51 protein-coding genes and 1 pseudogene (2 of these 52 running past the window's edge) are annotated in these 57,671 nt (G+C 66.5%); 29 read left to right on the top strand and 23 right to left on the bottom strand.

Going from position 1 to position 57,671, the window contains the following annotated elements:
• The 5 genes from ACWDPV_RS02770 to ACWDPV_RS02750 all read left to right on the top strand — a co-directional run.
• On the top strand, positions 1–193 hold the final stretch of the coding sequence (locus tag ACWDPV_RS02770; protein WP_449741660.1) for a DUF6779 domain-containing protein. It extends 1,022 nt beyond the left edge of the window; the window shows 193 of its 1,215 coding nt (coding positions 1,023–1,215); the start codon falls outside the window, past its left edge; the stop codon is at positions 191–193.
• A gap of 216 nt (positions 194–409) precedes the next feature.
• Positions 410–1,414 (top strand): Rossmann-like and DUF2520 domain-containing protein, encoded by a 1,005-nt coding sequence (locus ACWDPV_RS02765; RefSeq protein ID WP_449741659.1) that lies wholly within the window; start codon positions 410–412, stop codon positions 1,412–1,414.
• Entirely contained in the window at positions 1,411–2,331 is a 921-nt protein-coding gene (gene panC, locus ACWDPV_RS02760) for a pantoate--beta-alanine ligase (protein WP_449741658.1), read from the top strand. The genes ACWDPV_RS02765 and panC overlap by 4 nt, the downstream gene beginning before the upstream one ends.
• A 76-nt stretch (positions 2,332–2,407) precedes the next feature.
• The gene (panD, locus tag ACWDPV_RS02755; RefSeq protein WP_449741657.1) at positions 2,408–2,842 is read left to right on the top strand and encodes an aspartate 1-decarboxylase; all 435 of its coding nucleotides are present in this window, start codon (positions 2,408–2,410) and stop codon (positions 2,840–2,842) included.
• A gap of 15 nt (positions 2,843–2,857) precedes the next feature.
• A complete protein-coding gene (locus ACWDPV_RS02750) occupies positions 2,858–3,664 on the top strand; it encodes a type III pantothenate kinase (RefSeq protein WP_449741656.1) in 807 nt (268 codons plus the stop codon).
• A 257-nt stretch (positions 3,665–3,921) separates the two neighbouring features.
• Here ACWDPV_RS02750 and ACWDPV_RS02745 read toward each other — a convergent pair whose 3' ends face one another.
• Positions 3,922–4,398 carry a hypothetical protein gene (locus ACWDPV_RS02745; protein WP_449741655.1) on the bottom strand — a complete coding sequence of 159 codons (477 nt, stop codon included), beginning with the start codon at positions 4,396–4,398 and terminating at the stop codon, positions 3,922–3,924.
• 275 nt (positions 4,399–4,673) lie between these two features.
• Here ACWDPV_RS02745 and ACWDPV_RS02740 point away from each other — a divergent pair, with 275 nt between their 5' ends.
• Together ACWDPV_RS02740 and lysS are read left to right on the top strand one after the other, a co-directional pair.
• Positions 4,674–5,093 carry a rhodanese-like domain-containing protein gene (locus ACWDPV_RS02740; protein WP_449741654.1) on the top strand — a complete coding sequence of 140 codons (420 nt, stop codon included), beginning with the start codon at positions 4,674–4,676 and terminating at the stop codon, positions 5,091–5,093.
• Between the two features lie 75 nt (positions 5,094–5,168).
• The gene (gene lysS, locus ACWDPV_RS02735) at positions 5,169–6,713 is read left to right on the top strand and encodes a lysine--tRNA ligase (RefSeq protein ID WP_449741653.1); all 1,545 of its coding nucleotides are present in this window, start codon (positions 5,169–5,171) and stop codon (positions 6,711–6,713) included.
• Positions 6,714–6,903: 190 nt separating this feature from the next.
• Here lysS and ACWDPV_RS02730 read toward each other — a convergent pair whose 3' ends face one another.
• Complete coding sequence (locus tag ACWDPV_RS02730) at positions 6,904–8,409, bottom strand: bifunctional aminoglycoside phosphotransferase/ATP-binding protein (RefSeq protein ID WP_449741652.1); 1,506 nt, start codon at positions 8,407–8,409, stop codon at positions 6,904–6,906.
• Positions 8,410–8,492: 83 nt separating this feature from the next.
• Between ACWDPV_RS02730 and ACWDPV_RS02725 the strand changes: the two genes are divergently transcribed.
• Complete coding sequence (locus ACWDPV_RS02725) at positions 8,493–8,843, top strand: DUF4259 domain-containing protein (RefSeq protein WP_449741651.1); 351 nt, start codon at positions 8,493–8,495, stop codon at positions 8,841–8,843.
• Between the two features lie 299 nt (positions 8,844–9,142).
• Here the strand turns inward: ACWDPV_RS02725 and ACWDPV_RS02720 are convergent, their stop codons facing one another.
• Entirely contained in the window at positions 9,143–10,690 is a 1,548-nt protein-coding gene (locus ACWDPV_RS02720; RefSeq protein ID WP_449741650.1) for a FadD3 family acyl-CoA ligase, read from the bottom strand.
• 42 nt (positions 10,691–10,732) lie between these two features.
• Between ACWDPV_RS02720 and ACWDPV_RS02715 the strand changes: the two genes are divergently transcribed.
• From ACWDPV_RS02715 to ACWDPV_RS02670, 10 genes and pseudogenes are all read left to right on the top strand, one after another.
• The gene (locus ACWDPV_RS02715) at positions 10,733–11,998 is read left to right on the top strand and encodes an acyl-CoA dehydrogenase family protein (protein ID WP_449741649.1); all 1,266 of its coding nucleotides are present in this window, start codon (positions 10,733–10,735) and stop codon (positions 11,996–11,998) included.
• A complete protein-coding gene (locus ACWDPV_RS02710; protein ID WP_348806565.1) occupies positions 11,995–12,825 on the top strand; it encodes an SDR family oxidoreductase in 831 nt (276 codons plus the stop codon). Before ACWDPV_RS02715 ends, ACWDPV_RS02710 begins: the two co-directional genes overlap by 4 nt.
• Before the next feature lie 29 nt (positions 12,826–12,854).
• A complete protein-coding gene (locus tag ACWDPV_RS02705; RefSeq protein WP_348806566.1) occupies positions 12,855–14,012 on the top strand; it encodes an acetyl-CoA C-acetyltransferase in 1,158 nt (385 codons plus the stop codon).
• A 192-nt stretch (positions 14,013–14,204) separates the two neighbouring features.
• Positions 14,205–15,710 (top strand): aldehyde dehydrogenase family protein, encoded by a 1,506-nt coding sequence (locus tag ACWDPV_RS02700; RefSeq protein WP_348806567.1) that lies wholly within the window; start codon positions 14,205–14,207, stop codon positions 15,708–15,710.
• A 61-nt stretch (positions 15,711–15,771) separates the two neighbouring features.
• The gene (locus tag ACWDPV_RS02695) at positions 15,772–16,365 is read left to right on the top strand and encodes a TetR/AcrR family transcriptional regulator (protein WP_449741648.1); all 594 of its coding nucleotides are present in this window, start codon (positions 15,772–15,774) and stop codon (positions 16,363–16,365) included.
• Between the two features lie 57 nt (positions 16,366–16,422).
• Positions 16,423–18,324: pseudogene (locus ACWDPV_RS02690) on the top strand (ABC transporter ATP-binding protein).
• Positions 18,321–20,141, top strand: coding sequence for an ABC transporter ATP-binding protein (locus ACWDPV_RS02685; protein ID WP_449741647.1), 1,821 nt, complete (start codon positions 18,321–18,323; stop codon positions 20,139–20,141). Before ACWDPV_RS02690 ends, ACWDPV_RS02685 begins: the two are co-directional and overlap by 4 nt.
• 134 nt (positions 20,142–20,275) lie before the next feature.
• Positions 20,276–21,169, top strand: a complete 894-nt coding sequence (locus tag ACWDPV_RS02680; protein ID WP_449741646.1) for a hypothetical protein — start codon at positions 20,276–20,278, stop codon at positions 21,167–21,169.
• Between the two features lie 76 nt (positions 21,170–21,245).
• On the top strand, positions 21,246–22,862 hold the full coding sequence (locus ACWDPV_RS02675; protein WP_449741645.1) for an acyl-CoA synthetase: 1,617 nt from the start codon (positions 21,246–21,248) through the stop codon (positions 22,860–22,862).
• Between the two features lie 289 nt (positions 22,863–23,151).
• Positions 23,152–24,195, top strand: coding sequence for a TY-Chap domain-containing protein (locus tag ACWDPV_RS02670; protein ID WP_449741644.1), 1,044 nt, complete (start codon positions 23,152–23,154; stop codon positions 24,193–24,195).
• Positions 24,196–24,385: 190 nt separating this feature from the next.
• On the opposite strand, the gene zapE is transcribed toward ACWDPV_RS02670, so the two are convergent.
• Positions 24,386–25,360 (bottom strand): cell division protein ZapE, encoded by a 975-nt coding sequence (gene zapE, locus ACWDPV_RS02665; RefSeq protein WP_449741643.1) that lies wholly within the window; start codon positions 25,358–25,360, stop codon positions 24,386–24,388.
• A gap of 42 nt (positions 25,361–25,402) precedes the next feature.
• Here zapE and ACWDPV_RS02660 point away from each other — a divergent pair, with 42 nt between their 5' ends.
• A complete protein-coding gene (locus ACWDPV_RS02660) occupies positions 25,403–25,969 on the top strand; it encodes a TetR/AcrR family transcriptional regulator (protein WP_348810100.1) in 567 nt (188 codons plus the stop codon).
• A gap of 36 nt (positions 25,970–26,005) precedes the next feature.
• Here the strand turns inward: ACWDPV_RS02660 and ACWDPV_RS02655 are convergent, their stop codons facing one another.
• The 4 genes from ACWDPV_RS02655 to ACWDPV_RS02640 are packed head-to-tail and all read right to left on the bottom strand — an operon-like array spanning position 26,006 to position 29,604.
• The gene (locus tag ACWDPV_RS02655) at positions 26,006–27,097 is read right to left on the bottom strand and encodes an NAD(P)H-dependent flavin oxidoreductase (protein ID WP_348810099.1); all 1,092 of its coding nucleotides are present in this window, start codon (positions 27,095–27,097) and stop codon (positions 26,006–26,008) included.
• Positions 27,094–27,876 carry a CoA-transferase subunit beta gene (locus tag ACWDPV_RS02650; RefSeq protein WP_449741642.1) on the bottom strand — a complete coding sequence of 261 codons (783 nt, stop codon included), beginning with the start codon at positions 27,874–27,876 and terminating at the stop codon, positions 27,094–27,096. Before ACWDPV_RS02650 ends, ACWDPV_RS02655 begins: the two co-directional genes overlap by 4 nt.
• Positions 27,873–28,832: a CoA transferase subunit A gene (locus ACWDPV_RS02645; RefSeq protein ID WP_449741641.1), complete on the bottom strand. Its 960-nt coding sequence runs from the start codon at positions 28,830–28,832 to the stop codon at positions 27,873–27,875. The genes ACWDPV_RS02650 and ACWDPV_RS02645 overlap by 4 nt, the downstream gene beginning before the upstream one ends.
• A 1-nt stretch (position 28,833) precedes the next feature.
• Entirely contained in the window at positions 28,834–29,604 is a 771-nt protein-coding gene (locus ACWDPV_RS02640; protein ID WP_449741640.1) for an enoyl-CoA hydratase family protein, read from the bottom strand.
• 91 nt (positions 29,605–29,695) lie between these two features.
• Here ACWDPV_RS02640 and ACWDPV_RS02635 point away from each other — a divergent pair, with 91 nt between their 5' ends.
• The 3 genes from ACWDPV_RS02635 (at position 29,696) to ACWDPV_RS02625 (ending at position 31,916) form a co-directional block, all read left to right on the top strand.
• Positions 29,696–30,496 (top strand): SDR family oxidoreductase, encoded by an 801-nt coding sequence (locus ACWDPV_RS02635; RefSeq protein ID WP_449741639.1) that lies wholly within the window; start codon positions 29,696–29,698, stop codon positions 30,494–30,496.
• Positions 30,497–30,589: 93 nt separating this feature from the next.
• Positions 30,590–31,474 (top strand): SDR family oxidoreductase, encoded by an 885-nt coding sequence (locus ACWDPV_RS02630; RefSeq protein WP_449741887.1) that lies wholly within the window; start codon positions 30,590–30,592, stop codon positions 31,472–31,474.
• A gap of 70 nt (positions 31,475–31,544) precedes the next feature.
• On the top strand, positions 31,545–31,916 hold the full coding sequence (locus tag ACWDPV_RS02625; protein WP_449741638.1) for a hypothetical protein: 372 nt from the start codon (positions 31,545–31,547) through the stop codon (positions 31,914–31,916).
• Between the two features lie 64 nt (positions 31,917–31,980).
• Here ACWDPV_RS02625 and ACWDPV_RS02620 read toward each other — a convergent pair whose 3' ends face one another.
• Positions 31,981–32,637, bottom strand: a complete 657-nt coding sequence (locus tag ACWDPV_RS02620) for a GNAT family N-acetyltransferase (RefSeq protein WP_449741637.1) — start codon at positions 32,635–32,637, stop codon at positions 31,981–31,983.
• Positions 32,638–32,788: 151 nt separating this feature from the next.
• Between ACWDPV_RS02620 and fadD8 the strand changes: the two genes are divergently transcribed.
• Entirely contained in the window at positions 32,789–34,426 is a 1,638-nt protein-coding gene (gene fadD8 / locus ACWDPV_RS02615; protein ID WP_348810096.1) for a fatty-acid--CoA ligase FadD8, read from the top strand.
• A 251-nt stretch (positions 34,427–34,677) separates the two neighbouring features.
• On the opposite strand, the gene ACWDPV_RS02610 is transcribed toward fadD8, so the two are convergent.
• Together ACWDPV_RS02610 and ACWDPV_RS02605 are read right to left on the bottom strand one after the other, a co-directional pair.
• Positions 34,678–35,829, bottom strand: a complete 1,152-nt coding sequence (locus tag ACWDPV_RS02610) for a DUF5685 family protein (RefSeq protein WP_449741636.1) — start codon at positions 35,827–35,829, stop codon at positions 34,678–34,680.
• A gap of 95 nt (positions 35,830–35,924) precedes the next feature.
• The gene (locus ACWDPV_RS02605; RefSeq protein WP_348810094.1) at positions 35,925–37,181 is read right to left on the bottom strand and encodes a cytochrome P450; all 1,257 of its coding nucleotides are present in this window, start codon (positions 37,179–37,181) and stop codon (positions 35,925–35,927) included.
• 174 nt (positions 37,182–37,355) lie between these two features.
• Between ACWDPV_RS02605 and ACWDPV_RS02600 the strand changes: the two genes are divergently transcribed.
• Entirely contained in the window at positions 37,356–37,997 is a 642-nt protein-coding gene (locus ACWDPV_RS02600) for a TetR/AcrR family transcriptional regulator (protein ID WP_449741635.1), read from the top strand.
• Positions 37,998–38,180: 183 nt separating this feature from the next.
• Here the strand turns inward: ACWDPV_RS02600 and ACWDPV_RS02595 are convergent, their stop codons facing one another.
• Both ACWDPV_RS02595 and ACWDPV_RS02590 read right to left on the bottom strand, forming a co-directional pair.
• Complete coding sequence (locus ACWDPV_RS02595) at positions 38,181–38,660, bottom strand: nitroreductase family deazaflavin-dependent oxidoreductase (RefSeq protein ID WP_348806589.1); 480 nt, start codon at positions 38,658–38,660, stop codon at positions 38,181–38,183.
• A gap of 3 nt (positions 38,661–38,663) precedes the next feature.
• Positions 38,664–39,827: a steroid 3-ketoacyl-CoA thiolase gene (locus ACWDPV_RS02590; RefSeq protein WP_449741886.1), complete on the bottom strand. Its 1,164-nt coding sequence runs from the start codon at positions 39,825–39,827 to the stop codon at positions 38,664–38,666.
• A gap of 421 nt (positions 39,828–40,248) precedes the next feature.
• Here ACWDPV_RS02590 and ACWDPV_RS02585 point away from each other — a divergent pair, with 421 nt between their 5' ends.
• Together ACWDPV_RS02585 and ACWDPV_RS02580 are read left to right on the top strand one after the other, a co-directional pair.
• On the top strand, positions 40,249–41,436 hold the full coding sequence (locus ACWDPV_RS02585) for a cytochrome P450 (RefSeq protein WP_449741885.1): 1,188 nt from the start codon (positions 40,249–40,251) through the stop codon (positions 41,434–41,436).
• 10 nt (positions 41,437–41,446) lie between these two features.
• Positions 41,447–41,911: a nuclear transport factor 2 family protein gene (locus tag ACWDPV_RS02580; RefSeq protein WP_348806592.1), complete on the top strand. Its 465-nt coding sequence runs from the start codon at positions 41,447–41,449 to the stop codon at positions 41,909–41,911.
• Between the two features lie 262 nt (positions 41,912–42,173).
• Here the strand turns inward: ACWDPV_RS02580 and ACWDPV_RS02575 are convergent, their stop codons facing one another.
• The 3 genes from ACWDPV_RS02575 to ACWDPV_RS02565 are packed head-to-tail and all read right to left on the bottom strand — an operon-like array spanning position 42,174 to position 45,491.
• On the bottom strand, positions 42,174–43,352 hold the full coding sequence (locus tag ACWDPV_RS02575) for a thiolase domain-containing protein (RefSeq protein ID WP_348806593.1): 1,179 nt from the start codon (positions 43,350–43,352) through the stop codon (positions 42,174–42,176).
• Positions 43,352–44,401 carry a thiolase domain-containing protein gene (locus ACWDPV_RS02570; RefSeq protein ID WP_348806594.1) on the bottom strand — a complete coding sequence of 350 codons (1,050 nt, stop codon included), beginning with the start codon at positions 44,399–44,401 and terminating at the stop codon, positions 43,352–43,354. The genes ACWDPV_RS02575 and ACWDPV_RS02570 overlap by 1 nt, the downstream gene beginning before the upstream one ends.
• A 49-nt stretch (positions 44,402–44,450) precedes the next feature.
• Complete coding sequence (locus ACWDPV_RS02565) at positions 44,451–45,491, bottom strand: Zn-ribbon domain-containing OB-fold protein (RefSeq protein ID WP_348806595.1); 1,041 nt, start codon at positions 45,489–45,491, stop codon at positions 44,451–44,453.
• A gap of 87 nt (positions 45,492–45,578) precedes the next feature.
• Between ACWDPV_RS02565 and ACWDPV_RS02560 the strand changes: the two genes are divergently transcribed.
• Complete coding sequence (locus ACWDPV_RS02560) at positions 45,579–46,616, top strand: LLM class F420-dependent oxidoreductase (protein ID WP_348806596.1); 1,038 nt, start codon at positions 45,579–45,581, stop codon at positions 46,614–46,616.
• A gap of 129 nt (positions 46,617–46,745) precedes the next feature.
• Here the strand turns inward: ACWDPV_RS02560 and ACWDPV_RS02555 are convergent, their stop codons facing one another.
• From ACWDPV_RS02555 to ACWDPV_RS02545, 3 genes are read right to left on the bottom strand one after another with little or no spacing between them, the layout of a single operon-like run.
• A complete protein-coding gene (locus ACWDPV_RS02555; RefSeq protein ID WP_449741634.1) occupies positions 46,746–48,215 on the bottom strand; it encodes a cytochrome P450 in 1,470 nt (489 codons plus the stop codon).
• Between the two features lie 53 nt (positions 48,216–48,268).
• A complete protein-coding gene (locus tag ACWDPV_RS02550; RefSeq protein ID WP_449741884.1) occupies positions 48,269–49,273 on the bottom strand; it encodes a TIGR03617 family F420-dependent LLM class oxidoreductase in 1,005 nt (334 codons plus the stop codon).
• Between the two features lie 23 nt (positions 49,274–49,296).
• Positions 49,297–50,118: a crotonase/enoyl-CoA hydratase family protein gene (locus tag ACWDPV_RS02545; RefSeq protein WP_348810086.1), complete on the bottom strand. Its 822-nt coding sequence runs from the start codon at positions 50,116–50,118 to the stop codon at positions 49,297–49,299.
• 70 nt (positions 50,119–50,188) lie between these two features.
• Between ACWDPV_RS02545 and ACWDPV_RS02540 the strand changes: the two genes are divergently transcribed.
• Entirely contained in the window at positions 50,189–51,871 is a 1,683-nt protein-coding gene (locus ACWDPV_RS02540; RefSeq protein WP_449741633.1) for an acyl-CoA synthetase, read from the top strand.
• A complete protein-coding gene (locus ACWDPV_RS02535) occupies positions 51,868–53,007 on the top strand; it encodes an NAD(P)H-dependent flavin oxidoreductase (protein ID WP_348806600.1) in 1,140 nt (379 codons plus the stop codon). The genes ACWDPV_RS02540 and ACWDPV_RS02535 overlap by 4 nt, the downstream gene beginning before the upstream one ends.
• A 42-nt stretch (positions 53,008–53,049) precedes the next feature.
• Here ACWDPV_RS02535 and ACWDPV_RS02530 read toward each other — a convergent pair whose 3' ends face one another.
• From ACWDPV_RS02530 to ACWDPV_RS02515, 4 genes are all read right to left on the bottom strand, one after another.
• Positions 53,050–54,693, bottom strand: a complete 1,644-nt coding sequence (locus ACWDPV_RS02530) for an HNH endonuclease (RefSeq protein WP_449741632.1) — start codon at positions 54,691–54,693, stop codon at positions 53,050–53,052.
• 275 nt (positions 54,694–54,968) lie between these two features.
• Positions 54,969–56,504, bottom strand: coding sequence for an AMP-binding protein (locus ACWDPV_RS02525; RefSeq protein ID WP_449741631.1), 1,536 nt, complete (start codon positions 56,502–56,504; stop codon positions 54,969–54,971).
• The gene (locus tag ACWDPV_RS02520; protein WP_348806603.1) at positions 56,501–57,634 is read right to left on the bottom strand and encodes an acyl-CoA dehydrogenase family protein; all 1,134 of its coding nucleotides are present in this window, start codon (positions 57,632–57,634) and stop codon (positions 56,501–56,503) included. The genes ACWDPV_RS02525 and ACWDPV_RS02520 overlap by 4 nt, the downstream gene beginning before the upstream one ends.
• A gap of 27 nt (positions 57,635–57,661) precedes the next feature.
• Positions 57,662–57,671 carry the 3' end of an acyl-CoA dehydrogenase family protein gene (locus tag ACWDPV_RS02515; RefSeq protein ID WP_348806604.1) on the bottom strand. 1,208 nt of this gene lie beyond the right edge of the window, so 10 of the gene's 1,218 nt are visible here — the last part of the coding sequence; the start codon falls outside the window, past its right edge — the gene reads right to left on this strand; the stop codon is at positions 57,662–57,664.

Here is a 57,671-nt window from a genome sequence, read left to right as displayed (position 1 = left end):
GGTCGGTGCCGCAGCCGGGTTCACCGGTGGGCGTCGTCGCCGCCGGGAGGATGAGGTGGAGCAGCCGGTGGCCGCCGAAGCCGCTGCCGACGACTTCGACAATGCGCACTCCAACGGGCTTCCGGTGTCGGAGTTGCTGCGCCAGTTGCGGGAGACCGAGGGCGGGTCGGGTCGCCGTCGCCGTCGCGACTGATCGATGCGTCGCCGTCGCGACTGATCGATGCCGGCGCCGTCGCGGCTGAACGGTGTCTGTGATTCGGTGAGCCCGATCACACGTATTGGATCCGTGTCGACCTGACGGCCTAACCTTGCTCTGCAACGTCTGGTACCCGGCCGGGTGCGTTCCGCGACGACATCGATGCGGAATCTCTCGGCAGCCCACGGGACTGGAACGACCTGGAGGACAGTGGTGACCTCATCGGATGATGACGCCTACGCGGCGCGTTCCGGTGTCCCCGCAGATCGTGCGTCGGGATTCCCCGGCATCGCCAATCTCCCCACGCCGGCCCGTCTGACGGTCGGCATCGTCGGCTCCGGGCGTGTCGGTACCGCGCTCGGTGCGGCGCTCGAACGTGCCGGTCACGTCGTCGGTGCCGTCCTTGCCCGTTCCCCGCAGTCGCGCCGTCGGGCGGCGGCACGTCTCCCGGAATCGGCGATTCTCGACCTCGACGGTGTCCTCGCTCGTTCCGAACTGCTCCTCGTCGCCGTCCCCGACGCTCAGCTGGAATCGGTGATCGCAGATATTGCTGCGTCCGGCAGCTTGCGTCCGGGTACATTGGTCGCCCACACCGCCGGTGCGCAGGGTGTCGGCATCCTGGAACCGCTCACGCGGCGGGGTGCGATGCCGTTGGCCATCCATCCCGCGATGACCTTCGTCGGTACCGACGACGACACCGCCCGCCTGGCCCGCGCATGCTTCGGTATCACCGCCGCCGACGAGGTCGGCGAGGCCATCGCGTCGGCGCTCGTCCTGGAGATGGGTGGTGAGCCGGTGCGGATCGCCGAAGCCGACCGCACGTTGTATCACGCAGCCCTCGCGCACGGCGCCAACCACCTGATCGCATTGATCTCGGATGCGGTGACGGCGCTCAATCACGCCATCGCCGGGCCGGACGGCGTCGCGCATCCGACCGCCACAGTGGACGGTGATCCGGTCCGCCTGGCCGAACGAATCCTCGGTCCACTGGTGACCGCATCCCTACAGAACGTGCTCGACCTCGGTCCCGGTGCCCTGACCGGTCCGGTGGCGCGCGGTGACGCATCGGCGGTCGCTGCCCATCTGGCCGCGTTGCGCGCATTGCCCGGGGGAGCGGAGACCGACTCGATCGCCGAGTCCTACCGCATGCTGGCGCGTCGGGCCGCTCACCAATCCGATGCGCCGCCTGCGGTTTTCGACGTTTTGGAGTCCCGATGACCAGTCATGTGATCGCCGACGAGGCGAACCTTTACACACCCGGAATGCTGACGGTGCACCGTGATCCGGTCGACCTGCAGCGAGTCAGCAAGGCGCTGCGTGGTTCCGGTAAGCGGGTGGCGCTGGTACCGACGATGGGTGCCTTGCACGCCGGTCATCTGGAGTTGGTGCGGGCCGCGAAGAGTCGCGGCAACACGATCGTCATCGTCTCGATCTTCGTCAATCCCTTGCAGTTCGGCGAGGGTGAGGATCTCGACGCCTACCCGCGCACCTTCGACGCCGACCTGGCCCTGCTGAAGCCGCTCGGGGTGGAGTTGGTGTTCGCCCCCACCGTGGCCGGGATGTACCCGCAGGGCCGTCGCACCATGATCCATCCCGGTCCGGCCGGTGACATCCTCGACGGTGCTTCGCGCCCAGGACATTTCGCCGGCATGCTGACCGTGGTGAACAAGCTGCTGCACATCGCCGCACCACACGCCGCGTACTTCGGTGAGAAGGACTACCAGCAGTTGGTGCTGATCTCACAGATGGTCGACGACCTCAACATGGACGTCGAGATCGTGGGTGTGCCCACCGTCCGCGAACCCGACGGGCTCGCCCTGAGTTCCCGTAACCGGTACCTCTCCGAGGAGCAGCGGGCACTGGCCACCGCACTGTCGGCGGCGTTGACCGCCGGATCGCACGCCGCGCCGGGCGGCGGTGACGCCATTCTCGCTGCGGCACACACGGTTCTGGCTGCGGTACCGGAGATCGAACTCGACTATCTCGCCCTGCGGGGCCGGTCTCTGGAGGACCCGCCGACGAAGGGATACGGACGACTGCTGGTCGCGGCTCGGCTCGGCCCGGCCCGCCTCATCGACAATGTCGGCGTCGCGATCGGCCTGAGCCTGGAGGAACGCGAGGCCAGATCCGAATGAGACCACCGTTCTGCCATCCGACCGATCCGCACTGAAGTACCGAACAGCACTGAAGTACCGAACAGAGGACCCCCACATGCTCCGCACCATGATGACCTCGAAGATCCACCGCGCCACCGTCACGCAGGCCGACCTGCACTACGTCGGTTCGGTCACCATCGACGCCGACCTGCTCGATGCCGCCGATCTCCTCGAAGGAGAACAGGTCACCATCGTCGACATCACCAACGGCGCACGCCTGGAGACCTACGCGATCGCTGGTGAACGTGGCTCCGGTGTGATCGGCATCAACGGTGCCGCAGCGCATCTCGTGCACCCCGGCGACCTGGTGATCATCATCGCGTACGGCATCCTCAACGAGGCCGAGATCGCCGAGTACGCACCGCACGTCGTCTTCGTCGACGAGGCGAATCGCGTGCTGGAGTCGGGCACCGATCCGGCTCGCGCACCAGAGGGCTCGGGGCTGCGCGATCCGCGCCACGCCGACGTGCTCGTCGACGCCACCGCCTGACGACTCTCGTTACGTATGCTCCTCACCATTGACGTCGGCAACACCAACACGCACATCGGTGTGTTCGCCGGCACCGGCGCGCACGCCACGCTGGTGAACGATTGGCGCCTGCACACCGAACCCGATCGCACCGCAGACGAATTGGCATTGCTGATCAAGGGCCTGTTGGGTGCCGACATCGAGCAGGTCACCGGCGTATCGGCGCTGTCGATCGTGCCATCGCTGCTACGGGAACTGCGCGTGATGGTCGCCCGCTACTTCGACAATCCGCACAACGTGATCCTGGAACCCGGTGTGCGGACCGGTGTTCCACTGCTCGTGGACAATCCCAAGGAAGTCGGCACCGATCGGGTCGCCAACTGCCTTGCCGCCCAACACATCTATGGTGGCCCGGCGATCGTCGTGGCCTGCGGAACCGCCACCGTCGTCGACGCCGTCTCGGTCAAGGGTGAGTTCCTCGGCGGCGCCATCGCTCCCGGGGTCAATCTGGGTGTCGAGGCATTGAGCGAACACACGGTGACGGTCCGCAAGGTCGAACTCATGCCACCGCGGAGTGTGCTCGGCAAGAACACCGTCGAGGCACTGCAGTCGGGCATCCTGTTCGGCTTCGCCGGCCAGATCGACGGATTGGTGGAGCGCGTCCGATCCACTGTCCCGGGATTCGACGGCGACGACGTCACCGTGGTGGCCACTGGCTTCCTCGCTCCGCTGATGTTCGACGAATGCCGCACTCTCACAGTGCAACACCCGCACCTAGCCCTCGAAGGTCTGCGTTTGGTGCACGAGCGGGCCAAGCAGCAATCCCGTGGTAGGGGACGCTGAGCCGGTCGTCCTAACCGTCCCCTCTCGCTCGATCCGGCGGTAGCATCCCCGCTGGTCGAGCGCACGCAACCTTCGCTGGCCGAGTGCCGACGAGCTTGCGAGTCGGTGTATCCATCAGACCGACCTTGTCGAGGTCGAGGCCACCTCCGCTAACCGGGAGCGAAACCGAACCAGCGCCAACCAAACCCGTCCCTGTGGACACTGATACTCCTCATCCCCAACCGATTCCGCGCTAAGAAAGTTGTCGGTGGTCGTCGTTACACTTGAGTCAGTTCAGTTGGAGCGATCATCGTCGACGCGCGCAGCCCGCCCGCACCGACGTCGAGGTGCAGGAGGTCGGTGCGCCGTACACGGCCCAGGGCGGTGCGGGTCGGCAGGTTGATGTCGACGTTGGTGGTGCCGGTTCCGATCTCGCCGCCGTCGAGCCCCGAGCCCAGGACGTCGAGTCGGGCGTACACGCCGTTGCATGCGGAGAACACCTCGGCGCGCAGCCGGTCGCGATTCGCGGTGAGGACCGGATCGCGCTGACTGGCCGGGGTGAACTGGAAGTAGCGGGTGCCGGTGACGTCGGCGAGGGCCAGCAGTCCCTGGGCGACGACGACCGGATGGGTGGCGAATCCGTGGAAGAAGCTCGGGTCGGTGTCGAGGCCGCCGGGAACCCGGGCCGGTGCGAGGGCCAGCGCCAGCCGGTCCGCCTCGAGCGTGGACGCCCCCACGAACATGCGCTCACTCATCGCCCCGCACCATATCGGACCGGCGAGGGACCACCGCGCGGCGTCATTCACGGGAACGCCGAGCGACAGCTCCCCGCCGCGACTTTCACCCACCCCGAGCAAGAAACCCCATCGCCTCTGGTCCCGACGCCGCAACTGTGGCACACTTGTCGCCGTGATCAAGAGCTGTCAGGAGTGTTGTCAGGGCTGAGCCCGCGTCGTCGTTTCTTCACGACACAGCGGTGGCCCCTCGCCAACCCTCCCGCTCGTTTCGATCACTTTCGAGGTTTCCTCCCATGACCGCATCGGTCCAGCTTCTCGCACCGGTTTCTGCTCCCACCCCCAGCGCTCCGCTGTCGTTGCGCATCGCCGACTACCGCAACGCGCTCGCCGCCGGTGCCACCCCGATTGACGTGCGCAGTCAGCGCAAACGCCAGGCCGACGGCGCGCTGCTCGGCGCGATCGCCGTCGACGCCGCCGAGGCGATCGACCTGCTCACCCCCGGCTCGCCGACCGCCCTGCGTATCGCCGCCGGTGATGCCCGCTGGATTCTCGTCTCCGACGACGGCCACGAAGCCGAGTGGCTGGCGTGGCATCTGCAGGCCCGCGGCGTCACCGGGGCGGTGTTCGTGATCGGCGGATATCGCGGTCTGCGTCGCGCCGGGATCAACGGGCAGATCAGCCAGGGTGAGCTCGACGTTTTCTCCGCGCACTGATCGCGCACGTTGGCCGGCTGTGGCGCAGGCGACGCAACTTGGCCGACGCCCCGACCACCGAATACCCTCACGTGCGTGAGTGACGCCCAGACATCCCAGGCCCCCGCCTCGTCGGCCGACGACCAGACTCCCGAGCAGCTGCGTATCCGCCGGGAGAAGCGGGAGCGGATTCTCGGAGAAGGACGCGACGCCTACCCGGTGTCGATTCCGCGCACCCACAGCCTCGCCGAGATCCGCGCGACGTACCCCGACCTGGAGGCCGGCACCGAAACCGGTGCGATCGTCGGCGTGGCCGGGCGCATCATCTTCCTCCGCAACAAGGGCAAGCTGTGCTTCGCGACGCTGCAGGAGGGCGATGGGACGCAACTGCAGGCGATGATCTCCTTCAACGGTGTCGGCGAGGATTCGCTGGCCCGGTGGAAGGCCGAAACCGATCTCGGCGACATCGTCTTCGTCCACGGCGAGGTGATCAGCTCCCGCACCGGCGAGTTGTCGGTGATGGCCGACTCCTGGGAGATGGCGTCCAAGGCGCTGCGTCCGCTGCCCGTCGCGCACAAGGACATGAACGAGGAGACCCGCGTCCGGCAACGCTACGTCGACCTCATCATGCGTCCCGAGGCCCGGCAGATCGCCCGCACCCGCATCGCGGTGATCTCCGAACTGCGCAAGGCCCTCGACCGCCGTGACTTCCTCGAGGTCGAGACCCCGATGCTGCAGACCTTGCACGGCGGTGCCGCGGCGCGCCCGTTCACCACGCGCTCCAACGCCTTCGACATCGACCTGTTCCTGCGGATCGCGCCGGAACTGTTCCTCAAGCGTTGCATCGTCGGCGGAATCGAGCGGGTCTTCGAGATCAACCGCAACTTCCGCAATGAGGGCGCCGACTCCACCCACTCGCCGGAATTCGCGATGCTGGAGACCTATCAGGCCTACGGCACCTACGACGATGCCGCGGTGATGACCCGCGAACTCGTGCAGGAAGTGGCGCAGGGCGCGCTCGGCACGCTCACCCCGACGATGTCCGACGGCTCGGTCTACGACCTGTCCGGTGAGTGGACCTCACTGTCGATGTACCCATCGCTGTCGGAGGCCCTCGGCGAACAGATCGTGCCGATGAGTGACTCCGGCGGCACCACCGTCGATGAACTGCTCGCCATCGCCGCGCGTGTCGGCCTGGAGATCCCCAAGGACAAGGGCTACGGGCACGGCAAGCTCGTCGAAGAACTGTGGGAACACATGGTGGGCCAACATCTTTCGCGGCCTGTCTTCGTGCGGGACTTCCCGGTCGAGACCTCGCCGCTGGTGCGCGCCCACCGCAGCATCCCCGGCGTGGTGGAGAAGTGGGACCTCTACGTCCGCGGCTTCGAATTGGCCACCGGCTACTCCGAACTCGTCGACCCGATCATCCAGCGGGAACGTTTCGTCGACCAGGCCCGCCTCGCCGCTGCCGGCGACGACGAGGCGATGGTCCTCGACGAAGAGTTCTTGGCCGCAATGGAATACGGCATGCCGCCGACCGCCGGTACCGGCATGGGCATCGACCGGCTGCTGATGGCGCTCACCGGTCTCGGCATTCGCGAGACCATCCTGTTCCCGTTGGTGAAGCCGCTGCGGGACTGAGCCTGCGAGAGCAGTTCAGAATCTGCTCAGCAGCCGTCGGGCGGTGAACGCTGTTCCGCCGATGCCGAAGGCGATCCCGAACACCGACCCGATCGCGATCGCCGCCGATCGCAGCGTCCCCATCGAATCTGTCCGTTTCGACCCTGCCCGTCCGTTGCCCGACCCACCCGATTGGTTGTGTCACACCCATTCACCGCGACGCAAGTACGCCGCGTACCGCGTCGACCGAATCACCGACCGCGTCGACGCGGTGCCACCGCTCGTCCGGTGTCTCCAAGGTCCGGGTTTGTCGCCGCGCCACGTCGGCAGTGGCGTCGGATGCATCCGGACCGCGATGCTCGATGCGTGAGATACGTTCGCTTTCGGGGAGTTCCAGCCATACTCCGGTGAATGCGCAGCCCGCGTGCTCGGCCACATCGGCGATGACACCGGACTGCGAGCGCCGCCCGAACACCGCATCGGCGATGACGCTCATCCCGTTCGCCAGGTCAAGGCCCGCCAGCCGAAATACCTCGGTGTAGACGCCGGCCCGTGCCTCGTCGGTGTAGGCCGAGCGGGGCAGCGGCTCATCGACGGTCACCCCGGCGAGCCGTTTGCGGAGTACGTCGGTGCGCAGAATCCTCGCACCAGGGGCCGGTGCGAGGTCACCGCCGATGGCCCGCGCCACTGTCGACTTTCCGGTACCCGACCCGCCGCCGATCGCGACGAGCCGCGGCGCGACGGGCTCGGTAAAGCCCAGCGCCAGCGAAAGATACGAGTTGGCCCGATCGGCGGCACCCTCGGCCGCGGCGACATGCGCACGAACCGTCGCCCGCACGCCGAGGATCAACGGCAACAGTGCGAAGCCGACCTCATCGTCGGTGGAGAGATCGAGGTAGGCGTTGATGACGACGTTGGCCTCATGCCGTAACCCGCGGGCCCACAGGTCCATCACCAGGAAGCCGATGTCGTAGAGCACGTCGGTGGTGGCCATCTCGGCGTCGAACTCCAGGCAGTCGAACGGAATCGGCTCGCCGTCGACAACGGCGATGTTGCCCAGATGCAGATCACCATGACCGTGCCGGACGCGCCCGGCCCGTGCGCGAGCGTCCATCAGGTCGGCGTGCGCGGTGATCATGGCGGTCAAACGATCGGTGAGTTGTTGTGCCAGTGCGGGTTCGAGGATCTCAGGAAACGCCGACATACTCGCCAGATTCCCGTCCACGACCTCCTTCAATCGGGCCGCGCCGTGCGGATCGTCGGACACCTGTGCGTCGCGGTGCATGTCGACGACGCGTGCGGCGAGGTTCTGCAGCAGGCGGTCATCGAGGGCTCCGGCGTCGGCCTGCCGGCTGAGCAGGGCATCGTCTGCGAAACGCGTCATCTCGAGAACCCAGTCGACGGTCTCACCGGGCCCATCCAGTGACGCCGATCCGTCGTCGGCGCGCCGCAGTGCGTGCAGTCCGAGGTAGATGTCGGGAGCGGTGCGGCGATTGAGGTCGAGTTCGGCGGCGAGGGCGTCGTGTCGCAGGTCGGAGGTGGAGAAGTCGAAGTAGCGCAACCGAACCGGCCGCTTGAGCTTCCATGCGCGATCGCCGTTGAGCAGGATGGTCGCGCCGTGCGTGTCGATACGGGTGGTGGGCGCAGCGGGGTCGAGGGCACCGGTCTGGGCCAGCAGGTCGGTGCTCTGGGTCTCACGGGTCCGCGCGGAAGTCACGCGTCAAGCACATCACAGGTGGGGGAGGTCGGCTAGATGACGCGTAAGGGCTCGGCCAACGCTCATTGGTAGCGTCGCTACTCATGGGGACGTGGGCTGCTGGACCGTTCGGCAACGATAAGGCGCTCGACTTCGTCGGTGACGTGGTGGACCAGCTGACCGAGCCGATCGCCGAGTTCCTGGAGTCGCCGTCGATCGCCGAGACCTTCGACGAAGCGTTCGGTGCCCTGGCCCTGCTCAACGAGGTGATGGAACGCACGCCCGTTCGGCCGTGGGGTAGTGACGGTCCGTCGGCCGGTGATCTCCGCGTGGCGTTTCTGCGGTGCTATGACGACCAGATCGGTGAGATGGGTGCGGGCGAGGAGTTCCCGGCCGATCAGCGGGCTGCGCTGGTCGCCGAGCTCGACCGGTATGCCGGGCTGATTGGCGAATGACTGAAGTCGTCCCCGTCAGCGGTTCTCACCGGAAATATCCGGTGAGGTCGCCTCACCGGGACGTTTGTGGGCATTCCTCGTCGGCACCCCCGCTCGCCGCAACTCCAGTGTGAGGCATGCGAGATACGCACGGGCATAAGGGATCAATCCCGGCTCCATCGAGCAACGCCTCGCTGTCCGACACGCCAAAAGTGGGGGAGGAATCTTCTTCCCCCACCCTTTGCTTCATTCCCCAACAGTTTCTTGCCGACGAAACGATCTTCGGGGGAGGAAACGTTCTTCCCCCACTTCCGGCCCGCTCACGTCAACTCCCGTTTGAGGATCTTTCCCGCGGCGTTCCGCGGAAACGCGTCGACGAACACCACCGAGCGCGGCACCTTGAAGTTCGCGAGATGCTCACGCGCATAGGCGATCACATGGTCCTCGTCGAGGTCGGCGTCATCGCCTACGGTGAGATAGGCCCGCCCCACCTCGCCGAGACGCTCGTCGGGCACCCCGATCACCGCGGATTCGGTCACCCCGTCGAGTCGGGCGAGGGTCTGCTCGATCTCGGCGGGATAGACGTTGAAGCCGCCGCAGATGTACATGTCCTTCAGGCGATCGGTGATCGTGAGGTTGCCGCGCCCATCGATGGTGCCGATGTCGCCGGTGTGCAACCAGCCGTCGGCGTCGATGGTCTCGGTAGTGGCCTGCTCGTCGTCGAGGTAGCCGCGCATCACCATCTTCCCGCGGGCGAGGACCTCGCCCTGATCCGATAGTGCGATCTCCATACCCGCAAACGCCCGGCCGCAGGTATTCGCAACCGTCTCGTCGTCGTCATCGGGGGTGCAGGTCGAGACGAATCCGCTGGCCTCGGTGAGGCCGTACGCGGTGATGACGGTGTGGACGCCGAGATCGGCCTGGATCCGTTCGATCAGGACGACCGGCACGATGGCCGCACCGGTCACCACCAGCCGCAGCGACGAGAGGTCGAGGCCGTCGCGGGCAGGATCATCGAGGATGGTCTGGAAGATCGTCGGTGCCCCGGGGAACACGGTGATGCGATGGGCGGCAATCCGGTTCATCGCCTCGCTCGGTGAGTAGACGGCCAGCGGATACATGGTCGAGCCGAACAGGGTGCACGGCAGGATGCCGGCCTTGTAGCCGAAGGTGTGGAAGTACGGGTTGACCATCAGATAGCGGTCATCGGGGGAGAGCCGGCCGTTGGCACCCCAGGCATGTGAGCCGGCGAGAGTCTGCTGATGTTCCGCCAGAACACCTTTCGACTTTCCGGTCGTACCCGAGGTGAACAGAACGTCGGAGATGTCGTCGGGCGCAACCGCTTCGGCCCGGTGTTGTGCCTCCGCCCGGGTCTCGTCGGTGGCGCGGGCCAGGAAGGCGTCCCAGTCCAGAACTCTGTCGAGGGGTTCAGCGCCGGCCGAGAGCGGAATCCGCACGACCACCTGGGGAAGCGCGGCAGCGTGGTCCCGGATCAGGTCCGCGGCGTGATCCGCCCCGAGGAACTCGCCGGACACGAAGACCGCCTGCGCATCGGACCGTTCGATGACGTCGATCGCCTCACCCGCGGTATAGCGCGTGTTCAACGGAACCAGCACCGCGCCCGCGTGATGGACGCCGAGTGCGGCGACCGGCCAGTGATGACTGTTGGGTGACCACAGTGCCACCCGGTCGCCGGGCCGGATGCCCGACGCGATCAGTGCGGCGGCGACGTCGATGACCCGCTCCCGCAATTGTGCCCACGTGAGCGCGACGGGCGTGCTCCACTGGGTGTCGACCAGGGCCGGACGATCCGGCCACGACGTGGCGGCCCGCGTCAGCGCGGCGGGGGTCGTCGAGACGCTCTCCATGCTCCCAACCTAGCACTTGCTTGGTGGGCTATGCTAGCGATCATGACCTCGATCAATCTGGCAGACAGATCTCTGGACCTGGGCGAATGGGCAGCTCAGACGCCCGACGCCACCAGGATCTTCGCCAAGGCGGTCCGCGACTGGCTGGCCGAGAACCTCGTCGGCGACTTCGCCGACCTCCGGGGCCGCGGCGGGCCGGGCAGCGAGCACGAGTTCTTCGCAGAGCGACTCGAATGGGACCGGCACCTCGCTCGCGCCGGCTGGACCTGCCTGGGCTGGCCGACCCGCCACGGCGGTCGCGGCGCCACCCTCGAGCAGCGGATCATCTTCCATCAGGAGTACGCCCGAGCCAACGCGCCCGCCCGCGTCAATCACCTCGGCGAGGAACTCCTCGGCCCGACACTGATCGAATACGGAACTCCCGAGCAGCAGCAGCGTCTCCTGCCGGGCATCGTCGACGTCACCGAGCTCTGGGCGCAGGGATACTCCGAGCCGGGCGCCGGATCGGACCTCGCGGGCGTGTCGACGTCGGCGCGACTCGACGACGACGGGCGCTGGCATCTCAACGGCCAGAAGATCTGGACCTCCCTCGCCCACGTCGCACAGTGGGTCTTCGTCATCGCGCGCAGCGAACCCGGCTCCAGTCGGCACCATGGACTGAGCTTCCTGCTGGTCCCCCTCGACCAACAGGGGATCACGGTCCGGCCCATCCAACAACTCACCGGCACATCGGAATTCAACGAGGTCTTCTTCGACGACGCCGTCACCGACGCCGATCTCATCGTCGGCGAGCCCGGCCAGGGTTGGTCGGTCGCGATGGGACTTCTGCAGTTCGAACGCGGCGTGTCCACGCTCGGTCAACAGGTGGGCTTCGCCCGCGAGCTCGACTCCATCACCGAGATCGCCCGCACCAACGGCGCCATCGATAATCCGGAGATCGCCACCCGAGTGGTCCGCGCCGACATCGGCCTGAAGGTGATGCGTGCCCACGCGCAACGCACCCTCGACGGTGACGTCGTCCCCCAGGCGGGTGCGGCGTCGGTGGCAAAACTGTTGTGGGCCAATTGGCATCGCGATCTCGGTGCACTCGGCATGGACGTTCTCGGTGCACCGTCGCTCATCGGACCCGGCGCCACCGTCGAAGGCCGACCCAACGACATCACCGACCCCGAACACGTCGAACTCGACGAATGGCAACGACTGTTCCTGTTCACCCGCGCCGACACCATCTACGGCGGGTCGAATGAGGTGCAGCGCAACATCATAGCCGAGCGAGTCCTCGGCCTACCGCGGGAGGCACGCGCATGACTGTATCCGACACCCAGGCCGACCAGACCGGCCGATCGTCACTGGCCGATCCGCCGGCGGAGACGCCCGGGCACGGACTCCTGTTGGGCCGCAAGGTGGTTGTCACCGCGGCCGCCGGAACCGGCATCGGTTTCGCCACCGCCCGCCGCGCACTACTCGAGGGTGCCGACGTCCTCATCTCCGACTGGCACGAACGTCGCCTCGCCGAGGCGCACGACGCACTCGCCGCGGAGTTCGCCGACCAGACCGTCACCCAAGCGCCGTGCGATGTCTCCGACACCGACCAGGTGGACGCGCTGATCACCCGCGCCGCAGACGAACTCGGCCGGGTCGACGTCCTGGTCAACAATGCCGGTCTCGGTGGTGAGACGCCGGTCGCCGACATGACCGACGACCAATGGGATCGTGTCCTCGACATCACCCTCAACGGCACCTTCCGTGCCACCCGCGCCGCACTGCGCTACTTCCGCGCCGTCGAACACGGCGGCGTGATCGTCAACAACGCCTCCGTCCTCGGGTGGCGCGCCCAGCGCGGCCAGGCCCACTACGCCGCGGCCAAGGCCGGGGTGATGGCACTGACCCGTTGTGCCGCAGTCGAAGCCGCCGACTTCGGGGTGCGCATCAACGCCGTCGCCCCGTCTATCGCCAAGCACCCGTTCCTGGCGAAGGTCACCAGTGACGACCTTCTCGACGAACTCGCCTCCCGCGAGGCCTACGGCCGCGCCGCGGAGGTCTGGGAGGTCGCGGCCACCATCGCGATGCTCGCCAGCGACTACACCACGTACCTGACCGGCGAGGTGGTCTCCATCTCCAGCCAACGCGCCTGAGCGCAACCAGAACCGAACCAGGAGAACAGATGTCCGCACCACAGGCCTACATCGTCGACGCCCTCCGCACCCCGGTCGGCAGACGCAATGGCGCCCTCGCCAAGACCCATCCCGCCGACCTCGGTGCGCATGTGATCACCGCGATCCTCGATCGCACCGGCATCGACCCGATGATCGTCGACGATGTGGTGTTCGGCTGCGTCGATGCGATCGGCCCGCAGGCCGGCAACATCGCGCGCACCGCATGGCTCGCCGCCGGTGGACCACTGGCCATTCCGGGGACAACCGTCGACCGCCAATGCGGTTCCAGCCAGCAGGCGATCCACTTCGCCGCGCAGGGCGTGATGAGCGGCACCCAGGACGTCGTCCTCGCCGGTGGTGTCCAGAACATGAGCGCCATCCCCATCAGCCAGGCCATGATCGCCGGGCAGGAGTTCGGATTCACCACGCCCACAGCCGAATCCGCGGGCTGGCGGGAGCGCTTCGGGGATGCCGAGATCTCCCAGTTCGCCGGCGCCGACGCGATCGCGTCCAAGTGGGACATCAGCCGCGAGGACATGGAGGCGTGGGCGCTGCAATCGCATCAGCGCGCCAAGACGGCCATCGCCGAAGGTCGTTTCGACAAGGAGAACGTGCCGCTCGGCGACTGTGTCGTCGACGAATGCCCGCGCGAGACCTCACTGGAGAAGATGGCCGGTCTGGCGCCCCTCGCCGAGGGGTCACGGCTCACCGCTGCCGTCGCGTCACAGATCTCCGACGGCGCGTCGGCGGCGCTCGTCGTCTCCGAACGGGCACTGAAAGAGTACGGACTCACCCCGCGGGCGCGGATCCATCACCTGTCGGTGCGCGGCGACGACCCGGTGATGATGCTCTCGGCTCCTATCCCGGCCACCGCCTACGCGCTGGCGAAGACCGGGCTGAGCATCGACGACATCGACGTCATCGAGATCAACGAGGCCTTCGCGTCGGTGGTGCTGGCCTGGCTCAAGGAGACCGGTGCCGATCCGGCGAAGGTCAATCCGAACGGCGGCGCCATCGCCCTGGGCCACCCGCTCGGCGCGACCGGCGCCAAGCTGTTCGCCACACTGCTCAACGAACTCGAACGCACCGGCGGTCGCTACGGACTGGAGACCATGTGCGAGGGCGGCGGCACGGCGAACGTCACGATCATCGAGAGGCTCGGCTGACACTGACAGCGTCGTCGTCAACGGGGAGGCGAGCGCTGTCAACGCTGGTGAGGGCGCCGTCGAACCATCTGAGAACATCTGTAGTCACATGCCTGTGATGTGTCGCATACTATGGTGGAACGAATGGGCGTGAACGTCTCAGCGGTGCCCGCCGCGAGCGTCGCCTGATGATCGACCAATCTGGAGGCGGCGATGACCAAACCTGCTGACGTGTCCACCAAGATCGAGGGGAACGTCTCCTCGGAGGCGCACTCGATGACCGAACTGCTGGAGATCCAGCGAGCCGCGTTCCTGCGCGACGGCATTCCGGATGCGAACACCCGCATCGATCGGATCACCCGACTGACCGCCCTGCTGCTCGACCACGGTGACGAGATCGCCGAGGCGCTGACCGTCGACTTCGGGTCGCGACCCAAGGAACTCAGCATCGCCTCCGATGTCGCGGGTTGCATGATCGACCTTGCCCATCAGCGTCGCGGGGTCAAGGAATGGATGGCCGAGTCGCCGTCGGCAAAGGTCCAGGGCCTGATGGGCTTCAAGCAGCGCGTCCGTCACGACCCGCTCGGTGTCGTCGGCATCATGGGGCCGTGGAACTTCCCGTTGCAGCTCACCTTCGTGCCCGCGGGATCGGCCTTCGCCGCCGGTAACCGCGTCCTGATGCGCCCGTCGTCGATCACCGCCCGCACCACCGCGGTGATCGCCAAGTACGCACCCGACTACTTCTCCATCGAGGAACTCGCCGTCATCACGCCCAAGCATGGGTCGGGTTCGGATTTCGCGAAGCTCACTGTCGACCACATGTTCTTCACCGGTTCGCCCGACGTCGGCAAGTCCGTCGCGCAGGAAGCCGCCAAGAACCTGGTGCCGGTCACCCTTGAACTCGGTGGCAAGAACCCGGCTGTCGTCGACGTCTCGGCCGACATCGACAAGGCCGCGAAGATGCTCGCCGATGCCCGCATGGTCAACGGCGGCCAGGTCTGCCTCTGCCCCGATTACGTCTTCGTCCCGGAGGCCAAACTCGGCGAGTTCACCGACAAGGTGATGGCCCGTTGGACCGCGAATTTCGCGACCATCTACGACAATCCGCAGTACACCTCCACGATCAACCAGAAGAACTACGACCGCATCGTCGACCTGATCGACGACGCCGTCTCGCTGGGCGCGGAAAAGCGTCAGGTGATCCCCGGTGGCGAGCCGCTGCCGTCGGCCGAGCGTCGCAAGATCCCGCCGACCCTGCTCACCGGGGTGAAGGCCGGCATGAAGATCGCCGACGACGAGGTCTTCGGTCCGGTCCTGTCGGTGTACCCGTACCGCGACCTGACCGAGGCCATCAACCACATCGCGAGCAACCCGCATCCGCTGACGATGTACTGGTGTGGCGACGACAACGACAACCTCAAGCGTCTCGCCGACAACACCCGCTCGGGGTCGATCAACGGCAACGACTTCGCCCTGCACATGTTCGGGGCGGAACTGCCGTTCGGTGGCGTCGGCCGCAGCGGCATGGGTGCCTACCACGGCAAGACCGGCTTCGACACGTTCAGTCACGCACGCGCCGTGGCATATTCGTCGATGCCGTTCACCGTGGCCGAGATGATGTCGCCGCCGTTCCTGCCGCGTGACACCAAGATGGGCAACGCACAGATGAAGCTGTGGGGCTTCTTCAACAAGCGTGCGCAGAAGAAGGTGCGTAAGTAGCGCCGGATCGCCGAAACCGACTGGGCCACCCCCATACCCAAGCGCTTGCTAGGGTATGGGGGTGGCGCCACGTAACGGTACTTCCCGTCGCGACGAACTGCTGACGACCGCGAGTGCGATGTTCGCCGAGCAGGGACTTCGCTCGACCACGGTTCGCGACATCGCCGACGCCGCCGGCATCCTGTCGGGCAGTCTGTATCACCATTTCGACTCCAAGGAATCGATGGTCGACGAGATCCTGCGCGGCTTCCTCGATTCGTTGTTCGGTCGGTACCAGCAGATCGCCGACGCCGGACTCTCGGCCGCCGACACCCTCCGGCAATTCGTGATCGCCTCCTTCGAGTCGATCGACGCCGACCACAACGCCGTCGCGATCTATCAGGACGAGGCCAAACGGCTTGCGCCACAAGATCGTTTCGCCTACATCCGAGAACGCAACACCGAGTTCCGGACCCTGTGGCATGCGGTGCTGACCCGTGGTGTCGCCGACGGCGAGTTCCGCTCCGACCTTGACGTCGAACTCGTCTACCGCTTCCTGCGTGACACCGTGTGGGTGGCGGTGCGGTGGTATCGCCCGGGCGGCAGCATGGGTGTCGAGCAGATCGCCGATCAGTACCTGTCGGTCGTGCTCGACGGGATCCTGCCGCGCACCTGAGCAAGGGAGACTTAGGCTACCCTTCCTTTTGTTGCGCGTAGGCGTTAACGTACGCGTATGACATCCACCGCGGAGGCCCCGCCGAGTCCGATCGCCACGGCACCGGACGCCGACACCGATGCCCACGCCAGAGCCCGGGAGAACTCCGGCGCGCTCCGGGAACTGCTGGCGCCGGTCCGATCCCGGGTCAGGCTGGGCCAGTCGCTGCAACTCCTCGCGTCCGCGGCGACGGTCGTGCCCTTCATCGGCGTCGTCGAACTCGGTCACACGCTGCTCGCGCCCCGACCGGTCGATGAGTCGCGCGTCTGGGTGATCGTGGTGATCGTCGTCGCAGGGCTCGTCGCGCGGGGTTTCTTCGGTGGCGCCGCGCTCGGGGTGACGCATTACGCGGACATCGACCTGCAGGCGGTTCTACGCCGACGCATCGTCGCCAAACTCGGACGCCTCCCGCTGGGCTGGTTCAGTGCCAACACCTCTGGAGTCGTCCGCAAGACGGTGCAGCACGATGTCGGTGAACTCCACTACCTCGTCGCGCATGCGGATGTGGAAACGACTGCGGCCGTAGCGACTCCACTCTTCGCGCTGATCTACTTCTTTGTTCTCGACTGGCGTCTGGGCCTGCTGGCCATCGCGACGCTGCCGCTGTACGCGATCGCCTACGCCTGGATGATTCGCGACAGCACCGCACAATAGGCGAAGATGAATGCGTCGCTGGAGAAGATCAGCGCCACCATCGTCGAGTTCGTGACCGGGGTGGCCGTCGTCAAGACCTTCGGACGCACCGGACGCGCACATCAGGCATTCATCGACGCCGCAGACGAATTCAACGACGACTTCGAGGCATACATCCGCCCGATGCTGCGCATCGAGGCGCTCGCCGGTGTGATGCTGTCGGCGCCGCTGATTCTGCTGGTGAACCTCGGCGGTGGATACTGGTTCGTCCGCGAGGGATGGGTCGCCCCGATCGACATGCTGGGGGCGACGCTGATCGCCATGGTGTTGCCGAGCACTCTGATGGCCGCAATGATGGCCATGCACAATCGGCAGCAGGCCGCCGCAGCGGCCGGACGCATCGTGGACCTGCTGACGTTGCCGGAACTGCCGATCACCGCACATCCCGTTGTCCCCGAGAATAACTCGGTGGTGATCGACGCCGTGAGCTACACCTATCCGGATACAGGGCAAGGTAACGGCGTGACGGCCCTGCGCGAGGTGAGCCTCACGCTGCCCGCCGGGAGTCTGACCGCGGTCGTCGGTCCCTCGGGCAGTGGGAAGTCCACTCTCGCGACACTCATCCCGCGCTTCGTCGATCCCGATGCCGGCCGGGTCACCATCGGTGGCGTCGACGTGCGCGACATCGACCCCGAGGTGCTCTACCGGCACGTGGGATTCGTGCTCCAGGATGTCGCATTGCTCGAACTGACTGTGGCGGAGAATATTCGGCTCGGGCGGCCCGATGCCTCGGATGCGGAGGTGGAGGCGGCGGCACGCGCCGGACGGATCCACGATCGAATCGTCGCCCTACCGCGCGGATATCACTCGGTGATCGGGGTCGACGCGCACCTGTCCGGCGGTGAGGCGCAGCGCGTCACGATCGCACGCGCGTTACTGTGTGATGCGCCGATCCTGATCCTGGACGAGGCCGCGGCATTCGCCGACCCGGAGTCCGAAGTCGATATCCAGCAGGCGATTTCAACCCTGATCGCCGGTCGCACCGTCCTGGTGATCGCGCATCGTCTCGGCTCCATCACTCATGCCGACTCGATCGTCGTGCTCGAATCCGGGCGGATCGCCGAACGCGGCACTCATGATCAGTTGCTGGCCGCAGGCGGGCCGTACGCCGCGCTGTGGGCCGCCTGGCAACGGGGCGCCGTCCCGGAGAGTGCCGAATCGACCGAAGAGGCCGGGTCGACCGAAGATACCGGGGCGACCGAACAGAATGACGGAGAGACAGCATGATTCGCGGATACCTGACCATCCTCGGTGACGAGCGTCGCCGGTTGTATGTGGTCCTGGCCTGGGCCGTCGCCTACGGCGTGGCCCAGGGTGTGTCGATGCTGCTCTTGGTGCCGATCACCCGCGCACTCTTCGACGGCGACGTCCGCACCGCCGGAGGATGGTTGCTGCTCCTCATCCCGGTGGTCGCACTGTGCTGCGTAACGTTCTACCTGCAATCGTTGTCCGCCATGCAGATGGCCGTACACACGATGCGTGCTCTGCATCATCGCCTCGGTGACCATCTGGTCACGTTGCCACTCGGCTGGTTCACTTTAGACAAGACGGCGGCGGTCTCCCAAATAGCGGTCAAGGGAACGATGTTCGTCGGAAGCGCCGGAGCACACCTGATGACCCCGATCATCACCAACCTCGCCGGATCGGCCACCGTCGTGGTCGGATTGTTCTTCTTCGACTGGCGGATCGGACTCACCGCCGCCGTCGGAGCGATGGTGCTCTGGGGAGTGGGAGCGCGTGCCAGCGTACTGATCGCCGACGCGGAGTCGCACAACCATGACACCGCCGTGGCAGTGAACGGCCGGGTCCTCGAGGTGGCGCGACACCAGCCGACGCTGCGAGCCTTCGGGAGCGCCGGTGCCGACTACCGGCCACTGGAAGACGCACTCGAGCAACAGCATTCGATCGGTCGGGCGATGATGGGCCGATCGGTGACCGGTCTGCTGATCAACGGCCTCGCGGTGCAGGCGGTCTTCACCGCGATCCTCGTCGTCGGGGCAGCGCTCGCGGTCTCTGGTGACATCGAGGCGGCCTTGGTGATGGCGGTGTTCGGTCTTGCGGCCCGCTTCACCGACCCGATTTCCGAACTCGCCGAACTCGGTTCGGCGATGCGGATGTCCACCGCGGAGATCGATCGGATCACCGACATCCTGCACACCCCGGCGATGCCGCAACCCGCATCGCCGGTCGCCCCGACCGAACGCGGGTCGATCGAGTTGGTGGATGTGTCGTTCTCCTACAGCGGTGATCCCGACGGCAGTGATCCGGACGGCAGCGGTCCGGACGTCGCCGTCGGCACCGCGTCGACGCGATCACGGGTTGTCCTGCGCGACATCGGTTTCAGTGTTCCGAACGGGTCGATGACCGCCCTCGTCGGTCCGTCGGGCTCCGGGAAGACCACCGCCACCCGGCTGATCGCCCGTTTCTACGACGCCACGGCGGGAACGGTCCGCGTCGGCGGCGTGGACGTTCGCGATCAGGACACCGCGACACTGATGGCGCAGTTGTCGCTGGTGTTCCAGGACGTGTATCTCTTCGACGACACGCTGTGGGAGAACATCCGGATCGGTCGTCTCGACGCCACCGACGACGACATACGTCGGGCGGCCGCCACCGCGGGTGTCGACTCCATCGTGGAGCGACTGCCCGGCGGATGGGAGACGCGGGTGGGCGAAGGCGGTTCGGCGCTGTCCGGCGGGGAGCGGCAGCGCGTCTCGATTGCCCGCGCACTGGTGAAGAACGCGCCGATCGTGCTGTTCGACGAGGCGACGAGCGCGCTCGACCCGGAGAACGAGGCACATGTCGCGGCGTCGATCCGGGAACTGGCCCGAGAATCCACGGTGCTGGTGATCGCGCACAAGATCTCCACCGTCCTCGCCGCCGACCAGATCGTGGTGCTGACCTCTGACGGGCGCCTCGCGGACATCGGACGCCACGACGAATTGTTGGCCCGCGGCGGGACCTACGCCGACTTCTGGCGACAGCGCAACGCGGCGGCCGGATGGACGATGGGCGTCGCTCAACCCGCGGGTACCGCAGGTTGATGCGCCGTCGACGGTAGTGTTGCCGCCGGAGAAGTACCGGCGAGGCGGGTAGAAAAGCGGTGATCGAGCGATACTCCTGGGAAGCGCGACCGGGAGATGTCACACGGGCGGCGCGGATCGTCGCGCTGCGCGCCATGACTCGGCCCGTCACGGTCGGGATGCAAGTCCTCACCGTCGGAGCTGCGCTGCTCGCCGCAGCGATACTGGACGAGTGGGCCATCGCCATCGGGGCTGTCGTGTACATCATCGCGCTGTGGGCGCTGGTGTACGTGCAGAAGTCGCGGGCCCTGCGCCAGTTGATGGCGCCCGGCATGCGGATCGACGTGGCCGTCGACGACGATGGCTTCGCGCTGACGACTGCCCTCGGGGACGGTCGCCAGAACTTCACTGCGATCGAGTCCATCTCGCGGATGGGTGGCGTCGTCTTCATTCGATCCGCCGGCGGCAGTGAGGCGGTGCTCGCGCTGCCGGCGGCGGTGATACCCGGCCACATCGACGAACTGTGGTCATTCGCCATCCAACGGGCCGGACTCATGGCGACGGGCCCGCGGCCCTCATTCGCCCCGACGCCGAGCGGATTGACACCGCAGTTGTGGTGGCAGGCCGCCGAGGATTCGGCCACTCAGATGACCATTGCGGCGCTGCGGTTTCAGTTCGTCCGGCCGAAAACCCTCGTCGTCACCTGCGTGTATGTCGCAGTGCTGATCGCTCTGGCGATATGGCTGCGGAGCTGGTTCGTCCTGGCCGCTCTACCGATGTGCGTGGCGCTCGTGATCGGGATCGCTTGGTCCCGCGCCCGGCGAATGGGTGCCGCGACGGCCGGTCCCGGGATGTGGATGGCCAGTGCATCCGGTGATGCGGAGTTCGCCATGTGGAGCGCTAGTGGCCAGTTCGCCGTGTCCACAACCGATCTGCATGACATTCGCGGCCTCGGTGAGTTCGCCGTCATCCGACGGCATCGGGGCATCCCGCTGCTCGTGCCGACCGCGCTCATTCCCGTCGGGCACCCACGCCTGAGGGTCCGGTGAGCCGTGCCCCTCTTGTCGTTTACTAGGACAACCTAGTAACTTGTGATGCCGGTAACAGCTGGCGACAAGGGAGTGCATGATGGCGGCGGATTTCAGTGAGACCGGCTTCAGTGAGGCCACCACCGCATCGATCGCCACCGCCCGTGAACACTCGATCGGCGCGCTCCTGCACCGCAGTGCCCGGCGCACTCCGGACAAGACCGCCATCATCAACGGCGAGGTCATCCTCACCTTCGCCGAACTCGACACCGCGGTGAACCGCTGCGCCAACGCCCTGACCGAACGCGGCCTGCGTCGCGGTGACCGGCTCGCCCTCGTCAGCCACAACTGCTGGCAGTTCGCCGTGCTGAACTTCGCCGCGGCGCGGATCGGCGCCATCCTGGTACCCGTCAACTTCGGCCTCGGCGCCGACGAGATCGCGTTCATCTTGTCCCACAGCGGTGCTCGCGGCGTCGTCGTCGAGGACGCGCTGGGTCAGACGGTCATCGACGCCATCGACCGGGCCGCCGCGGTCATCGACATCCAGGGCTGGATCGCGTTGTCCGGCATGCCGGCACCCGACGGCTTCCAGGACGCCACCGAATGGATGAGTTCCGGCGACGCCACCGCTGTCGGCGTGGTCATCGGCGACGACGAGCCGGTGCGGATGATGTACACCTCGGGCACCGAGTCACGGCCCAAAGGTGTTCTGCTGTCCAGCAAATCGCTCATCTCGCAGTACGTGTCGTGCATCATCGACGGCGGCATGACCGCCGACGACGTGGAGATCCACTCGCTGCCGCTGTACCACTGCGCGCAACTCGACTGCTTCCTGTCCACCGACATCTACCTCGGTGCCACGAGCATCATCCTGCCCGCACCCGACCCGGCAGCGATCCTCGCCACCATCGAGTCGGCGCGCGCCACCAAACTGTTCTGCCCACCGACGGTGTGGATCTCGCTGTTGCGGCACCCCGATTTCGACACCCGGGATCTGTCGTCGTTGCGCAAGGGTTATTACGGTGCGTCACCGATGCCGGTCGAGGTCCTGCGTGAACTGTCCCGCCGGCTGCCCGACGTGCAACTGTGGAACTTCTACGGACAGACCGAGATGTCGCCGCTGGCAACGATTCTGCAGCCACACGAACAGATCGACCGCGCCGGATCGGCCGGACGCGCCTCACTCAACGTCGAGACCCGGGTCGTCGACGACGACGGGAACCCGGTGCCCACCGGCGAGGTCGGCGAGATCGTGCACCGCAGTCCCCATGCGACACTGGGGTATTACCGCGACGAGGAGAAGACCGCGGCGGCGTTCGCGGGCGGCTGGTTCCACTCCGGTGACCTCGGCATCATCGACAAGGACGGCTATCTCAGCGTCGTCGACCGCAAGAAGGACATGATCAAGACCGGCGGGGAGAACGTCGCCTCCCGCGAGGTCGAAGAGGCCATCTATCTGCTCGACGGGGTGGCCGAAGTGGCGGTTTTCGGTGTGCCGCACCCTAAGTGGATCGAGGCGGTCACCGCGGTCGTCGTGCCCAAGGAGGGTGCACAGCTGACCGAGGAGACCGTCGACGCGCACCTCGAGTCCATCCTCGCCGGGTATAAGCGCCCCAAGTACGTCGTCTTCGCCGACGCGCTGCCCAAGAATCCCAGCGGGAAGATCCTCAAGAGGGATCTGCGCAGCGAGCACAACGACATCGCCGGGCGCTGAGGTCTTTCGGCACCGCTCAGTAGCAAGGATTCCTCGCCGCCGGCACGCACCGTCACATCCGAGAGGCGGATACTCCACGGCTGTGACGATGATGACCTTGTCGTGCAGGTGTTGCGTCCTGCAGGTGTTGCGACACTGACGTATTCCTCCGGCATCTCGACCGTCGACCCCCACCGGTCGATCGCCACGAGGGTCGATCGTATGACCGACAGTCAGCGCTGACCGCTCCGGTGTCATGCCAGGATGTCGGGTCGGCGGACTTTCACGAGCTCATTGAATCGGGGAAACCATGATCGGCATCGACAACTACGTGCGATTGCTGCGGCTGATGTCGGCGGCCGACCTCGGGGACTGGTCGGAGTTTCCGGTGCGCCGGTTCCTGGACAGCCAGGAGTGGTGGATCCCCGGTGACGATGCGTACCGCACGGCGGTCGAGACGACCCCGCCATGGCTCGGCGCGACGTTGACGTCGTCGAACCGCCGAGATGGGTACACGGCGTTGGCAGTGCGGGTTGCCGACCACGCGGACAACGGCGACCTCGAACGTTGCGTGCGCGCCACCGAAACCTTCTTCGGCGAGCCGGCCCAACTGCTCGGTGGCTACGACTCGATGTCCGGCGGCGTCTTCCGGCAGTGGCGCAGACCCGACCACGGGCCGACGGGAACCACCTACTCTGTCGAGTTTCTTTCGGGCCGAATCGAACTCGCGCTCTACCCGTCCAGGGAGTTTGAGTACGAGTGGTCCAAGAATGTCGACTTCGGTGACGGTGCCAATGATGCGCCGCTGTCGCCGCTGTGGCTGGTCACCGGGCCCGGACCGCAGGAGAACCTCGGCGGCATGATGTTCCCGGGTGTACGGGTCGTCACCAACTGGGCCGACCTCGTGGATTCGATCCGTTACTCGATTCGCACGCTGGCGCGGGATCTGCGGGTCCTCGGCGACGGCATGTCGATCATCTTCGCCCCCGAAGGCCACGGCGAACGCTACGTTCGGTTCCTCATCGACGACGAGGACGGCTTCCTGTTCGCCGAGGCGGCACGCGGATGGGGCGGCCCCGACGACGCGACGATGACTGCGCTCGGCTGGACCACCCTGAACAACTATCCGGACTCCGACTGGGCATCCATCCATCCCGATCCGCTGACCGATTCCCGGATGATCGCGGAGCGGGTGGCCGCGACGCTGAAAGCCTACGGCGCGGTGCTTCCCGAGTTCGGCGGTGACGAGTCGCCTGGTCTGCTGTTGTGCCGTACCAACTTCGTGTCTGAGGGCCCCTTCGGTGGTGGGCTGTTCACCATCTACGGCATGCATGTCTCGGAAGCCGGAGGCTGAACGGTCGGCTCCTCTGCCGCCGCTGGTCGTGTCGAGGTCAGACACCCCCCGCCGGGGGCGAGCAGTGAGCTGCCGGCACCGCCGACCACGCCGAGCGGGCACCGCCGGAGGTGACGGCCGTGGTGATCCCGCAACAAGCTCGGCCAGCCGATGTCCGCCGGGTGAGGTACTTGGCGTCATCGGATCTGCATCACGTTCGTAGTGCCGACAGTCTGCTCAAGAGGCGCGGGACTCCGGTCACCGCGCGAGGTGCTCCGGCGCCCACGTGTGACAGATCGACCGGACTCACGATTGTCAGGGGACAGTCGTGGTCGTACAGGACGTCGACGAGGTGCACGAATCGTTGTGCCGGTTCTCGTCCCGCGGAAGCCAGCGTCGGAACGCCGGTCACCATCCAGGTGTCGTGGCGTTGCACAAGTTCCAGATAATCGATCGCGCCGAACGGCCGGCCGCAGATCTCGCCGAAATCCGCGGTCACAGAACCGGATTCGGCGCTACCGATAGTCGCCAGGGCACGCCCACGCACCGTGACCCGGGCTCGTTCGTGCCGGTCCGGCGTCGACGATGCGACCAACCACCGACCCGAAGCGAACCCTGTGGCGTGGCGGGCGAACTGACGGTAGTCCACACCGGTGTCGAATTCGATTGTACGGCAGGTGGTATGGATGAGATCGATGGTCGGCAGGAACTCGTGATGAAACAGCGGATGCGGCATCAGGTCGTCGGGATGGGTGTTGGAGGTGAAGATCAACGGGACGCCGATGTCGCTCGCCTGCTGCATCAGACGGTGCAGGAAGATCCCGTCCGCTCGGTCATGGATGTGCACCTCGTCGAAACACAGTACGGCGACGCCGGCGAGCAGATGATGTATCGCACCGTCGATACCGCCGTGATCGCGGATCAACACATGCAGCGTCGCGACGAACTCGTGCCAGTGGACGCGGCGTGGGGATTTCGGTGCAAGTGCGGTCACGTACGTGTCCATCAGCCAGGTCTTGCCCGATCCGGGAGGGCCGACCAGGTAGAGCCCGGCGTCGCCGGTCAGTTCCAGAGCGGCCCGGATCTGAGATGCGTCAAGTGCGAAACCGTCTCGGCGTGAGGCGAACTCGAACACCTCGAGGCCGATCCGGGGGATCGGGGCTCGTCGTCGACGGAGGTCGAACACGCCATAACTCTATCATCGTAGAGTTTGATTACACTGTGATCCATGCCTCGTCCCGACCGTCGATTGCTCATCTCCGACGCCGCTCTCGAACTCGCCGCGTCCGGCGGGACGCATGCGCTCACCCATCAGGCGATCGATCGTCACCTCGACCTGCCGAAGGGGTCGACGTCGTACTACTTCCGCACCAGGGACGCTCTCATCGGTGCCGCAGCGGACCGACTCGTCGCCGCATCACGCCGCGAGTTTCTCGAGAGTGTCGATTCCGGGAAGTCGGCACTCGATCTGATTGCCGACTACGCGGTCACCCTCGTCACCACGCGGCGTCGCGACGTTCTCGCTCGCCAGGCACTCCTGCTGGAACCCGGTCTGCCGACCGACGTCCGGTCACGGCTGGTCGGCTGTCTCTTCTCGATGGAGGCGGCCACCTCACTCACCACGACGCTCGGCGAGCCCGAGCCGGATGTGGCTGCGCGCGAGCTGATCACAGTGCTGGAAGGTGTTGTCTTCAGCCATACCCAGGGCGTGGATGCGCGCCGCGCCGCACGTTCGCGGCGGCGAATCATCCGGTCGTTGCTCGTCGACGTCTTCCCTCGGCTTGGTGCACGATGAAGACGCGTCGTGACGTGCCCGCGGTAGGCCGACCGCTCAGCCCAACGCGCCCAGCGCCTTCAACCGTTCATGCGCCTGACCCATGATCGACTGGATGAGTTGATCACAGCTGGGCAGGTCGTCGATCATGCCGACGACCTGTCCGGAGGCGAGCACTCCGGCATTGGTGTCCCCCTCGACCAGTCCGGCGCGCAGCAGCATCGGGGTGTTGCCGGCCATGATGATCTGTTGCCAGCTGCGTTCGCCGGACCTGCGCATCGCACGGCCGTCGCGCAGCATCGTCGTCCACTTCATCCCGGTCAGTTGCTTGAACTCGTTGGCGTTGCGTGCCGCTGCCACCAGGGCTTTGACGCTGCTGCCGCTCTCCAGGGCGTCGACCAGCGGTGTGCGCAGGACGCGGTGCGGCATCCCGTCGACCTTCACCGACACGACGGTGTCGCCGAGTCCGCGATGCAGATACTCCTGCTTGACCGCATCGGGCACCGCCGAATCCGAGGTGAGCAGGAAGCGGGTGCCCATGGCCACACCCTCGGCGCCGTAGGCGAGGGCCGCGGCCAGACCGCGGCCGTCGAAGAATCCGCCGGCCGCGACGACCGGCATGTCCGAACCGTTGGCGGCCAGCGCATCGAGCACGGACGGCAACAGCAGGGTGGTCGCGACCGGACCGGTATGTCCACCGCCCTCACCGCCCTGCACGATCACCGCGTCGGCACCCCAGGACGCCACCTTGACGGCGTGCTTGGCCGCGCCGATCGACGGGATGACCACCACCCCGTGGTCTTTGAGTTTGGCGATCAGTTCCTGCTTGGGCGCCAGCGCGAATGACGCCACCTTCACCTTCTCGCGGATCAGCAGATCGATGCGTGCCGGTGCGTCGGTGGCGTCGGCGCGGATGTTCACCCCGAAGGGCTTGTCGGTCAACGACTTCGTCTTGGCGATGGCCGCTTCGAGTTCGTCGTAGGTCATGGTGGCCGAGGCCAGGATACCCAACCCGCCGGCGTTGGAGGTCGCCGACGTCAGCGACGGCCCCGACACCCAGCCCATTCCGGTCTGCACGATCGGATATTCGATGCCGACGAGGTCGGTGAAGCGGGTCGACAATGCGGCGGCGCGTCCGGCGGCACTCATCTGGAGGGCACCTCCTTGTGGCGAACACCCTTGGGGTCGAGCACATCCCGGATCAGGGTGAGCTCGCTCTCCGACGGCTCGCGGGTCGGTGGGGCGCCGGCGAGACCAGTGATTTCGAATGACGTGTTCTCCGCGACCTCGTCGGCGCTCACCCCCGGATGCAGCGACAGGGCGCGCATCGTGTGATCGGGCCCGCCGAAGTCGAAGACCCCGAGATTGGTGACGACCCGGTGGATGTCGACGTCGTCGAAGGCAGGGTTGTCGGGATCGACTTTGTCGTAACCGATTCCGGCGACGATGTCGACGGAGTCGCCGAACACCCGCGCCGTGTGCCGGGGTACCCAGTAACTCGTCGGATGGTTGATCGTGTTACCGGGTGCCCCCCGCACCCCGAACATCTGCCGCGTGGGCTTCTGCAACGCCCCGAATGCGGACAGATTCTGGTTGCCGAAGCGGTCGATCTGGTTGGCACCCATGATCACATGACGCCGACCGGACGCGACGACGTCGAACACCTTGGAGAACGGCATCCAGCCCTCGATGGGACCGGTCTTCCCGATGGCCGGGGTGTCGGCGAAGATCAGTGCCTCACCGTCGGTGATCAACAAATCGGGCTCGAAGGTCAACCGCGCCAGGCGTGCGCCCAGAAGCGGGGTCGGAGCCATTGGGGAGGCCATGATCTCGCCCGCACCACGGAAGATCTCGGCACAGGCGACGACGCAGTACTCGGCGCGGGTCACCTCGATGACCTCGGTGGGAGCGGTGTTCGCGGTGGTCATTTCGATTCCTCCGGCTTCGCGTTCTCCTGTTCGGTGCGCCATGCGGTCACCTCACGCTGATATGTGGCCTCGTCGACGTCGAGGAAGCGACGATGAAACGCCGCCCACGCCTCGGGGTCCTTCGCCGATTCGACGTAGAACCGCTGGAACGACTCGTCGCGTCCGTAGTCACCGGCAAAGGTGAAATGTGCGCCGCTCGGTGCGTGCACCACGCGGTCGACATTCATCCGATTGAGCAACAACCTCTGGGTGGGAACCGATTTGACCAGCACCTCGGTGTCGACGAGTTGATCGGTCTCCAGGTAGCGGCGCGTGGCGGCCGCGCAGAACAGATCATCCATGTACGGATCGACACCGGTGTAGGCGGCGTTGCCGCGGGAGTCGGCGAGATCGAGATGGACGAACGCGGCGTCGAGCCGCAGCGCCGGCATGGCGATCAGGGTCTGGGTGCGGCCGTCGTCATCGGCGTAGGGCGATTCGACGGTCTTGAGTTCCCCCTCCCAGAAGGGGAGGACATCCGAACCGAGTCCGGCCCGGATCGGCAGGAACGGCAGCCGTGCGGCCGCGGCCTGCAGCCCGCACTTGACCATGCCCTCATCCATCTCACGGGCCTCGATCGCACCGGTGGTACGGGCATGGGCGAACCACGGATCGTAGAACGGCGCCGAATCCAGCGAGACGAATCCGTAGTAGGCGCGGCGGACCTTGCCTGCGGCGCACAGCAATCCGAGGTCGGGTCCGCCGTAGGTGACCACGGTGAGGTCGTTCACGTCGGAGCGGGCGAGGGCCCGGACCAGTGCCATCGGTTTGCGTCGTGATCCCCAGCCGCCGATGCCGATCGTCATCCCGTCGCGCAGTTCGCCGATGACGTCGTCGAGGGTGCTGGTCTTGTCAGTGGGTGTCGCAGTGGTGGGTGTCGCAGTGGTGGGTGCCGAAATCGCGGGTGCCGCCGTCATCTCAGGGACGTCCTGTCGTGTTGAGTGCTTTTCCGGTGGTCACGAACGCATCTCGATGCTCGTCGGCCACCCCGGCCAGGTTGAGCTCGAAGGTGTAGCCCTGCTCGAGCCGGTAGCTCGCCTTGACGTCGACCGGATCGATATGGTTGATCGCCGACTTCGCGGCGCGGATCACCCGGGTGTCCTTCGCCGCGATCTTCTCGGCCACCTCGGTTGCGGCGGAATCGAGTTCGTCGGCGGGTACCACCCGGTAAACCGAACCGAAGTGCAGCAACTGTTCGGCGGTGACGTTCTGCGCGGTGTAGTAAAGGGTGCGCATCATGTGCTGTGGTACCAGGCGGGCGAGATGTGTTGCGGCGCCGAGTGCTCCGCGGTCGACCTCGGGCAGCCCGAATACCGCCCCCTCGGATGCGACGATCACGTCGGCGTTGCCGACGAGGCCGATGCCGCCACCCACGCAGAAACCGTTGACCGCGACGACCACCGGGACCGCGCAGTCATAGACGGCGCTGAAGGCGGCCGCACAACCATGATTCGCCGCGATCAGCGCCTCGAAGCCGCTGGTCGCCTGCATCTCCTTGATGTCGACGCCGGCGTTGAAACCGCGCCCCTCGGCGCGCAGGACGACGACGTGGGTCTCGGGGTGCTCGCCGAGGGAGGTGATCTCCTCGGCGAGTTCGAACCAGGCCGCCGACGGCAGGGCGTTGACCGGCGGGAAGTTGACGGTGACGGTGACGACCCCGGTGTCGGTGCGTGTGGAGGTGATCGGCACGCGTGCTCCTCTCGGCAGAGCGGACTTGGGTCACCAGAACGATCTGGAGACCAACCAAGCAAGTGCTTGGTTGTTTGGTAGGGTAGCACCCATGACGGCGACGGTGCGTGCGAGCAGTGGATTCGATCTGGGGCTGACCGGCAAGGTCGTCCTGGTCACCGGTGGCGTGCGCGGCGTGGGCCTGGGCATCGTGCGGGTTCTGGCCGAATTCGGGGCGATCCCGGTGGCATGCGCCCGGCATCGCGACGACGCGCTGGACGCGGTGGCCGGTGCCGGTTTCGCCGCCTGCGACGTGCGCGACGAGGATGCGGTGGCCGACACGCTCGCCGGGATCGTCGCCGAGCACGGTCGCCTGGATGGCGCCGTCAACAACGCGGGTGGGTCGCCGTTCGCTCTCGCCGCCGACGCCTCGCCACGATTCGCCACCAAGATCGTCGAGCTGAACCTGGTGGCACCGCTGATCGTCGCCCGCGCCGCGCATGCCGTCATGTGCACGCAGGAGGGTGGCGGCGCCATCGTGAACATCTCGAGTGTGAGCGGACACCGTCCGTCGCCGGGGACCTCCGCCTACGGGGCCGCCAAGGCGGGGCTGGACAGCCTGACCGGTTCGCTGGCCGTCGAATGGGCGCCGCGGGTGCGGGTCAATTCGGTGGTCGCCGGGCCGGTGGAAACTGAACAGGCACACCTGCATTACGGCGACGACGACGGTGTCGCCGCGGTCGGACGCACCATCCCGATGGGCCGGATGGCCCGGCCCTCCGACGTCGGGACTGCGGCCGCATTTCTGTTGTCGCCGTTGGCCGCCTACATCACCGGCTCCACCCTCACGGTGCACGGCGGCGGCGAGCGGCCGGCGTTCCTGGCCGCGTCCACCGCGGGCAACGACGGCTGAGGGTCGTCGGCTCTCATACCTCGCGCGAAACATGCTCGAGCTTCAAAACTTTCCGGATGTCATTGAAAGGGAACAATCGTGGGTGATGCGGGATTGAACACCGGACGGGTGGTCGTGGTGACCGGGGCCGGCCAAGGGATCGGGCGGGCGCACGCGGTGGCGTTCGCCGCCGACGGGGCGAAAGTGGTCGTCAACGACTTCGTGCCCGTGGCCGCCGACGCCGTCGTCGCAGAGATCCGGGCCGCCGGTGGGTCTGCGGTGGCGGCACCGGGTGATGTGGCCGACTGGGAGACCGCGGCAGGCATCATCGCGACGGCCGTCGATGAGTTCGGTGCGCTCGACATCCTGGTCAACAACGCCGGTTTCGTGCGCGACCGGATGCTGGTGTCGATGTCCGAGGACGAGTGGGACGCGGTGATCCGCGTGCATCTCAAGGGGCACTTCGTCATGCTGCGTCACGCCGCGGAATACTGGCGGGCGCAATCGAAGTCGGGTGCGACCCGCGCCGCGCGGGTCATCAACACCTCGTCCGGCGCGGGACTGTTCGGATCGGTCGGGCAGGGCAATTACGTTGCGGCCAAGGCGGGTATCGCCGCACTCACCGTCCAGGCGGCCGCCGAGATGGGCGGGTACGGAATGACGGTCAACGCGATCGCGCCGGCGGCGCGCACCCAGATGACGCTCGGGGCGGGCGAGGAGATGGCCGCGCAGATGGCGGCGCCGGCCGACGGCTCCTTCGACGCGATGGACCCGGCCAACATCTCGCCGCTCGTACTGTGGCTGGCCTCGCCCGAATCCGGGTCGGTGACCGGCCGCGTATTCGAGGTCGAGGGCGGCAAGATTTCGGTCACCGACGGCTGGCAGCGTAGCGTCGAGCGGGACAAGGGGGATCGGTGGTCGCCGTCGGAACTGGGGCCGGTGATCGCCGAGATCCTGGACAAGGCACCGGTGCCGATGCCGGTGTACGGGGCGCGCTGACCGGCAAGGCGCGCTGACGACGCAGGTAGCATAGCCGAGTTACGGCCGGCCACAACAGATCTGGGGATCAATGACCGAGTTCGTCGAACAGTCACGGGTCGCGGCCGCCAAAGCCTACGTCGACGCGCTGGTGTCCCACGATGCATCCGGGGTGTCCCTGCACCCGGACTGCACCCGCGTCGAGTTCGGGATCAAAACCGGCCGCAACGGTCCGCACATCGCGAAGAGTCTGGAACGCGGGCCTCAGTTCCGGGTGATCACGAGGATCAGCGGATTCGAGGCCACCGTCGACGGGCACAGCGTCACCACGCGCTACTTCGTGCATGTGCGACCGAAGGTCGCGGGGCTTGCGGCGCCCGTCTCGGAGACGTTCGTCGTCGACGAGGATCTGCGCATCCGGGCCATCGTCGCCCGCTTCGGGGTGCCGCGGCGGGTGGACTGACTCCTCGCGGAGACGACGAACGCGGCCCGCGAAGGCGAGCCGCGTCCGTGGTAAGCGTCGGGGTTCAGGCGCCCGGGGCGCGCACCACCATCGGGACACCCGGGAAGTAGGCGGCCATCTCCGAGCGGGACTTGCGCAGCGCCGCGGTGCCGAAGCCGTGCTTGCGGTGCTCCGGGTGAATCCAGATGCGCACATCCACCTCGCCGGAGGTGAGCTCGCCGAAGACGAAGCCGACCTTCGCGTCGCCCTCGGTGGCGACCAGCCAGACGGCCTCCTCCTTCTCGACGCGGTCGGTGGCCTTGGTCAGCTCGTCGTCGAGGTCACCCGCGGGGGCGCCCGAGCCGTCGCCGGCGACGCCGAGTTCTTCGGTGCGCACGGCGAAGAGATCGGCGTCGAGTTCGAGGGCGAACGGCCGCAGGTCCAGGGTGTCGCCGCTGCTGGCCGGGCGTTCGGCGAGGGTGAAGGTCAGCGCGTTGTTGAGGTCGTCGAGTTCGGCCTGATTCTTGCGGCGCTCGCTCTTGGTGAGCTGATCGAGTTTCATGTCGAGGATCGCCTCGGCGCCGAGCTGAGACTTGTCCAGTAGGGCGGCGAGAGCGGCGGCCGCCTCATCGTGATCGTCGGCCTCGACGATGGTGTCGAGGACCTCGTGGCGGCGTTCGAGCGCGGTCAGAAGGGCATCGGTGATGTCGCGGCGGGTGGTGGCCAAGTCCAGATCTGTCATGACGTCGATCCTAGTGAGCTACCGGTAAGTAGGATGTGCAACACGTTCTAGTGTTGATCTGACGCCACCCAAGGTGTATTCATGCACGTCATACGGAATTCGTGGCGGCTTTCCCTTTCCCATTTCTGCAACACGTCCTAGTCTTGGGGTCATGACTGTGGACAGCTCAGCGACCGACTTCGACCCACTGCGCACCGGAGTGCACCTCGGCGATCTGATGGTCGCTGCCCTGCGTCGGCACCGCGACCACCGGGTACTCGAGCTCGGCGACGTCGAACTGACCGGCGGTGAGATGGCCGACGCCGTCAGCCGATACGTCCAGGCCTTCGACTCTCTGGGAGCCGGATCCGGGTCGGCGGTCGGGTTGCTGGCGCTCAACCGCCCCGAAGTTCTGCTGGTGATCGGTGCCGGCCAGACGCAAGGGTGGCGACGCACCGCCCTGCATCCGTTGGGGTCGCTCGACGACCACGCCTACGTTCTCTCCGACGCCGGCGTCACCACCCTCGTCATCGACCCGGTGCCGATGTTCGTCGAACGGGCCGTCGCGCTCGTGGAACGCGTCGACAGTCTCAAGCAGGTGCTGACGCTCGGTCCGGTGCCGGAGGCGTTGTCGGCGTACGGCCGGGATGTGATCGCCGAGGCCGACACGTTCTCGCCGCGCCCGCTGACCGCGGCACCGCTGCCGCCGGATCACATCGTGTCCATCACCTACACCGGCGGCACCACCGGAAAACCCAAGGGCGTCATCGGTACCGCGTCGGCGATGGCCACCATGACGCAGATCCAGCTCGCCGAATGGGAGTGGCCCGAACGCCCCCGATTCCTCATGTGCACGCCGCTGTCACATGCGGGCGCCGCCTTCTTCGTGCCGACGCTGATGAAGGGCGGCACCATGATCGTGCTGACGAAGTTCGATCCGGCGGATGTGTTGCGCACCATCGAGGAGAAGAAGATCACCGCGACCATGCTGGTGCCGTCGATGCTGTATGCACTGCTCGATCATCCGGATTCGAAGACCCGCGATCTGTCGTCTCTGGAAACCGTGTATTACGGTGCGTCGGCGATCAATCCGGTGCGGCTGGCCGAGGCGATCGAACGATTCGGGCCCATCTTCGCGCAGTACTACGGGCAGTCCGAGGCGCCGATGGTGATCAGCTATCTCGGCAAGCACGATCATCCCGGTCCGGGGGAGGACCCGCGTCGGCTCGCCAGTTGTGGTCGGCCGTCTGCCTTTCTGCGGACCGCGCTGCTCGGCCCCGACGACGCCCCGGTCGCGCCGGGTGAACCGGGCGAGATCTGTGTCGCGGGACCGCTTCTCGCCGGCGGGTATTGGGGCCTGCCGGAACAAACCGCCGACACTTTCCGCGACGGCTGGCTGCGCACCGGCGACGTCGCCCGCGAGGACGAGGACGGCTTCTGGTACATCGTCGACCGCACCAAGGACATGATCGTCACGGGCGGTTTCAATGTCTTCCCGCGCGAGGTGGAAGATGTTGTCGCCGAACATCCCTCGGTCGCCCAGGTCGGTGTCATCGGAGTTCCCGACGAGAAGTGGGGTGAGGCGGTGACCGCGGTCGTCGTGCTGCGGTCCGATGCCGCCGCCGACGATGCGGCCCGCGCGAGTGTCACCGCCGAGATCCAGGAGTCGGTGAAGGCGCGCAAGGGTGCGGTGCAATCACCCAAACAGGTCATCTTCGCCGAATCGCTGCCGCTGACCGCCCTCGGCAAGCCCGACAAGAAGGCGCTGCGGGCGCGGTTCTGGGAGGCGTCGGACCGGGGCGTGGGCTGAGCGCAGCGTCCCGGTTGCGTTGAGTGGGCGTCCATTTCCGTCGACTGTGCGCCGTTTCGCGTTGAGTGTGCGTGCTTTCGTGTCGACTGTGCGTTGAGAGGCGGATCCGATGAGCGTGCGGGTGCCCACTCGATGAAGAACGGCGCCCACACGACGAAGAACGCCGCCCACTCGATGAAGAACGGCGCCCACTCGATGAAGAACGGCGCCCACTCGACGGGGGTAGAGCGCACGATACGGGCGCGGACGGCTCAGGGGCAGTCGCAACAATCGCAATCGCAGCAGTCGCAATCGCAGTCGTCGCAGTCGCAGCACTCGCTCTTCCACTTGTCGCTGCAGTGATTCCAGTGGTCGGTGCAGCAGGCCCGGCCCGAGCAGGTGGTCCACACGAACGGCCCGAGGCGCTCAAGGAATCCGCGGTTGGGCCGGAAAGGTGGTGGGTACGGCCATGATTCGGGATAGTCCGGGGGTGGAAACGGGGGCCATCCGGTGGGATTGGGGTAGGCGGCCTCTGGGGAGTGGTTGTGGCACAGCGAAACAAGTCCGCGGCTACGTGAGCGTCGGGAGATGGCGCGGTGCAACCCGTCGAGGAGGACCGCCCGCAGTAGCCGGTCATCTTCGAGGCGGAGCAGTTCGTATCGACGGCGGATGGCCTTGGCCATTCGCCGGCAGTCGGCCAGTGCCGAGGCGACGTCGGTATCAGTGGCGCGCAGCGGATTGAAGACGCCTTCGGTGAGGTCGGTGTCGTAGTCGTCGATGGCGTCCAGCAGATGGGCGATCGCGCCGAAGTCGGCGCCGATCGCCGCGAGATGGTCGCGATTGCCCGGGGTGCCGGCGGCGTCGGCGGTCGCGGCGAAGACGTCGGCGCAGACCTGAGCGGCCGGTGAAAGGATCTCGTGCAGATCGGTGGAAGTGGATTCGATGTCGGCCTGGCGGGCCAGGGTGGCCATCATGTCGTCGATGGACAGGTCCGTCGACGACGACGCGGACCTGGTGGCGGCACGGTGCAGTCGCCGCGCCGCGACTCCGGCGGCGGCTGCGCGGACGCGGGAGCGTGGTGCCAGGCCGTGGGTCTGTTCGGCGGGGATGTCGGCGGCCTTGCCCGCGGCCAGGGTCAGGGAGGCGGTGGCGGCCAATCGAATTCCCGGCTCCGCGCCGACCATGACTTCGGCACGACGCATCCCCCGCAGCGGGCATCGTCCGGCGGTGGTCAGCTCGGCTGGGACGCTGCGCTGCGCAGCCGTGAGCACCGAGATCATCACCGCATCGGTGTTTGTGGTCAGCCGCGAGGCCTGCCCGTGGGAATCGCGCAGTTCCAGGCACAATCCACACAGATGTGCGCGCCACAGGTCGGCGAGTTCATCGTCGAGTGTGTGGCGGCATGGTTGCAGGACCCCGAACATGGCGACATCCAATCACTTCGCGTGAACGTCCACCAGCGGAGCGTGCCGACGGGTCCGTCGGATGGCGTACCCGGTCGGCCTCCCTACGCGGAGCCTCAGTGCGCCACCGGACAGGCGGAGTAGCGGACCGGTAGCTCCTTCACCCCGTTCAGCCAGCCCGAACGGACCCGACGCATCTCGCCGACGCGCGAGATGTCCGGCAGAACGTCGGCGATCGCATCGAAGATCAGGTTCAGTTCCAGCCGGGCCAGGTTTGCGCCGATGCAGAAGTGGGCGCCATTGCCGCCGAAGGCCAAGTGCGGATTGGGATCTCGAAGAATATTGAAGGTGAACGGATCGTCGAAGACGTCCTCGTCGTAGTTGGCGGAACTGTAGAACAGGCCGACGCGCTGGCCCTTGGCGATCGGCACCCCGCCGAGTTCGGTGTCGGCCAGGGCGGTGCGCTGGAACGCGTTGACCGGAGTCGACCAGCGCAGGATCTCGTCGACGGCCGTCCGGGGCCTGCTGTCGCGGAACAACTTCCACGCGTCGGGATGGTCGAGGAAGGCGTTCATGCCGTGCGTCGTCGCGTTGCGGGTGGTCTCGTTGCCGGCGGTCATCAGCAGGATGACGAAGAACCCGAACTCCATCTCGTCGAGCGCCTCACCGTCGATGTCGGCCTGCACGAGGGTGGTGACGATGTCCTCGGCCGGATTCTTCCGGCGTTCCTCGGCCATCTGGTAGGCGTAGCCGAGGAGTTCGGCGTTGGCGACGGTCGGTTCGATGGTCTGATCGGGATCGTCGGAGTTGATGATGGCGTCGACGAGTTCGTGAATCCGCGGGCGATCGGGGATCGGCACCCCGATGAGGTCCAGGATGGCCTGCAGCGGAAGGTGGATCGCGATGTCGTCGACGAAGTTTCCGGTATCGCGTGCCGCGGCCTCCTCGACGACCCTGCGGGCGGTGTCGTGTAGTCGCTCCTCCAACGCGCCGACGGCCTTGGGCGTGAAGATCCGCGAGATGATCTTGCGTAAACGAGTGTGCTCCGGCGGATCATGGTTGATGAGAAGGGCCTTGGTGAACTCGATCTGATCGGCCGTGACGTACTCGGGTAGCCGGATGATCGCGCCGTTGGCGTTGGCGGACCACAGCGCGGAGTTCTTGGAGATCTCGCGGATGTGCTGATGCTTGGACACCACCCAGAAGCCGCCGTCATGGAATCCGCCGCCGGTGCCCGGCGCCTGGGCGTTCCACCACACCGGGGCGGTGGAACGCAGCTGTGCGAACTCGTCGAGGGGCAGACCCCGCTCGAGGAGGTCGGGGTCGGTGAAGTCGAAGCCCGGACCGAAGGGGCAGGTGGTGGCTGCGGTCATGGTTGTCCTCCCGGCGCGGATCGCGAGCCGTGCAGAAATCCGCCAAGTGATGTGTCGTGAGTCACCTCACCATACACCTATTCAAGTCCGTATGGTCAACAGATCCGGGACCCGATCAGAGTCCGACGCGCTAGGGTGAGCATCCATGGGGCGGACGGGACACGAGGGACGCTGATGCGCACACATGGATGGTCTGGTCGCCCACCGGCCACCGACGACGAAGCCGCGGCCCGGATCCTCTCGGCCACGCGGGAGGTCATCGACGAACGCGGCGAGGCGACCAAACTCGCCGACGTCGCACGCCTGCTCGGGGTCACCCGGCAAACCGTGTACCGCTACTTCCCCAGCACCGAAGCCCTTCTCGCCGCGACCGCCATCGACGCCGTCGGTGGCTTCCTCGACGGAATCGCCGCCCGACTGGCGGGCGTCACCGAACCCGACGTCGCCATCATCGAAGGTGTTCTCGCCGTCCTCGACTCCGTCGCGCAGGACCGATACATGGGCATCCTCCTGCGGCCCGGACATCAGAGTCTCCCGGTGATCGGGGAGATCACCTCCGGCGGTGCACGAGTGTTCGCGCGAACCATGGTCGATCGGATGGATGTCGACTGGGCCGGCCGCGGATACACCGACGCCGACAAGGAACTCATCGTCGAAATCGTGCTGCGCACACTGCAATCACTCATCATCGACCCCGGCGACGACAGTCGCTCCGAGGCCGGCCGTCGCGCACTACTCGACCGGTGGCTCGGTGCCGCGGTCCGGGCGATGCCTACGACAGTTCCGGCCGAGATCGGCGAGATGCGTTCTCGCTGAGTGTGGTTGGCGGTGGTGAGCTGTCCAGCGCCGGTGTGGGAGGTCTCGACGCGGACTCAGCTTCGCTTCGCCCGGCTCGACCATCGGACGGGGCTCGCTTGACCGGTCGCCCTCAGCGCGGTTCGCAGATGACCACCGGAATGGTCCGCTCCGGCGGTGACATTCGTTGGACGGGAGCGGACCTCAGCGCGGTTCGCAGATGACCACCGGAATGGTCCGCTCCGTCCAGGCATCGTAGGTGTCGAAGTCCGGATACAGCTCCACGAGCTGCGGCCACAACTCATCCCGCTCGGCGGCGTCGGCGGTCCGCGCGGTGAGTTCGTGACGATCGCGTCCCACCTCGATCGTCACCTCGGGGTTGTCCCGCAGATTCAGATACCACGCCGGATTCTTCGCCAGGCCGCCCTGGGACGCCACGACGACGAAATCCTTTCCGCGGCGCAGATAGAGGAGTGGGGCGGTACGCGGCTTGCCGGACTTGCGGCCCGTGGTCGTCAACAGGCACACCGACACCGGCTTGCGAAAACCGGCACCGATGCGCCACTTGTTGCCGAGCCGGCCACCGCTGATCCGATAGATCGCGGTGTTGAACCGCGAACCCACCTTGATCAGCTTCGCGACGACCGGCGAATCCAGTTGGTCGGGGCGGTTGTTGGCGTCCACGGATCAGATGCGTTCGAGGATCGTGCCGGTCGCCATGGCGCCGCCGGCGCACATGGTGATCAGCGCTGTCTGCTTGTCGGTCCGTTCCAGTTCGTGCAGGGCCGTCGTGATCAGGCGAGAACCGGTGCTGCCCACCGGATGTCCGAGGGCGATGGCGCCGCCGTTGACGTTCACCCTGTCCATGTCGGCGCCGTGTACCTGTGCCCAGCTCAACACCACCGATGCGAACGCCTCGTTGATCTCCACGAGGTCGAGGTCGGACAACGACATTCCGGCCTTGGCCAGCACCCGTTCGGTTGCCTGCACCGGACCGTCGAGATGGAAATGCGGTTCCGCACCGACGAGAGCCTGCGCGCGAAGCCGGGCCCGCGGGGTCAGACCGAGGTCCCGTGCCTTCGCCTCATCCATCAGCAGGACGGCCGCGGCGCCGTCGGAGATCTGCGATGACGTTCCCGCGGTATGGATTCCACCGTCGATCATCGGCTTCAGCGAACCGAGAGTCTCCAGTGTGGTGTCGCGCAGTCCCTGATCGCGCGTCACGTCGAGGACGTTGCCGGTGAACTCGCCCTCCTTGGTGCGTTCGGGTGCCTTGAGGCTCAACACCTCTCGATCGAAGCGGCCTTCGTCCCAGGCCTTCCGCGCATTCTGCTGACTGCGCAGGCCGAGGGCATCGATGTCGTCCCGGGTGATCCCGCGTCGCCGGGCGATCCGCTCGGCCGCCTCGAACTGGTTGGGCATGTCGATGTTCCACGAATCGGCGTGGTACGGCCCGGCCGACGTGCCGACGTTCGCGCCGAGGGGCACCGTCGTCATCGTCTCCACCCCGCAGGCGACACCGACGTCGATGGTGCCGGTGGCGATGAGGCCCGCGATGAGGTGATTGGCCTGCTGTGCCGACCCGCACTGGCAATCGATGGTCGTCGCCCCGGTCTGCTCGGGTAGGCCCGCCGCCAGCCACGCCTTCCGGGTGATGTTCCCGGCCTGGGCGCCGGCCTGCGTCACACATCCGCCGATGGTCTGCTCGACGAGGGCAGGATCGATCCCGGCCCGCTCGAGCAGGCCGCGTTGGGTGAGGCCGAGTAGTTCCTCGGCATGCAGGCCCGACAACCAGCCGGCTCGCTTACCGATCGGTGTCCGCACCGCTTCGACGATCACCGGGACGCCCATGGTCATGTCCTTTCAAGGTTACCGACATCTTCGCCCAAACTAGAACATGTTTCAGTTTGAGTCCAGGTCTTGCGGACGCGGAGGAAGCCGCAGGTGGCGATGTCTCGATCATCCCTGGACATCAGTCCTGTAATCACCGACTCGGACGGTCGCCCAAGTCACAAAAGGGACGCTCGTCTGGGGCGATCGTCCAGAAAAAAGTAGAACGAGTTCTCGTCTTGGCCGGTGTACGTGTGTACCGTGGGTCACACATGAGACCGAAACCGGATCTCATCTCACGCAGGAAACGACAGGTGGTGTGGCAGTGGTCAAGACCGTCAACGTTTCCGCAGAGGAATCGTCAGCAGGCGCTTCATCTGCGGAGGGGGCGAACAGACTCGCCTTCACGCAGCAGGAGGGATGGGATTTCACCAACCCTGAGCTGCTCGAACAAGGGCTGCCGGTGCGGGAGTTCGCGGCGTTGCGCAAGACGGCGCCGGTCTGGTGGAATGCGCAGCGGCCGGGCAAGGGGGGTGGCTTCCACGACGGCGGCTATTGGGTGGTCTCCAAGCACGCGCACATCCGCGAGATCTCCAAGAACAACGCCGACTGGTCCACGGCGAGCAACGGCGTCATCATGCGCTTCGACGACGACATGCCGCAGGACCAACTCGACGTCACCAAGGCGCTGCTGATCAACCACGATCCGCCGGATCACACCCGGCTGCGCAAGCTGGTTTCCAAGGCCTTCACCCCGCGCGCGGTTCAGGCACTGGAGGAGAAGCTCGACGACGCGGCACGGACCATCGTCAAGCAGGCCGCGGATAGGGGAACCGGCGACTTCGTGCACGACGTCGCCGTCGACCTCCCCCTGCTGGCGATCGCCGATCTGCTCGGCGTGCCCGAGGCCGACCGCGTCAAGCTGTTCGACTGGTCGAACAACATGATGAATTACGACGATCCCGACTTCGCCGAGGATCCGCAGATGGCGTCGGCCGAGATTCTCGGCTACGGCTACACGATGGCCGAGGAGCGTCGCCGCAATCCCGTCGACGACATCGTCTCGGTGCTGGTCAATGCCGACATCGACGGCCAGAGCCTCGACGAGACCGAGTTCGGGTTCTTCTTCATCCTGCTCACCGTCGCCGGCAACGAGACCACCCGCAACGCGATCAGTCACGGCATGAACGCCTTCCTCGAACATCCCGATCAGTGGGAGCTGTTCAAGCGGGATCGTCCGGCCACCGCCGTCGACGAGATCGTCCGATGGGCGACACCGGTGAACTGCTTCCAGCGCACCGCCAAGCGGGACACCCAGATCGGTGGCGTCGACATCGCCGAAGGGGAGCGCGTCGGCCTGTTCTACGGATCGGCCAACTACGACGAGGACGTCTTCGAGGACCCGTACTCGTTCAACATCCTGCGAGATCCCAACCCGCACGTCGGATTCGGCGGCAACGGAGCGCATTTCTGCGTGGGCGCCAACCTCGCACGCATGGAGATCAACCTGATGTTCAACGCGCTGGCCGATCTCGTTCCCGACATCACCCGCCTCGAGGTGCCCCGCCGGCTGCGGCACGGCTGGATCAACGGTGTCAAGGAACTGCAGGTCGACTACGGGACGAAGTGACAGCCGTTCCATGACAACAGCCAAAGAGGTTGGGGCCCAGCAGGGCCCGGCGTACCTGAACATCGACCGGGAGAATCACCCGGCGGTCGTCGCCGGACAGCGGTCACGCGAGTTCGTCGAAACCCGGGACAAGCAGGCCTGGGTGGACAACTTCGCCGCCGACGCCACGGTCGAGGACCCGGTCGGACCGTCGATGTTCGACGCCGAGGGAGTGGGATTCACCGGGCATCAACGGATCTCGGAGTTCTGGGATCTGTCGATCGGAACGACGGAGAAGATCGAGTTCGTCTTCGACGAGGAGATCATCTGTGGCAACGAGGTGGCCTACATCGGAAAGATCGTGACGCACATCGCCGGTCACATCTCCGAGGCACGAGGGGTGTTCACCTACCGGGCCGGCGATGACGGCAAACTGTCTGCGCTGCGGGCCTTCTGGGAGGTCGAGAAGACCATCAACTCGGTTCGTCCGGCCTGAGCGGTACCTCTCACAGGCTTGGGGTGGACGGCTGAGTTTGGCTCGGCTCGGTTCCGCTGAAAGTGGGGGAAGAATCTTCTTCCCCCACTTTTCGTTTCGTCGGCCGGCAGTTTCTGGCCGACGACGCGATTTCCGGGGGAGGAACGTTCCTCCCCCAGGAATCGACTCGCTCTTCGGGAGTTCCCGGCGGAGGACAGAGAAAGTGGGGGAAGAACGTTCTTCCCCCACTTCTCGTCGACGACGATCAACCGAGCCGAGGGGACTAGTGCACCGGCTTCTCCGCGCCCACCAGCCACATCGAAAAGTACTGCGATCCACCGCCATACGCGTGGCCGAGGGCCTTGCGGGCGTCGGGGACCTGATGGGCCCCGGCCTTGCCCATCACCTGGATGGCGGCTTCGGCGAAGCGGATCATGCCGGAGGCACCGATCGGATTCGACGACAGCACGCCGCCGGACGCGTTGAGCGGGATGCGCCCGCCGATCTCCGTCTCATGTGCCTCGGTGAGTTTCCAGCCCTCGTTCTCGGGGGCAAATCCCAGGTTCTCCAACCACATCGGCTCGAACCAGGAGAAGGGGACGTAGATCTCGGCGACGTCGATCTCCTCGATCGGGTTGTCGATGCCGCCGGCCTTCCACAGTGCCGCCGCGGCGTCCCGACCGGCCTGCGGACTCACCACATTGCGGTGTGCGAAGCTCAACGGCTCGGTGCGCATCGCGGTCGCGTGAATCCAGGCGACCGGATTACCCTGGGCAACAGCGGAATCTGCGACGTCCTCGGCGCCGATCACCACCGCACAGGCACCGTCCGACGATGGGCAGGTCTCGTCGTAGCGGATCGGATCCCACAGCATCTGCGATTCCATCACGCTCTCGGCGGTGATGTCGGGCTGATGCAGATGCGCCAGCGGATTCAGTGCACCGTTGCGGCGATCCTTGGCGGCCACCATCGCACCGATGTGTTCGGGTGCTCCCGACTGCCGGATGTAGGCACGCACGTGCGGGGCGAAGAATCCGCCGGCGCCTGCGCCCACCGGCTTGGTGAAGGGCACCGGAATCGACAACGCCCACATGGCATTCGATTCCGACTGCTTCTCCCAGGCGACGGCGAGCACCCGCTGATGCACCCCGGCGAACACCAGTGACGCGGCGACATTGGCCGTCGAACCGCCGACCGAGCCGGCGGTGTGCACCCGGATCATCCGCTTGCCGACGGCGCCGATGGCCTCGGCCATGGCGAGTTCGGGCATCATCGAACCCTCGAAGAGGTCGGGGGCCTTGCCGATGACGATGGCGTCGATGTCGTCGATGCTCACCTGGGCGTCGGCGAGGGCGGCGTCGATGGCCTCGCGGCACATGCCGGCCATCGTCACATCGTGACGTTTGGCGACGTAGCGGGTCTGCCCCGTCCCGAGGACGGCCGCGCGATTGTTGTGTGCCATCAGTTCGATTCTCCTGAGTTCGCGTCGGATGCCAGGGTGACCACCATGTTCTGCTGCAGCAGTGGACCGCTCGTCGCGTGGGCAACCGCCGTTCCGACGTTGCCGCCGATGATCTCGTGCGCGGCATAGCCGATACGCTGCAGGCCGGCGGAGAACAGTGAGTTGCCGGCCAGGGTGCCGCCCGACGGATTGATGCGGACCGAATCGGGCAGACCGAGCGCGTTGCGCACGATCAGTTCCTGATGGGTGTACGGCGCGCCGATCTCGGCGATGTCGACGGCGCGACTGCGGTTTCCGAAGGCGGTGTCACCGGCGAGCGTCGTCGACGGTGACACGGTGAGATCTCGTGCGCCGAAGTTGGGGGTGTCGATCCGGTGATCCCAGCCGGTGATGAACGCCGGGTTGGCGACGAGTTCCCGGGCCCGCCGTTCGGAGGCGATGATCACCGCGGCGGCGGCGTCGGTGTAGGGCGCGATGTCATGGGCGCGAAGCGGATTCGCGACGTACTCGGCGGCGAGGAGTTCGCCGACGGAGGCGCCGGAGGTGCGGGCGGCGACGGCGGCCATGTCGGCCTCGGTCCAGGTCCCGGCGTCGATGCCGGCGCGGGCCTGCAGCGCGGCCAGCGATCGGGCCTCGGGCCACAGCGGCGCAACGGTATACGGGTCGGTCTGCAGGGCCAGGGTGAGGTCGGCGTTGCCGGCGGTGGCCTTGCCGAAGCCGTAGGCCAGCGCCAGATCGACCTCGCCGGTGGCGATCTTGACCCACGCCTCATACAGCGCCCAGGCGCCGTCCATCTCCACATGCGACTCGTTGATCGGCGGCATGGCACCGATGGAGTCGATCGCCGAGATGAACGAGAAAGCGCGCCCGGCAAGGTAATCCGACGATCCACTGCACCAGAACTCGATGTCGGTGCGGGTGATGCCGAGTTCGGCGTAGAGCTTGGCGAAGCACGGGATCAACATCTCCACGCCGTTGGTGGTGCCGTGCGTCCCGACGACGTTCGGGCTGTGCGCGAACCCGACGATCGCTATCCGGGGGAGGGTCACAGGGTGCTCCTAGATCGAGAGGTGTGCGTGTCCGAAAGGTGGTGCGGGGTCACAGGAATGCCCGATACGACTCGTACTCGGCGTCGGGCTCCCCGGTGGGCCGGAAGTGACTGATGCTGCCCAGTGACAGTTCGCGTTCGCCCTCGGGCACCCAGACCGCCTCGACACGCATACCCATCCGGACCTCGTCGGCCGGGCAATCGAGGATCAGGTGCAGGAACGGGATGTCGGTGCCGTCGAGCAGGACATAGGCGGCGACGTAGGGCGGCTTGATCCGCTGTCCCTGGAACGGGACGTTGACGATGCAGAAGGTGGTGACGATGCCCTTGTCGGACAACTCGACCCGCTCAACGGACGGCGCGCCGTCGGACGGGCTGACCTTGCGCGGCGGGAAGTACACACGGCCGGCGTCGACCCCGGAGCCGATGCGGGTGCCGTAGAGCTTGCCCGCCTTCAGGCCCTGGAGATACCAGGTCTCCTCCTCGGTGGCCGAATGCGTGATGGCGGTGGTGATGGGTGTCGTGATCACCACGTTGCCGTTGTGGGGGAGGTCGTCGTCGGAGGTGTTGGGCGCCGCGACGGCCGGGGTGTCACCCGGTGCGAAGTGGCTGATGTCGTCGATGCGGCCGGTGCGCGCGGCACGCCACACCGCGTGCACGCGCATGCCGGTGCTCAGGTCGTCGGGGGAGTCGACGCGCAGGGCGTGCAGCAGCGCGGTGTCGGCGCCGTCGAGCCGGATCAGCGCCCACGCGAAGGGGGTGTCGAACGGTTGCGGTTCGGCGGGCACCGGATTCCACGTCCACGTCGTCACGGTGCCGACGGCGGCGACGTCGACGAGGTCGGTGGTGGCCTTGCCGGTGGAGGGGTCGAATTCCACCGGCGGGACCGACACGGTGCCGTCGGAGTTCTTCGAGCCGACGATCCGGCCGTCGCGCAACCCGAGCGCGAACTGTGACAGGACCGGCCCGAGCGACCGGGTGTAGCCGAAGGTGTTGGTCAACGGCGCGGTGAGGATGGTCGTCTCCGGTTCGGGAACCGTGGCGACGGGACTCGATGGGCCGTCGTGGGTGTCAGTTGCGATGCTGCTCACACAATCGAGTAGAACACGTTCTAGTATTGGGCACAAGGCGCATGTCATCGCGCTTCTGATCGGTGCCACGAGAGGACGGCGACCATCGTGAAACTGTCGTTACAACTGGGCTATTGGGGAGCGGAACCGATCACGCACGCGCCCGCGCTCATCGCCGCGGCCGAGGAGAACGGGTTCGACTCCGTGTTCACCGCCGAGTCCTGGGGATCGGATGCCTACACGCCACTGGCGTGGTGGGGTGCGTCGACGTCACGGGTTCGGCTCGGTACCGCGGTCGCCCAACTCTCCGCCCGGCCGCCGACCTCCTTGGCGATGGCGGCGCTGACGCTGGATCACCTCTCGGGAGGGCGCCACATCATCGGACTGGGGGTGTCCGGGCCGCAGGTGGTCGAGGGCTGGTACGGGCAGCCGTTCGCAAAGCCGTTGGCGCGCACCAGGGAATACGTGGAGATCGTGCGGTCGGTGCTCGGACGGGAGGCGCCGGTGACCAGCGGCGGTCCGCACTACCCGTTGCCGTATCCCGCCGATGCGCCCGGCGCGACCGGTCTGGGGAAGGCGCTCAAGCCGATCACCCATCCACTGCGCGCCGACATCCCCATCTGGCTCGGCGCGGAGGGGCCGAAGAACGTGGCGCAGACCGCGGAGATCGCCGACGGGTGGCTGGCGATCTTCTACAGCCTGTCACTGGCCGATCAGTACGAGGAATGGCTTGCCGACGGATTCGCCCGGCCCGGTGCACGTCGCACCCGTGAGGACTTCGAGGTGGCGGCGACGGTGCAGATGGCCATCACCGACGACGTCGCGTCGGTCATCGATCGGTACCGGCCGTCGACAGCGCTCTACGTCGGCGGAATGGGCGCCAAGGAGAAGAACTTTCACGCCGAACTGTATCGGCGGATGGGTTACGGCGACGTCGTCGACGAGATCGGGAGGCTGTTCCTGGCGGGGCGCAAGGCCGAGGCGATCGCCGCCGTACCCGACGAGATGGTGCGCGAAACGTTGATCGCCGGGACCGCCGACGAGGTGCGCGACCAGATCAAGCAGTGGGAGGCCGCGGGCGTCGGCATGCTGATGGTGACCGCCCGCGATGTGGCGACCATCGAGCAGGTGGCGGGGTTGGTGTAGGCCCACTCGACGGGATGGGACGCCCACTCGACGGGATAGGGCGCCCACTCGACGGGATACGGCGCCCACTCGACGGGATACGGCGCCCACTCGACGGGATACGGCGCCCACTCGACGGGATGGGACGCCTCAGCCGATGCCTGCCGTCGCCGGGATCGTCCGCTTCGTCAGCGACAGGTGGAAGTCCTTGGGCACCATGGTGAGTCGCTCGTCGACAGCCAGCTGGTAGCTCGGGTCGGCGGCCAGCTCGTAACGATGCAGGAGCCCGGCCAGAACCAGAACCGCCTCGTGCAGCGCGAACTGGCGACCGATGCACGCCCGCAGGCCTGCTCCGAACGGCTTGTAGCTGTGGGCGGGTCGCTTCTTCACATTCTCGGCGAGGAAGCGGTCCGGATCGTAGACATCCGGACGGTCCCAGACCTCGGGGTCGCGGTGTACCAGACCGAGCATGATGACGGCCCAGTCCTGCGGCCGCATCCGGTACCGGCCGGCGATCTCGGTGTCGACGCGGGGGCTGCGGGCGAAGGCGGGCACCGTCGGCCAGATCCGCAACGCCTCATCGAGGCAGCGTCGGATGTAGCGGAACTTGGGGACCTGCTCGAAGGTCGGCATCGCGGTGGGATCGTCGCCGAGGATGTCGTCGGCCTCCACCCGTGCCCGTGCCAGGCACTCCGGGTTCTGTGAAAGGTAGTACAGGGTGAATGACAGTGCACCGGAGGTGGTTTCGTGTCCGGCGACGAGGAAGGTGAGGATCTGATACCGGATGTTGAGCATCGACAGTTTCTCGCCGGTCTCGGGGTGGGCCACGTTGAGCATGATGCCGAGCAGGTCGTCCTGGCGGTGGTCGTCGGCGCGCTCGGCGATCACGTTGTCGAGCAGGGAGTCGATGTAGGCCTGGTACCCGGCGTTGCGGTGGTCGAGATAGCGAGTCAGGAACCGGCCGCCAGGGGCGGTGCCGAGTCCGCCCTTGCGGCGCCCGGTTTCGAGCGCGCGGATCATCGCGGCCACAAACGGATGCGGCTCCGACGAGGTGAACGACCCGAAGTCCCGACTGAACGCGGTGCGCGTCAGCGTCTCCATCGTCAGCTTCGTCATATCCTGAGTGACGTCGGAATCGGTGGTGACCCCCGGTTCCGTGGTGACGCCGGCATCCGCGGCGCCGACGGCGCGACGATCCCAGTAGTCGAACAGTTCGCCTGCCGTGGCCGTCATCGTGGAGTGATACGACCGCATCGCGGCTTTGGTGAAGGCCGGCATCAGCAATTCGTGGGCGAGTTGCCAATTGGGCTCATCGTTGAAGGCGGTGAACAGGCCGTCGCCGGCGTACTGGCGCAGGGCGGTGATGGCCGGCGGTAGGGCCTTGCAGAAACGAGTCTCGTCGCACAGCTCCGAGGTCAGCTCCGCCGACGCGACGAACACGAACTTCTGGCGGAAGACCTGCAGTTCGAAGATCGGGCCGAGTTTGGCGCCCCATTGGAGAACGCTGAGGATCGGATTGCGCGGATCGGACGCGCCGAGCTCGCCGATGATCGGCCGCCGCTTGGTGGGGTGCGGGAACCGCTGGCCGGACCAGTCGTTGTTCACGGGACGTCGGAGCATGTCCTAGACCCTGCCGTCGCCCAATGGCAGTGTCAATCTCGCCGGGGTCGACGTCAGTGTGCCGGCAGGGCGTCGAGCACCTCGCCGAGCGTGTCGGAGGCGAGGGGGAAGGGCTGGTAGAGCGCCACCTCGTCGGCGATGCCGTCGACGCGCGCGTGAACCCGCTCGGCGACCTGCGCGGGTGTTCCGCGGGCGACGATCGTATCGAGGAGGCCGTCGTCGATGAGTTCGGGCATCTCGTCCCACCGGCCGCTCTTGGAGAGCCGATTGAGTTCCGGTTGCAGGTCGCCGTACCCGTGCAGGTCGAGGACCGGACGGTAGGCGGGGGTGGAGCCGTAGAACGACAGGAGGCGCCGGGCGGCGGTAACGGCGGTGTCGTACTCGTTCTCGTCTCGGCCGGTTGCGACGATGATCTCGGGGAGAACGGTGAACCCGGCGGCGGTGCGGCCGGCGTCGGCGAGACCGGCGGCGACCCTGGGGAGGATTGATTCGCGGACGAATCGGTCGCTGGTGAACGGCATGATCAGCAGGCCGTCGCAATGCCTCGCGACCGCGCGGGTCAGTTGCGGGCCGAGGGCACCGACCAGGATCGGGGGCCTGCCGTGCGGATTGGGTGGCGGGCTGAAGGTGGGCGTCATCAAACGGTGACGATAGAAGTCGCCGTCGAAGTCGAGGCGGGTGCCGGTCTCCCAGCTGTCGAAGATCGCGTGGAGTGCGGCGACGAACTCGACCATCCGCCCGACCGGACGATCGAAGTCGGCGCCGAACCGTTTCTCGATCTGTGGCCGGATCTGGGTGCCGAGACCGAGGCGGAAACGTCCGTCGCTCAACAGTTGCAGATCGTTGGCCTGATGGGCGACGTGAATGGGGTTGCGGGGGAATGCGATCGCGACATTCGTCATCAGATCGACATCGTCGACCCGGGAGGCGAGTACCAAGGGGGTGAACACGTCGTGCGGACCCTCGAAGGTGAACACGCCGCTCACGCCCGCGTCGCGCAGTGCGGTGGCCTGTGCGGCGGCACCGATCGGCGAGAAGAGCGCGGTCCAGACACGGATGGCCGAGTCGCCCACGATGTGTCCTATTCGCCGGTGAACACCGGTTTCTGTTTGGTGGCAAAGGATTTGGGCCCGACCTTGGCATCCTTGCTCTGGAACACCGAGATCCCGATCGGTGCCTCGACCTGGAAGGCATCGAGTTCGTGCATTCCTTCGGTTTCTCGGATGGTGCGCAGAATGGCCTGCACGGCGAGCGGACCGTTGGCGGCGACGGCCTCGGCGAGTTCGAGTGCTTTGTCCAACGCGGTGCCGTCGGGGACGACATGGCCGATCAGTCCGTACTCCTTGGCCTCGGCGGCGCTGATGTGGCGCCCGGTGAGGAGGATGTCGCAGGCGACCGTGTAGGGGATCTGCCGGACCAGCCGAACCGCGCTCCCGCCGAGCGGGAAGAGTCCCCAACGGGCCTCGGACACACCGAATTTTGCACTCTCGCCGGCGACCCGGATGTCGGTGCCCTGCAGGATCTCGGTGCCACCGGCGATGGCGGGTCCCTCGACAGCGGCGATCAGCGGTTTGGTCAGCCGTCGTCCCTTCAGGAGGGCGGGCAGCGACGCGGGGTCCCACGACCCGGACTTGACGGTGTCGCCAGGAGCGTTGCGCGACATGGCCTTGAGGTCCATCCCCGCGCAGAAGGCGCCACCCGCGCCGGTCAGGATCGCCACCCGGATCTCCGGATCGGAATCGACCCGATCCCAGGCCTCGGTCATGATCGCCATCATCTCCGACGAAAGGGCGTTGCGGGCCTCGGGCCGGTTCATCGTGACGATGAGGACATGCCCCCGCTGCTCGACGAGGCAGTGGGGGATGTGGTCGGTGGCGGACTCGGGCTGCGACAACGCGGTCATCTCGACCCCCAGATCGATCGATGTGGAAGAATCTCTTGCCGGAAACAGTAACACGTTCTAATTTTGACTCATGGCTTTCACCATCGGCGACCTCATCGAGCATGCGGTCGACCTCATGCCCGACCGCACCGCACTCGAGTCCGGCGACCGCGCCCGTACCTATGCCGAACTCGAGGAGCGCAGTAACGCGCTGGCCCACAAGCTTCAGGAACTCGGCGTCGCGCCGGGCGACGCCGTGGGGCTGTACAGCAGAAACACCATTGAATCCGTCGAGGCGATGGTCGCGATCTTCAAGGCCCGGGCGGTGATGGTCAACGTCAACTACCGCTACGTCGAGGCCGAACTCGATCACATCTTCAGTGACTCCGGGATGAAAGTGCTCATCCATGAGCGGCAGTACTCGCCACGCGTCTGCAACGTGTTATCGAATCGGGCCGACTATGGCGGAGCAGACCTGGCGGTCGAACATCGGATCGTGATCGAGGATGGCAGCGACGTCGACGTGACATGCGCGGACGCGGTGGCGCCGGCGATCGCCTACGAGGACGCGATTGCCGAATCGTCGACCGCGCGCGACTTCGGGGACCGCGCCAACGACGATCTGTACATGCTCTACACCGGCGGCACCACCGGGAAGCCGAAGGGCGTGGTGTGGCGGCAGGAGGACGTCTGGCGGGTACTCGGCGGCGGCATCGAGTGGTACACCGGTGAGCCGGTCACCGACGAATGGGAACACGCCAAGACCGGCGCCGCCGGCGGGCAGCTGGTGCGGTTCCCGATCCCGCCCTTCATCCACGGCGGTTCGCAGTGGGCGGTCTTCCAGGCGCTCTTCGGCGGTGGAAAAGCTGTGGTGTACCCGGACTTTGACGCTCACTCCGTGTGGGAGGCGGTCGGTCGGCACGGTGTGAACGTCATCTTCATCACCGGAGATGCCATGGGGCGCCCCATGATCGAGGCGCTCGAACAGCGTGACCACGACACCTCGACGGTGGTGTCGGTGGCCAGTTCGGCGTGCCTGTTCTCGCCGAGCGTCAAGGAACAGTTCCTCGCCAAGTTCCCGAACGCCGTCATCATCGACGCCATTGGTTCGTCGGAGACCGGATTCGGTGGGCTGGGCGTCGTTGCCAAGGGTCAATCGCACGTCGGGGCGCCACGGGTCAACGCCGACAAGCAGACTCACGTGTTGCGCGAGGACGGCACCCGCGTGGAACCCGGCAGCGGCGAGGTCGGTGTGCTGGCGCGCACCGGCCACATCCCGCTGCGCTATCACAACGATCCGGAGAAGTCGGCGAAGACGTTCAAGGTGTTCCACGGGGTTCGCTACTCGATCCCCGGCGACTTCGCGCAGGTCGAGGCCGACGGCAGCATCACCATGCTCGGCCGCGGATCGGTGTCGATCAACACCGGCGGGGAGAAGGTGTTCCCCGAGGAAGTGGAAGCGGCGCTGAAGGCGCATCCCGACGTCTTCGACACCGTCGTGGTCGGCGTGGCCGACCCCCGCTTCGGTCAGCGGGTCGGGGCGGTGATCGCGGTCCGCGACGATGCCCGACCGTCGGTGACCGAGCTCTCCGACGTCGTCCGAAAAGAGTTGGCCGGCTACAAATCCCCACGCAGTGTCTGGTTCGTCGACGCGATCAAACGGTCACCGGCGGGTAAGCCCGACTACCGGTGGGCGGTCTCGGTTGCCGAGGGCCGACCTGCCGACACCACCATCGAGGATGCCCGCGCGGCGGTTGCGGAGACCACGAAATGAAAACCGATCTGGCGACACGCTTCGGCATCGACTATCCGATCTTCGGCTTCACGCCCAGTCAGCATGTGGCGGCGGCGATCAGCCGGGCCGGTGGTCTCGGCGTGCTGGGCTGCGTGCGGTTCAACGATCCGGACGAACTCGACGAGGTCCTCGAGTGGATGCACGAGAACACCGACGGCAAGCCGTTTGGCGTCGACGTGGTGATGCCGGCCAAGATTCCCACCGAGGGAAGCCATGTGGATCTCGACGCGATGATCCCGCCGGAGCACCGCGCCTTCGTCGAGCGCACCCTCGACGATCTCGGCGTCCCACCGCTGCCCGACGGCGATCGAGTCAATGCCGGTGTCCTCGGATGGCTGCATTCGGTGGCCCGGTCGCATGTCGATGTTGCGATGACCCATGCCGACAAGTACGGGCAGATCAAGCTCATCGCGAACGCCTTGGGCTCACCGCCGGCCGACGTGATCCAGACGTCCCATGATCATGGTGTGCTGGTGGCTGCCCTCGCGGGTGCGAAAGACCATGCGCTGCATCATGTCGACGCAGGTGTCGACATCGTCATCGCCCAGGGTTACGAGGGTGGTGGGCATACCGGCGAGGTCACCTCGATGATCCTGTGGCCCGAACTCGTCGACGCCGTCGGCGACCGCGCCCCGGTCCTCGCCGCCGGTGGAGTGGGAAGTGGCCGACAGATCGCCGCGGCCATCGCCCTTGGCGCACAGGGTGTCTGGATGGGCACCTACTGGCTGACCGCCGCCGAGTACAAACTCGGTATGGCTGAGGGTCAGGAGGGTCCGTCGACGGTGCAGCAGGCGCTGCTGGATGCGACCTCGCGTGACACGGTGCGGCGACGGATATACTCCGGCAAGCCTGCCCGGCTGCTCAAGACCCGCTGGACCGACGCGTGGGACGCCGACAACGCTCCCGACCCGCTGCCCATGCCGCTGCAGAACATCCTGGTTTCCGAAGCGCACGCGAGGATTTCGGCGTCGGACGACCCCGGCGTCGTCGCGATGCCGGCGGGTCAGATCGTGGGACGGCTCAACGCCATCACACCGGTCGCCGAGCTCATCGCTGACATGGTCAGCGAGTACGAAGAGGCAGTCGGTCGGATGACGAAGACGTTGGAGGGGTAGGGAAGTCGCAGCACGACGCGACGGTAGACCGAAGCCTCAGACCTACCGGGGATAGGTGGTGATGGTTTCCCCGGTGACCGGGTCGCGCCAGATGACCGCCCGATCGGCGAGCATGGTGGGCAGCAACAATCCCATGTGTTTTCGCTGGTGGTCCGGCGAGCACAGCGGCATCAGGTTGAATTCCACCGTCCAGCCACCGGTGATCGGATCCTGGTGCACGAATTTCACCAGGTGATCGATCTGGCAGTCACTGGCCGGGCGTCCGCACTGCGGATACCGGCACGTGCCGTCCAATTCGATGATTTTCTCCCGTAACCAGGCTGGTATCCGGTACGTCAACGCACCCGGTGGTGGGAGGAGATATCCGCCGTGTCCGGTCGGGTCGATCGGTGCTGCGGGGAACGGGTCGTCGAGACGACGCCACGCCGCCGGTATCCGATCCAGCGAGGTGGCGGTGCTGATGGTGGGTATGTCCAGGGTGGGAAACTCGGTGACGGTGACCAGCTGTCCCGAATTGATCAGCGTTCGGGCGTGAGCTTCGTCAATCACGCCGAAGTATTCCAGCCGGGCTTCCCGCTGCCCGGATGGGTCGGTGATCAACGACAGCGACAACTGTGAATCGGTGTCGGCGTCGGTGTCGATGTTGGGGTGCGCCTCGACGGTATCCGTTGTCGCACAGTCAGCGTCGCCGTCGGTGATCGTCTCGGGATCGACGGCCACATTAGCGTCCGTCTGGGGATCGTCGGTCGTCTCGGGTTCGGTGATCTCGTCAGCCTCACCGCGCTCGGCGTCGACATCGCCAGACAGATCAGCCGCGCCGCCGTCGACATCGATGTCGAGGTCGGTCAGGCCACTGGGTTCCTCCGGCAACGGGATCGCCCGCGAGCAGTCACCCCGCCCGCATTCACACGACAGGTACGCGCCGGGTAGTCCTTGGATTTCGGCGAACGCCGCGACCTGCACCTGACCGCGGCGACGTGGATCACGCGGGCAGATCCGCTGACTGATCATCTGTGCGATCCGCGCTGCCAGATGCGCACCCATCTCCCCGGGTGCGTAGACGGAGATGCTGCAGTGCCCGTTGGTGTCCCGACGGACCCGCACGTTCTGATCGCGTGCGGCGGCTTCCTCGCGGCGGTCGGCGGCACCGTCGGGATCCAGGGCGATCACCATCTCGGCGACCTGATCCCGCAGGGTCGTATCCGCCTGATTACGTCCGGCGAGTTGCAGTGCGCGGGTTTCGGCGAACGCACGCACATCGTCATCGGACAGCACGACGATCTCGTCGGCGATGATGCGGATACGTTCCAGGGACTGGTCACCGGCCAGGAACGCCGCGGTTACCGTCGGGAGTGTCGACAGCAGGAAACTCAGCGTCATCCACGCGGTGGCGTGCGGTACCGACACACCCAGCGCGGTCGAGACCTTGCCGGTGGCGGCTTTGTCGACCGCACCGGTGGTGTGCGCGTTGGTCATGTGGCCCGAGAGCAGCATCTCGTCGTACACGGTGTGCCCGATCCGGGCTGCGGAGAGCACCTTCCGGGCGATCAGTTGTCGTTCGTGGCGTTGCAACGATCGGGCCAGAGCGGTGGCCTGCTCGGCGGGGAGGTGATCGATCATGGCGGCGTCGGCGGCGGTCATCGACAACTCCGGCGCGGCAGTCGTGCGAATTGTGGTGTCGGCCATGATGTTCACCCCTCTGCTCGGTCGCTCCAACTGAACTCCAGTCAAGTGTAGCGACGACCACCGACAAAACTGATCGGCGCGGAACTGGTTGGGGATGAGGAGTATCGGTGTCCACAGGGGCGGGTTCGGTTGGCGCTGGTTCGGTTTCGCTCCCGAATAGCGGAGTGGTCTCGACCTCGACGAGCTCGGCCCGACGGATACACCGACTCGCAAGCTTGTCGGCACTCGACCGGTGCGGGTTGCGCGCACTCGATCCGCGGGGTGGGAAGGTCGCGCTACTCGACCGGTGGGACGTAATGGCCGTTGGTGCGGACCCAGGTGGGTGGTGTGTTGGTCTCGCGTAGATGGCGTTTCACGGTTTTGAAGGTCGCTGTCTCGGGGAGCGATTCGACCTTCCGAACCCGGTGCGGCCATTGCTTTGGACCCAGATCCCGCTGGGCGGAGAGGAAGTCGCGGAAGTCGGCGGCGGAGAGGTGGTCCGAGCAGACCAGCACGGCCTCGATCTCGTCGCCGATCTCGACCGGTACGCCGAAGACCGCGGCCTGGCGGATCAGACGGTGGCGCAGCAGGACTTGTTCGATCGGGCCGGTGCCGAGGTTCTCGCCGTCCACACGCATCCAATCGCCGAGGCGGCCCGCGAAGTGAATGAAGCCCGCGTCGTCGACCCAGCCGAGGTCGCCCGTGTGATACACGCCGCCGCGCATCCGTTCGGCCGTGGCCTCCGGGTCGTTGTAGTAGCCACTGAACAGGCCTGCACCGGAACCGTTCACCAACTCGCCAACCTGTCCGGCTGCTACGGGTGCACCGGTTTCCGGGTCGACGATCTGCGTCGGAGAAGTCAACGGTCCCAGCGCGTCCGGGGGTGTGTCCGGAGTGCGGGTGATCGCCACACCACCCTCCGTCGACCCGAATCCGTCCACGACGCGGCAACCGAAGCGCCGCGCGAAACGGTCTCGGTCGGCAGCCGAGGCCTCGTTCCCATAGACCATCCGCAAACGGGTCGACGCGTCGTCGTCCTGCTCCTCGGTCGCCAGGATGTAGTGCAGCGGCTTGCCGACGTAATTGGCGTAGGTGACCCCGTACTGCTTCACATCCTCGACGAATCCGCGTGCAGAGAACCTGCGCCGCAGCGCGATCGACGCCCCACCGGCCAACGCCACCGACCACCCCGCGATCATCGCATTCGAGTGGAACATCGGCATCGACAGGTAGACGACGTCGTCGGCGCCGATCGAGAAGCGCTCGGCCAGCATCACACCCGCAGCGGCAAAGGTGCGCTGTGTGCATCGCACAGCCTTCGGTTCGCCGGTGGTTCCGGACGTGAAGATCAGCATCAGCAACTCGTCCGGGAGGACTTCCCGAATACCCACGCTGTCGGCCGCAGGAGACTCGCCGCCGAACACCTCGGCAACGTCGAGAACCGCCATCCCCATGTCCACGCCATCGACCAGATCGGCCGTCTCGGAGTCGACGAGAACGAACTGACAGTCGGCGCGCCCCGCGTCGGCGGCCAGCGCCTCACCCCGGCGAGTGGTGTTGAGTCCGACCATCACCAATCCGTCGATCGCCGCGGCGGCGACAAGAACGGCGAATTCGATGGTGTTGGAGAGCAATACGCCGACATGGGGTGGCCGCTCAGAATCGAGACGCGCACGCAACCGGCCCGCGCACAGGCGCGCGTCCGACACATACCGGGAGAACGGTGTGAAGCCATTCTCGTGATGAATCCCGCGGTCGTCGACGTCGGCGAGTGCGGCGAGCAACGACGAGATCGTCGCGGTGGACGCCGTCAGTTGCCCCGCTTCGGTCACGCCGGCGCCGATGCCAGCCCCGCGCCGATGGACTCGAGGACCACCGGCGCCGAACCCATCGTGAACTCGTTCTGCTTGGCGCGCAGAAAGTATCGGTGCGCCGGATGCGTGGTGTCGAGGCCGACGCCGCCGTGCACGTGGACGGCGGTATGGGCCACGCGGTGCCCGGCGTCGCACGCCCAGAACTTGGCGGTCGCGATGGCCATCCCGACGTCGTCACCGTCGTCGAGGTCGTCGGCGCGGGCGAACAGCCACGCCGCCTGGGTGGTGGTCAATGACAAGCCCTGCGCGTCGATGTATCCGTCGGCCAGACGCTGCGCCACCGCCTGGAAGGACCCGATGGCGCGACCGAACTGCTCTCTCTCGACGGCGTACGAGGCGGTCAATTCCATTGCACGAGAGACCGTTCCGGATTGATCGGCACACACCGCCAAGGTCATGCGGTCGGCCACCTCGGCGACGGTGTCGCCACCACCGGCGAGGACATGATCGTCGTCGATCACAACCGAGTCGAAGTCGACGATGAATGTCGGGGTCTTGCCGGTCACCGGGGTGTCGGTGATGCCGACCCCGGGAGCGGTACTCGCCACGGCGACCACCCGCACCCCGTCGTCGGAGACCGCGTTCACCAGAATGGCCGCGGACTCGGCGGCGTAGGGCACGTTGACCTTGGTGCCCGACAGCACCCACCGGGAGTCGTTCCGTGACAGCGTGGCCTGTGGCGCACGGACATCGGCACCGAGTTCCTCCTCGAACGCCACCGTCAGGATCTTCTTGCCGGTCGCGGCGGCGGCCAGCAGCGACTCGCGTAGCGTCGACGATCCGGTCTTCGCGAGTACCGGTAGCGCTGCCACCGCATGCGTCCCGAACGGGACACGCGCCAGTGCACGTCCCAATTGCTCTGCCACCGTGACGGATTCGACGATGCTCAACCCGTCGCCGACATCGACGGCGTCGGCCGACAATTCGAGTGCCAACAGTCCGGCGGCGCCGAGTTCCCGCCACAGCACGTCGTCCATACGACCCGCGGCCTCCAACTCGGCGACCCGCTCGTCGGTGCTGACCTTGGAGGCGATGTCACGGGCCAACCCCGCAATGTCGAGGGTGGCCTCATCCAGCGTGAAATCCATTGTCCTGCTCTCGAAGTAGGGGTTGTCTCAGCGTCGC

The sequence above is a fragment of the Gordonia sp. NPDC003504 genome, assembly GCF_053587995.1.
This window is presented reverse-complemented; position numbering and strand designations above follow the sequence as displayed.

Excerpts from the sequence above, each read along its gene's own strand:
- panC (WP_449741658.1), top strand. The coding sequence starts at position 1,411 with ATGACCAGTCATGTGATCGCCGACGAGGCGAACCTTTACACACCCGGA.
- panD (WP_449741657.1), top strand. The coding sequence starts at position 2,408 with ATGCTCCGCACCATGATGACCTCGAAGATCCACCGCGCCACCGTCACG.
- ACWDPV_RS02750 (WP_449741656.1), top strand. The coding sequence starts at position 2,858 with ATGCTCCTCACCATTGACGTCGGCAACACCAACACGCACATCGGTGTG.
- ACWDPV_RS02745 (WP_449741655.1), bottom strand. The coding sequence starts at position 4,398 with ATGAGTGAGCGCATGTTCGTGGGGGCGTCCACGCTCGAGGCGGACCGG.
- ACWDPV_RS02740 (WP_449741654.1), top strand. The coding sequence starts at position 4,674 with ATGACCGCATCGGTCCAGCTTCTCGCACCGGTTTCTGCTCCCACCCCC.
- ACWDPV_RS02725 (WP_449741651.1), top strand. The coding sequence starts at position 8,493 with ATGGGGACGTGGGCTGCTGGACCGTTCGGCAACGATAAGGCGCTCGAC.
- ACWDPV_RS02720 (WP_449741650.1), bottom strand. The coding sequence starts at position 10,690 with ATGGAGAGCGTCTCGACGACCCCCGCCGCGCTGACGCGGGCCGCCACG.
- ACWDPV_RS02715 (WP_449741649.1), top strand. The coding sequence starts at position 10,733 with ATGACCTCGATCAATCTGGCAGACAGATCTCTGGACCTGGGCGAATGG.
- ACWDPV_RS02710 (WP_348806565.1), top strand. The coding sequence starts at position 11,995 with ATGACTGTATCCGACACCCAGGCCGACCAGACCGGCCGATCGTCACTG.
- ACWDPV_RS02705 (WP_348806566.1), top strand. The coding sequence starts at position 12,855 with ATGTCCGCACCACAGGCCTACATCGTCGACGCCCTCCGCACCCCGGTC.
- ACWDPV_RS02700 (WP_348806567.1), top strand. The coding sequence starts at position 14,205 with ATGACCAAACCTGCTGACGTGTCCACCAAGATCGAGGGGAACGTCTCC.
- ACWDPV_RS02685 (WP_449741647.1), top strand. The coding sequence starts at position 18,321 with ATGATTCGCGGATACCTGACCATCCTCGGTGACGAGCGTCGCCGGTTG.
- ACWDPV_RS02680 (WP_449741646.1), top strand. The coding sequence starts at position 20,276 with ATGACTCGGCCCGTCACGGTCGGGATGCAAGTCCTCACCGTCGGAGCT.
- ACWDPV_RS02675 (WP_449741645.1), top strand. The coding sequence starts at position 21,246 with ATGATGGCGGCGGATTTCAGTGAGACCGGCTTCAGTGAGGCCACCACC.
- ACWDPV_RS02670 (WP_449741644.1), top strand. The coding sequence starts at position 23,152 with ATGATCGGCATCGACAACTACGTGCGATTGCTGCGGCTGATGTCGGCG.
- ACWDPV_RS02660 (WP_348810100.1), top strand. The coding sequence starts at position 25,403 with ATGCCTCGTCCCGACCGTCGATTGCTCATCTCCGACGCCGCTCTCGAA.
- ACWDPV_RS02655 (WP_348810099.1), bottom strand. The coding sequence starts at position 27,097 with ATGAGTGCCGCCGGACGCGCCGCCGCATTGTCGACCCGCTTCACCGAC.
- ACWDPV_RS02650 (WP_449741642.1), bottom strand. The coding sequence starts at position 27,876 with ATGACCACCGCGAACACCGCTCCCACCGAGGTCATCGAGGTGACCCGC.
- ACWDPV_RS02645 (WP_449741641.1), bottom strand. The coding sequence starts at position 28,832 with ATGACGGCGGCACCCGCGATTTCGGCACCCACCACTGCGACACCCACC.
- ACWDPV_RS02635 (WP_449741639.1), top strand. The coding sequence starts at position 29,696 with ATGACGGCGACGGTGCGTGCGAGCAGTGGATTCGATCTGGGGCTGACC.
- ACWDPV_RS02625 (WP_449741638.1), top strand. The coding sequence starts at position 31,545 with ATGACCGAGTTCGTCGAACAGTCACGGGTCGCGGCCGCCAAAGCCTAC.
- ACWDPV_RS02620 (WP_449741637.1), bottom strand. The coding sequence starts at position 32,637 with ATGACAGATCTGGACTTGGCCACCACCCGCCGCGACATCACCGATGCC.
- fadD8 (WP_348810096.1), top strand. The coding sequence starts at position 32,789 with ATGACTGTGGACAGCTCAGCGACCGACTTCGACCCACTGCGCACCGGA.
- ACWDPV_RS02610 (WP_449741636.1), bottom strand. The coding sequence starts at position 35,829 with ATGTTCGGGGTCCTGCAACCATGCCGCCACACACTCGACGATGAACTC.
- ACWDPV_RS02605 (WP_348810094.1), bottom strand. The coding sequence starts at position 37,181 with ATGACCGCAGCCACCACCTGCCCCTTCGGTCCGGGCTTCGACTTCACC.
- ACWDPV_RS02600 (WP_449741635.1), top strand. The coding sequence starts at position 37,356 with ATGCGCACACATGGATGGTCTGGTCGCCCACCGGCCACCGACGACGAA.
- ACWDPV_RS02590 (WP_449741886.1), bottom strand. The coding sequence starts at position 39,827 with ATGGGCGTCCCGGTGATCGTCGAAGCGGTGCGGACACCGATCGGTAAG.
- ACWDPV_RS02580 (WP_348806592.1), top strand. The coding sequence starts at position 41,447 with ATGACAACAGCCAAAGAGGTTGGGGCCCAGCAGGGCCCGGCGTACCTG.
- ACWDPV_RS02575 (WP_348806593.1), bottom strand. The coding sequence starts at position 43,352 with ATGGCACACAACAATCGCGCGGCCGTCCTCGGGACGGGGCAGACCCGC.
- ACWDPV_RS02555 (WP_449741634.1), bottom strand. The coding sequence starts at position 48,215 with ATGCTCCGACGTCCCGTGAACAACGACTGGTCCGGCCAGCGGTTCCCG.
- ACWDPV_RS02545 (WP_348810086.1), bottom strand. The coding sequence starts at position 50,118 with ATGACCGCGTTGTCGCAGCCCGAGTCCGCCACCGACCACATCCCCCAC.
- ACWDPV_RS02540 (WP_449741633.1), top strand. The coding sequence starts at position 50,189 with ATGGCTTTCACCATCGGCGACCTCATCGAGCATGCGGTCGACCTCATG.
- ACWDPV_RS02535 (WP_348806600.1), top strand. The coding sequence starts at position 51,868 with ATGAAAACCGATCTGGCGACACGCTTCGGCATCGACTATCCGATCTTC.
- ACWDPV_RS02530 (WP_449741632.1), bottom strand. The coding sequence starts at position 54,693 with ATGGCCGACACCACAATTCGCACGACTGCCGCGCCGGAGTTGTCGATG.
- ACWDPV_RS02520 (WP_348806603.1), bottom strand. The coding sequence starts at position 57,634 with ATGGATTTCACGCTGGATGAGGCCACCCTCGACATTGCGGGGTTGGCC.